We start from the raw sequence: 55880 nt of genomic DNA, 5'->3' as shown, positions 1-55880 counted from the left end.
GAACGACCCGGGCATGGGCGTGATCCGCCACGTGGACGCGGGCTACGACCGCGCGGACGAGGTGGCGGCGGAACGGAACGTGAGGATCCCCATGCGCGAGGACGACACGGTATGAGTGTGGGCAGTCGTCCCGCTGGGAGGGACGGGTGGGCACACCCCACCCACCGGCCCGCACACGCGCACGATACGGACGTCCAGGCGACGCCAAGCGCACCCGCCGGCTTCCACGAAATGTGGCGCGACCTCCTCCCCATCGGCCGCAACGCGTCGACCAACGGCTACCGCCGCTACGCCTGGACCCCCGCCGACGCCGACTGCCGCGCCTGGTTCCGCGCCCAGGCGGAAACCCGCGGCCTCGCCTACGAGGAGGACCGCAACGGCAACCAGTGGGCCTGGCTGGGCGACCCGACCGCCGGGGACGCGGTCGTAACGGGCTCGCACCTGGACTCCGTACCGGACGGCGGTGCCTTCGACGGCCCCCTCGGCGTCGTCTCGTCCTTCGCCGCGCTGGACGAGCTCCGCTCGCGCGGGGCGCGCCCCGCCAAACCGCTCGCCATCGTCAACTTCGGCGACGAAGAGGGTGCCCGCTTCGGCCTGGCCTGCGTCGGCTCGCGGCTGACCGCCGGGCAGCTGGGCGTCGAGCAGGCGCATGCGCTGCGCGACGGCGACGGGGTGAGCCTGGCGCAGGCCATGGAGCGGGCCGGGTACGACCCGGAGGCGATCGGCCCCGACCCGGAGCGGCTGGCCCGCATCGGCGCGTTCGTGGAGCTGCACGTAGAGCAGGGCCGTGCCCTCGCGACCCTGTCCGACAGCGGCTCCGCCGCGGGCGTGCACCCGGTTGGCGTCGCCTCCGCGATCTGGCCGCACGGCCGCTGGCGGTTCGACTTCCACGGCGAGGCCAACCACGCCGGGACGACCCTGCTGGACGACCGCCGCGACCCGATGCTGACCTACGCGAACACGGTCCTGGCCGCCCGTAAGAAGGCCCGGCTCGCCGGGGCGCTGGCGACCTTCGGCAAGGTCGGCGTGGAGCCGAACGGGGTCAACGCCATCGCCTCGCTGGTCCGGGGCTGGCTGGACTCGCGCGCCCCCGACGAGGAGACGCTTGCGGCGGTCGTCGGCGAGATCGAGCGCGCGGCCGTCGAGCGCGGGCAGCGGGACGGTGTGGACGTCAAGGTCACGCGGGAGTCGTTCACGCCGGTGGTGGAGTTCGCCCATGGCCTCCGTGACGAGCTGGTACGGCTGCTCAGCGGCGCCCCGGTGCTGCCCACGGGCGCGGGACACGACGCGGGCATTTTGTCCGCGTCCGTCCCGACCGCCATGCTGTTTGTAAGGAACCCCACAGGCGTCTCGCACTCACCCGCCGAGACGGCGGCCGAGGATGACTGCCTCGCCGGGGTGACGGCACTCGCCGACGTACTGGAGGGCCTGGCGTGTCGCTGACAGCGCAGACCTACTGGGCGGAGCATGCCTGGCTGGGCGGGAGCGTGCAGCCGAACGTGCTCATCGTGACGGCGGCCTGTGGCCGGATAAAGGCGGTGCGGGCGAATACACCCGTGCCGCCGGCCGGGGCCGTCTGGCTGCGCGGTCTGACCCTCCCGGGCCTGGCCAACGCGCACAGCCACGCCTTTCACCGCGCCCTGCGCGGCGTCGTCCAGGCCGGCACCGGCACGTTCTGGAACTGGCGCGAGGTGATGTACGGCGTCGCGGACAAGCTCACCCCCGAGCGTTACTTCGAGCTCGCCCGCGCCGTCTACGCCGAGATGACCATGGCGGGCATCACCTGCGTCGGTGAGTTCCACTACCTGCACCACGCGCCCGGCGGCATCCGCTACGACAACCCCAACGCGATGGGGGAGGCCCTGATCGCGGCCGCCGCCGACGCCGGGATCAGGATCACCCTCCTCGACACCTGCTATCTCTCCTCCGGCTTCGGCACCGACCCCAACACCCACCAGCTGCGCTTCTCCGACGGGTCGGCGGAGGCATGGGCGGAGCGGGTGTCCGCGCTCAAGGGCGATGGCAACACCCGGATCGGCGCGGCCATCCACTCGGTGCGGGCGGTGCCCGTGGACCAGATCGGGACCGTCTCAGGCTGGGCCGACCACCATGCGGCGCCCCTGCATGTCCACCTCTCCGAGCAGACCGCCGAGAACGACGCCTGTGTCGAGGCACACGGCTTCACCCCGACCCGGCTGCTCGCCGACCACGGCGTGCTGGGCCCGCGCACCACGGCCGTGCACGCCACCCACCTCACCCCCGGCGACATCCGGCTGCTGGGCCACTCGGCCACGGGCGTGTGCATGTGCCCGACCACCGAGCGCGATCTCGCCGACGGCATCGGCCCGGCCGCCCAGCTCCAGCAGGCGGGCTCACCGCTCTCGCTGGGCAGCGACAGCCACGCTGTGATCGACATCCTGGAAGAGGCGCGCGCCATGGAGATGGACGAGCGGCTGCACACCCGCACCCGGGGTCACTGGAGCGCGGCCCGGCTGCTGCGCGCCGCCACGGTCGACGGCCACGCCGCCCTCGGCTGGGGGGACGACGCGGGCCGGATCGAACCCGGTGCGCTCGCCGACCTCACGACGATCGCGCTGGATTCCGTCCGCACCGCGGGACCCCCGCCCGCCCTCGGGGCCGAGACGGCCGTATTCGCGGCGACCAACGCGGATGTCCGGCACACCGTCGTCGGCGGGCGCCATGTCGTACGGGACGGGGCTCATCAGCTCGTCCCGCGCGTCCCCGAGGCCCTGGCCGAGTCCATCGCAGCCCTGCGGGACTGAGCCGCGGCCCCACGAACGATCCGCACGGCCCGAACGGCCTTGCGCACGGTCCAGAGCGCGACCGCCCCACGTAAGGCCCTATCAAGGAGAGCGCCCCCGCGATGACGACCGCGACAGCCATCATCGACATCTCCACCCTCGTCACCAACGACCCCTCCCTCGGCGAAGGCCCCCTCGGTCTGCTCCAGAACGCGGCCGTCGTCTTCGACGGCGACCGCATCGTCTGGGTCGGTGAGTCAAGCAAAGCACCCGCCACTGACAATCAGGTCGACGCGGGCGGCCGGGCGCTCCTCCCCGGCTTCGTCGACTCCCACTCCCACCTGGTCTTCGCGGGCGATCGGACGGCGGAGTTCAACGCCCGGATGTCCGGCCGCCCCTACAGCGCGGGCGGCATCCGCACCACCGTCGCCGCCACCCGCGCCGCCTCCGACCAGGACCTGGAGGAGAACGTGGCGCGCTACGTCCGCGAGGCGCGCCGCCAGGGCACCACGACGCTGGAGATCAAGTCCGGCTACGGCCTCACCTCCCAGGACGAGGCCCGCTCGCTGGAGGTCGCCTCCGCGTTCACCGACGAGGTCACCTACCTGGGCGCGCATGTGGTGCCGCCCGAGTTCGCCGACGACCCCGCCGCGTATGTGGACCTGGTCACCGGCCCGATGCTGGACCTGTGCGCCCCGCACGCCCGCTGGATCGACGTGTTCTGCGAGCAGGGCGCCTTCGACGGCGACCAGGCCCGTACGATCCTCACCGCCGGAGCGCAGCGCGGTCTGACCCCGCGGGTGCACGCCAACCAGCTGACCCAGGGCCCCGGCGTCCAGCTGGCCGTCGAGCTCGGCGCCGCCTCCGCCGACCACTGCACGCATCTCTCCGACGCCGACATCGACGCCCTGGCCCAGGGCGACACGGTCGCCACCCTGCTGCCGGGCGCGGAGTTCTCCACCCGCTCGCGTTACCCCGACGCGCGACGCCTGCTGGACGCGGGCGTGACCGTGGCGCTCTCGCCCGACTGCAACCCGGGCTCGTCCTTCACCAGCTCCATGCCCTTCTGCGTGGCGCTGGCCGTCCGCGAGATGGGGATGACCCCGGACGAGGCCGTCTGGGCGGCCACGGCGGGCGGGGCGCGGGCCCTGCGCCGTACCGACGTGGGCCGGGTCGCCCCCGGCGCCCGCGCCGATCTGACCCTGCTGGACGCCCCCTCGCACGTCCACCTCGCCTACCGCCCCGGCGTCCCCCTCGCCGCGGCGGTCTGGCACGGCGGCACCCTGGTCTGACCGGCGCCCTGGTCTGACCGGCGCCCTGGTCTGACCGGCAGTCTGACCGGCGCCTTGGTCTTACGGGCGCCCTGGTCGGATCAAGGCCCCCGGGTACGGCCGCCCCGGGCCGCCCCGGGCCGACCCGGGCCAGGCCGGGGGCTACGCCGGCACCTCCAGGACCGCCTTTCCGCGCACCCGGCGGCCGAGCAGCGCCTCGGCCGCCTCGGCGGCTCGCGTCCAGTCGCCCCGCCAGGCGATCTGCGGGTCGAGCTCACCGCGCGCCAGCAGCCCGGCCAGCCACGACAGGTCCGCGGCCAGCCCGTCCACGTCCTCCAGCAGGAAGTACGTGGTGATGGACCGGTTGTGTCCTGTGTTGCCGAAGAAGGCCCCGAACTCGAAGCTCTCGCCGTCGCCGCCGCTGTGTCCCATGGCGATCAGCGTCCCGTGCGGGGCCAGCGCCTCGTACGCGGCGACCAGCGCCGCGCCGCCGAGCAGCTCGATCACGCCGTGCACCGGCTCGGACGGCTTCACCGGCGCCGACGCTCCGGCAGCCACCAGGACCTCGTGCGCCCCCAGGGCCCGCAGCTCGTCCTGCTTCGACGGATCCGACGTGGCCGCGACGACGTGTGCGCCGCCCCGGGCCGCGAGCTGTACGGCGTACCGCCCGACCCCGCCGCCCGCGCCCGTCACCAGCACCCGCCGGCCCAGGATCGGCCCGAGGCGGCGCAGTCCGCGCAGCGCGGAGCCCGCGGCCACCGGCAGGGTGCTGACCGCGCCGAGGTCGCTGCCGGGCGGGACGGCGGCCAGCAGGGCGGTGTCCACCGCGCGCAGCTGGGCCCAGGCCCCGTCGGCGCCGAGGGAGACCACGGGCGTGCCGACGGCCGGCCCCGAGCCGTCCGCCGCCGCCCGCACCACCACGCCCGCCGCGTCCCAGCCGGGCACATCCCCGTCGGCGCCGCCGGGCACGGCGTGGAAGACCTCGCCGTAGTTGAGCGAGAACGCCTCGACCCGCACCAGCGCCTGGTGGGGCGCGGGTTCGGGATCCGGGATCTCGGTCAGGGACAGATGGCCGGGGGCCGCATGGTCGATCGTCAGTGCGCGCAACGTCGCCTCCGCCGTTCACGAGTGGTGATCAAGGAATCGCCATAGTGCCACTCAGTGGCATAAGCCTACAAGTGGCAAAAGCTCCTCGGTGTGTCGCGCCGGGAGGTAGGCTGCCGGGCGTGGTGAACGAACTGCCGCTGCGCGAGCGCAAGAAGCTGCGCACCCGCGAGGCCCTGGTCGAGACCGCCCTGGAGTTGTTCTCGGACAAGGGATTCTGTGAGGTCACGCTCGATGAGCTGGTGGGCGCGGTGGAGGTGTCCAAGCGGACGTTCTTCCGTACGTTCGCCTCCAAAGAGGACGTCGCGCTCGCGCCCGAGAAGGAGCTGTGGGCCGCGTACACGGCGCGTATCGAGGCGCATCCGCTGAACGGCCCGCTGCTGACGGTGCTCGAGGACACGCTCTTCGCCGCCGTGGCGGACATGGCGGACGGCTGGGAGCGCCGCTTCCGCACCAGCCGCGCCCTCGCCGACCGCTACCCGGTGCTGACCGCGCACAGTCTCGGACACTGCGCGGAGGTCACCGACGCCCTCGTGCGCTCGCTCGCGGACCGCCGGCCCAACTCGTCGACCGACGAGCTGCGGACGCGGCTGCTGCTGGAACTGATGCTGGCGGCGTGGCGCTGCGCGCTCAAGGAGTGGGTGTCGACGCCGGGCGCCCCCGGGCGCGACGAGTTGCGGGCGCGGACACGGGCGGCGCTGGACGCGATCCCGGACGTCGCGAAGCTGGTCTCCAACGGGACCGGAACAGGAACAGGAACCGGAGCCGGGACCGGAGCTGGGACCGGAGCTGGGAACGGCACGGCGGGATGAGCGGGGGTCAGAAGTGATGCGGATACGGCGGGGAGTCGCAGCGTGCGCCGCGCTGGTCGCGGCGGCGCTGCCGGCCGCGGGCTGCGGCTCCGGCGCCGAGGACGAGCGGGGCGGCACCGTCGGCGAGGCCAAGGAGAGCGGCAAGGGCCGGCCGGGCGCGGAGGCAACGCCCTCCACGAGCGCCCCACGCGTCCCCGGGGTCGACGCATCCGCCGACCCGAACCGCCTGTTCACCGAGGCCCAGCTGGAGAAGGCGCTGCTCGACGGCCATGAACTGCCCGGCGGAGGGCGGGAGGTGTGGAGCGCGCGGGGCACCTTCAACCAGGTGGCCCAGGTGCCAGAAGGCGGCGGCCTGTGGGCGGACTGCCCGGCCGCGGTCGAGGGTGATATCGCGGAGCTGTGGGCCTTCCGCGCGCCCAGCGTCGTACGGCATCTGATCCCCGACGACCGGAAGGCGGCCGCGGGCGGCGCCGGGATCAGGCCCGAAGTGCTGCTCTCGATGACACGGGAGCGCGCCGACCGTTACCTCGACCTCCGGCGCGCGCTCTACAAGAGCTGCCCCCGGACGGCGGTCGACGCCGAGGCGGGCCCGCCGCACACCTACCGCTACACCGCGGAGGACGTGGAGCTGGGCGACGACGCCTTCGTCGAGACGTCGCAGTCGAAGGACGCCGACGCCGAGCAGGAGAACGTGGCCGACACAGGCCCGTCGTACCAGGTCTATGTCCGCCTGGGCGGTGTGATCGTGACGTCCGGTGACTGGAAGGACCGCGCCGCCGCGCTCGCCGCGGCGGCGAAGGCGGCGGAGAAGGTCCGCACGCAGCTGTACGCAAAGCCCTGAACGGGCGCGGTCCTGAACAGGCACGGATAAGGGCCCGTCCCAAGCGGGGGCGGGCCCTTATCCGTCTGCGGAGAGCGCTTATTCCTCGACCATCAGACCCCTGCGGAGCCGGACGAGGGTGCGCGACAGCAGCCGGGAGACATGCATCTGGGAAATGCCCAGCTCATCACCGATCTCCGATTGCGTCATATTCGCCACAAAACGCAGCGAGAGAATCTTCCGATCGCGCGGCGAGAGATCCGCGATGAGGGGTTTGAGGGATTCGACATATTCGATGCCCTCAAGTCCGTGGTCCTCATAGCCGATGCGGTCCGCGAGCGCGCCCTCGGTGTCGTCCTCCTCCGGCTGGGCGTCCAGCGAGCTCGCGGTGTACGCGTTGCTCGCGGCCATGCCCTCGATGACCTCGGCGGTGGTGAGGCCAAGACGCTCGGCCAACTCGGTGGCGGTCGGGGCGCGGTCCAGCCGCTGGGCCAGTTCGTCACCGGCCTTGGCCAGGTCGAGCCGGAGCTCCTGGAGCCGCCTGGGCACCCGCACCGACCAACTGGTGTCCCGGAAGAAGCGCTTGATCTCGCCGACGATGGTCGGCATGGCGAAGGTGGGGAATTCGACGCCCCGGCTGAGCTGGAAGCGGTCGATGGCCTTGATCAGGCCGATGGTCCCGACCTGGACGATGTCCTCCATGGGCTCGCTGCGGGAGCGGAAGCGGGAGGCGGCGAACTTGACCAGGGCCAGGTTGAGCTCGACCAGGGTGTTGCGCACATACGCGTATTCGTGCGTGCCTTCCTCGAGGATCTCGAGCCGCTCGAAGAGCGTCTTGGACAGCGCCCGCGCGTCCACCGGGCCCACCGTCTCGTACGGCGGGATCTCCGGTAGGTCGGCCAGTTCAGGCACGTCCTCGAAAGTATGGCCGGTGGCCATGGGGCCATCCGGACCGGATGTGAACTGTTGTGACGATGTGATTGCCGACGAGGCGGTGATCCGAGTGTCCTGAGTGGCCGATGTGTTCACAGAGGAATCGGTGCGCGATTCGTCGAGCCGGGGTGACATACGTCTCCTCCATCATTCTCGGCATATGGCTGCCGATGCCATTACGTGCTGCTGCGGTTTGCGGCGCCTCCAAGCCGGCCGTGGTGGTTGTGTCTCTCTACGCCTACCCGCAATCACCCGCAAGTGGCAAGTCCATCTTGTCCATATTTGGCGAAGTATGTGGATTGTTCAGCTACCGGAGGACGTAGAGAAGGCGTAATGTTCGATGCGCGCAATCGAAAGCAACGAGACGCCAGAAGAGGTGCGCACATGGACCGCCAGATGGTCGGCAGCGCAAGCAAAGGCCGACTGCAGGTCGAGGTTCGGCACCATGGGGCGAGCGCGGTTGTAACACCGGCGGGTGAGCTGGATCACCACACCGCCGAGGCGTTGCGCGAACCGCTTGAGGCCTGCGTGAAGGAGGGGCATGCGCGGCTGGTCGTGGACTGTTCCAGGCTGGAGTTCTGCGATTCCACCGGGCTCAACGTCCTCCTCGGCGCCCGCCTGAAAGCCGAGGCCGAGGGCGGCGCGGTCCATCTGGTCGCGATGCAGCCGATCGTGGCGCGCGTGTTCGAGATCACAGGCGCGGAGGCCGTCTTCACGGTCCATGACTCTCTGGATACGGCGCTCGTCGAGTAGCGCCGGCCCTTCTGTTCTCGGTGCTTTCCGGGTGCTTCTTCGGCGCGTCAGCGGTGCGTAGTCCTCGTCACACGAGACGTTCGGGGGAAGTGGGTGTTCTCACGCTTTCGCCGGGCAGGAGACAGGCTGAAACTGTTGAAAAGATCAGGTATTCCTTGTCCCTGAATCGGTGAATCGGTGAGGTGAAGCCGCTGATGAGCACCACCCGGCCGTACCCGCCGGGCGACCGTGGCCCGGAGCCGGACGGCCCCGCCGCTTCGGCCACCCCAGCGGTGACCCCACCCGTCGGGCATATCCGTCAGCTCCGCAGGCTCCACCTGATCGGGGCCAGCGGCGCCGTGCCGCGCGCCCGCGACTTCACCCGCGAGGCGCTGCGCGACTGGGGCTGGCTGCCGGCCGTGACGGCCGATCAGCGGGCCGCCGCCGAGGATGTCCTGCTCGTCGTCTCCGAGCTCGTGACCAACGCCTGTCTGCACGCCGACGGGCCCGAAGAGCTGCGCGTCAGCTGCTCGGCGAAGGTGCTCCGGCTCGAAGTGGTGGACCTCGGCTCGGGCGCCCCCGCCCCCCGCACCCCGCACCGCGCGGGCCGCCCCGGGGGCCACGGCATGTTTATCGTGCAGCGGCTGTGCCTCGACTGGGGGGTCGTACGGAACCCCGACGGCACCGGCAAGACGGTCTGGGCCGAACTGGCCGCTCCCTCCTGACGGTTGAGGGCGCCACCCCGCGTCCACCCCTCGTCCACACCTGACAATCCGGCGGACACGGGCCCACGGAGAGACCCGGTTTCCGCATCTTCACCCGCTTCGCGCCGAACCGGCGCGCACTTTGTCTTCCCTCGGCAAGGTCCCCGGCGTACTGTCAGCGCCCGATCTGATGTGTCGTCAGTAACATTCGGCTGCGGCACTTGACGAGAGGGGATCTCGAGGTGTCCCACACAGAACGCCACGCGGTCGGCCGTGGCGCAGCCCTCGCGCTCGCCGCCGCCATGGCCGGTTCGGCAGTACTCCTCACCGCCCCGGCCGCGCAGGCCGTCACCGTGGACGTCGACTACAAGTGCAAGACGCCGATCGGTGACAAGAGCGCCGTGTCGCCCATCGACATCAAATCCGTGAAGAGCGGCAGCGCGTACAAGCTCACCATGTCCTTCCAGAAGGGCGTCTCCTCCAGCCCTGTCGAACTGGGCAAGGGCGCGATGCATCCGAGCGCGCTCATCAAGCTCGGCGGCGCGGAGACCGGCACGCTCCAGGTCTCCGGGCCCCCCAACGCCGAGGCCATCCCCGCCAACACCCCCATCAAGATCACCGATCTGACGGGTACGTACACCCCGAAGAAGACCGGAAAGGTCACCTTCACCGCCTCGACCCTCACCATCAAGGCGCTGGGCACCACCACGACCTGCACCCCGGGCAACAACCCGGGGCCCTCGCTGACCCTGGACGTCGCGGGTGCGGGCGGCTCCGGCGGCAGCGGCGGTTCGGGCGGCAGCGGCGGTTCGGGCGGGAGCGGTACGAGCGGATCCGGCAGCAGCGGCAGCAGCGGCAGCAGCGGCACCAGCGGCACCAGCGGTGCGCAGACCTCCTCAGGCGGCAGCCTCCCGCAGACCGGACCGGCCGACTCCGCGGTCGCCCTCGGCACGCTCGGCGCCACCGTGGTCCTCGCCGGTGCGGCCGGAACGCTCTGGCTGACCCGCCGCAGGCGCCCGGACCGCGCCTAGGCCCCATACCAGTGAATTTGCGGTGAGTATCGGACAACGACACGCCGTGGTGTCGGCGTGTCGCTGTCTGATACTCACCGCAAATCAGGCCCCGGACGAACGAGCACGAGCACCAGCACCCAAGGAGCCGCCGATGCCGTCTCGTATCCGCGCAGCGTGGACGGCCGCCGCCGTACCCGCCGTCGCCGCCGCGCTGCTCACCGCGCCCGCCACGGCCGCCGGGCCTGACTGGTCCGCGAGGCCCGCGACCGGTGGTACGGCCGGGCCGGGCGCGGGCGACCGGACGTACTTCTATCTGGAGGGCGGGCCGGGCAGCGCGCTCCAGGACCGGCTCTCGATCGTCAACCGCGGCAAGCGGCCCCGCACCGTCCAGCTCCGGCCTGTGGACACCGCCCCTGACGCTCCATCGGCGGCCCGGGGCAGCGGCGCGTGGGTCTCGCTGGCCGCCAAGCGGGTCACGGTCCCGGCCCGCACCCGTGCCGATGTCCCCTTCACTCTCACCGTCCCGTCCGAGACGCCGCCCGGCGACCACCCCGGCGCCATCGTCGTGACCGGCGGCGGCCGGGAGGTCCGGGTGCCGGTGCATCTGCGGGTCAGCGGGCGGACGCTGGCGGCGATCTCCGTCGAGGACGTGAAGGTGGTCAAGGCCGGTGGCGGGGCCGCCATTCACTACGCGCTCGTCAACCGCGGCAACACCGTGCTGACGCCCCGGCTGGCGGTACGCGCCGACGGGCTCTTCGGCGAGGTGCTGCGCCGGGACGCCCGCACCCTGCACGTCGAACTGGCGCCGGGCCGCCGGATGCGGCTCACCGAGAAGTGGCCGGACGCGCCCGCCCTCGACTCGGTGGACGTCACCCTCACCGTCACCGCGGCGGGCGGCGCCCACGCGGCCGGCTCCGCCGGTTACACCGCCGCGCCCTGGGGCGTTCTGGCCGGGGCGGCGGCCCTGGCGCTGGGCGCGGTCGCGGGCGGTGGTGCCTGGCTGCTGCGGTGGCGGCGCGGCCGCCACCGCGTGGCAGACGGGGACGGCGACGCGCCCGCGGAACCGGCGCGGGAGGCACGGGAGGCACGGGAACCAGAAGGCACGGGGTCAGGAGCGAGGACGTGACAGGCCGTACGGACACCCAGCCGACCCCGCGCTCGGCACCCACACCAGCACACATACCAGCGACACCCGCACCCGCCGCCACCCGCGTACGCCGTCCGCTCGCCGCGCTGTTGGCCGTGTTCACGCTCGTCGTGCTCGCGCTGGGCGCGCCGCCGCAGGTTCCGGAGGCCGCCGCGGCCGACGGCCCGACCGCGACGGTGTCCAAGGAGGAGGCGGGCGCGGGCGGCACGGTCACCGTGAGCGGCCAGGGATGGCGGCCCCGCGCCCTGCTCATGATGCTCATCTGCGGACAGAACATGATCGGCGGCACCAACTCCTGCGCCAACTCCGACGGCAGAGCGGTCACCACCGACTCGAAGGGCGCCTTCCACAAGAAGCTGCCGGTCGCCGAGCCGCCCAAGCCCTGCCCGTGTGTCATCCATGTGGCGACCGTCACCGGCGAAGCCGCCTACGACGATGCGCCGTTCCGGGTCGCGGGGCATCCGGTCGCGCCGCTGCCGAAGCAGGAGGGGACCGGGGGCGAGCGGCTGCGGGCGCTGTCGGCCCGGCTCGACGGGTCGAGCGGGCTGCTCACCTGGTTCGGCGCGCCCCCGCAGCGCCGCCTGGTGGTCACCATCGCCAACCTCGGCTCCACCCCGGCCCGCGACCCGGTCTTCCAAGTCGGCACCTCCCACGGCGTGTTCGCCCCCTCCTGGGAGGAACAGCAGTGGCGGGGGACCATAGCGGCCGGGAAGAAGGCGCAGGTCAAGCTCCCCGTCGAACTGTCCGCGGGCGCGCACGGCGACTATCAGGTGTCGCTCAGGTACGGCAAGAAGGTGCTGGTCGAACAGCCGTGGACGGTGGGGCGGCCGTGGGGCGTCACCCTCTTCTGGATTCTGCTGTGCGTGGTGGTCCCGGCGGCGGTCTTCCGCATCGGCATGGCCGTCGTGGACAAGGTGCGGCCACGTACGGCGGCGGTCGCGGCGCGCGGCGGCGGCGAGGACGGCGGCGGCGCGCTGCCCTGGTTCACCCCGGACACCCTGCCGGACGGCGCGCTGCCGCAGCCACAGCCACAGACGCTGACGCAGAGCGCGCAGCATGCACAGGGCACACAGACGCAACACCTTTCCGCACCGTCCCAGGAGAACCGACCGACCCCGAAAGGATCGACGTGAGTACGCAACGAAGAGTGGGCGCGGCAGCGGCCGCGCTGCTGCTCGGCGGTGCGGGCGTGCTGATGGGCGCGGGCACCGCACGGGCGGCTGAGGTCTCGTACGCGACCGAGTGTCTGCCGCCGCCGATCTCCGGCCTGCCTCCGGTGGAGGGCACCACCACGGTGGATGTACAGGCCCCGGCGACGGCGAAGGTCGGCGACGAGGTCGAAGTGGTCTGGAAGACCGTGCAGGCCGCCTCGAAGAACCCGCCGATCCTCGACATCGAGGAGAACACCGTCCTGCCGACCGGCACCATCACGGTGGGTGGCGCGCAGACGGGCGAACTGGCCATGGAGGGGCCGCGGGAGAACCCCGCGATCCCCAAGGACAGCCCGATGAAGCTGTCCGATATGAAGGGCAAGCTCAAGCTGACACAGGCAGGGGAGGTGACGCTGACCCCGGGTGCGTACAACATCAACGTCAGCAAGCCGCTGTCCACGGACACCAAGTGTTCGGCGAAGGAGGCGGTCAAGGCCGCGGCCACCATCAAGGTGACGGGCAGCGGCGGTACCACGACGGGCGGCTCGACCACCGGCGGCAACACCACGGGTGGCAACACCACCGGCGGTAACACGACGGGCGGCACCACCACCGGCACCACCACGGGCGGTACGACGACCGGCGGGAACACCACCGGAGGGAACACCACCGGGGGCGGTGGCGGCGGCGACTCGTACACCGGCAAGGAGGTCCAGGTCGCGTACGCCTGCAAGACCCCCATCGGCGACAAGAACGCCACCTCCCCGGTCCGCGTCGACGCCGTCAAGAACGGCGGGAGCTTCGACCTGACCGTCAAGTTCGGCAAGTCCGTCATGGACAGCCCGGCCGACATCCCGGCGGACTCGGTCAAACCGTCGATGGACGTCAAGGTCGGCGGCGCGGACAAGGGCGCGGTCGCGGTGACCGGCCCGACCAACAAGGGGCCGATCAAGTCCGGCGACCCGATCGAGATCCCCGACATGACCGGCACCTACAAGCCCGGCGCGAGCGGCAAGTCGACGCTCACCCCCGGGGTGCTCACGGTCAAGGCGCTCGGTACGACGACCACCTGCACCCCCGCCAAGGACACCCAGGTCTCGCTGGAGCTGGACACCACGGCCCAGTCCAACGGCACCTCGGGTGGCAACAGCAGTGGCGGCAACGGTTCCAGCGGCAGCGGTTCCAGCGGCTCCACGTCCGGCGGTGACACCTCCACCAGCGGCGGGCTGGCCGAGACCGGCGCCAGTGACCACGGCGGCCTCAAGGCCCTCGGGCTGGTGGCCGGTACGGCCATCCTGCTCGGCGCCGCCGTCTTCACCCTGACCCCCTGGCGCAAACTGCGCGGCACCCGCTGACACACCGCGCGTAAGCGAGGCGCATAAGCGAGGCGAGTACGCGAGGGGCCCGGCGCGATCACCGCGCCGGGCCCCTCATGTGCGGATACGCCTCAGTGGACGTCGGCCATCAGCCCTACGACCTTCTTGCGGTACACGTAGATCGCGACACCGGCCACCGCGGCCACCGCCGCCTCCAGCGCGATGATCCCCACACCGCTCAGATCGACCCCCGCGATGGACAGCAGACCCGTGGTGCAGTCACCCGCGGTGACGGCCAGGAACCACACGCCCATCATCTGGCTCGCGTACTTCGCGGGCGCCATCTTCGTGGTCACCGAGAGCCCCACCGGCGACAGACACAGCTCGCCCATGGTCTGGATCAGATAGATCGACACCAGCCACATCGGGCTGACCGTCGTACCGTCCGAGGCCATCCCCATCGGGACCACGAAGACGAAGAACGACGCGCCGATCAGCATCAGGGCCAGGGAGAACTTCGCCATCGTGCCCGGCTCCCGGCTGCGCCGGGCCAGGGCCAGCCAGGCCCACGCGAAGACCGGCGCCAGCGCCATCACCATCAGCGGGTTCACGGACTGGAACCAGGAGGACGGGAAGTGCAGGCCGAAGATGGTGTCGGCGGTCTTGGTCTCGCCGAAGGCGGACATCGTCGAGCCGCCCTGGTCGTAGATCATCCAGAACACGGCCGCGGCCACGAAGAACCAGATGTAGCCGCTGACCTTGGTCTGCTCGACCGGGGTGAGGTCCTTGTCGCGCTTGATGCGGACCAGCACACCGGTCGGGATGATCAGGCCGAGGATGGTGATCGGCACCAGCGCCCAGTTGAGCGTCCAGTGGCCGGTGGCCACCACCACGGAGTAGAAGACCGCGGCGACGACCAGCCAGATCAGGCCCTTGCGCAGCCAGGCGGTGCGCTCCGCGACCGCCAGCGGGGTCGGCACCATGCTGCTGCGCGGGCTCAGGTGGCGGGTGCCGATCAGGAACTGGACCAGGCCGAGCGCCATGCCGAGCGCGGCGAGCGCGAAGCCCAGGTGCCAGCTGTAGTTCTGGCCGATGGTGCCGATGACCAGGGGCGCGGCGAAGGCACCGAGGTTGATGCCCATGTAGAAGATCGTGAAGCCGCCGTCCCGGCGCGGGTCGGAGGGGCCGTCGTAGAGGTGGCCGACCATCGTGGAGATGTTGGCCTTCAGCAGGCCCGAGCCGAGGGCGACCAGCGCCAGACCGGCGAAGAACGTCGCCTGGCCGGGCACGGCGAGCGCCAGGTGGCCGGCCATGATGATGCCGGCCGCGATGGCGACCGTCTTGCGCGGGCCCCAGACGCGGTCGCCGAACCAGCCGCCCGGCATGGCGAGCAGATAGACCATGGCCAGGTACACCGAGTAGATGGCCACCGCGTTGCCCTCGGACAGCCCGAGGCCGCCGCCCTGACTGCCGTGCTTGGCGTCCGGGCCCCCGGCGATCAGATACAGCACGAGCAGGGCGCGCATGCCGTAGAAGCTGAAGCGCTCCCACATCTCGGTCATGAAGAGGGTGGCCAGGCCGCGGGGGTGGCCGAAGAAGGTCTTGCCGCCGTCGGCAGGGGTTCCCTGCCCGGCCGCGTCCTTCGTCAGGCTGGACGCCATGGTGGTTCCTTGCGTGTGCTCGTGCCCGGGCATGACCGCCCGAAGGCACGCCCGGTGGGGGGTGGCGGCCGCGTGCCGGGCCGGCAGAGCTGGTGGCTGCTGCCGCGGGGTACACGACGAGGACCTTCGGCGCTGGTTTGCGGCCAAAGGTCCCGGAAAGTTGCTACGGACTCGTTGTCACCATACGACACGCCATGCACACCAATGACCGTATTGAGAGATAGCTCACGCATGGCGTGTGCAACCTTTTGCGCTCCGTCCGTAGTCCTGTGCGCGCCCCGTGCGCGAACCTGCTCGGACTACCATCACCCCATGACCCGAGTACTGCTCGCCGAGGATGACGCATCCATCTCGGAGCCGCTCGCCCGCGCCCTGCGCCGCGAGGGGTACGAGGTGGAGGTGCGGGAAGACGGACCGACCGCGCTCGACGCCGGTCTGCAGGGAGGCGTCGATCTGCTCGTCCTCGACCTGGGCCTGCCGGGCATGGACGGCCTTGAGGTCTGCCGCCGGCTGCGTACGGAGGGCCATGGCTTCCCCGTCCTGGTGCTCACCGCGCGCGCGGACGAGGTGGACACGGTGGTCGGCCTGGACGCCGGCGCCGACGACTATGTCACCAAGCCGTTCCGCCTCGCCGAGCTGCTGGCCCGGGTGCGGGCCCTGCTGCGGCGCGGCGCCGTCGAGACCCAGGCGCAGCAGCCGGCCACCCACGGGGTGCGTATCGACGTGGAGTCGCACCGCGCCTGGATGGGTGACGAGGAGCTTCAGCTGACCGCCAAGGAATTCGATCTGCTGCGGGTCCTGGTCCGGGACGCGGGGCGGGTCGTCACCCGTGACCAGCTGATGCGCGAGGTGTGGGACACCACGTGGTGGTCGTCGACCAAGACGCTCGACATGCACATCTCCTGGCTCCGCAAGAAGCTCGGCGATGATGCGGCCAACCCCCGGTACATCGCCACCGTGCGCGGGGTCGGGTTCCGGTTCGAGAAAAGCTGAGAAGAGCTGAGAGAAGTTGCGAGACATCTCAGCGTGACATCTCAGCGTGACACGGTAGGACCATGCGCCGTCGTTTGATCAATTCCACGCTCGCCGTGGTGCTCGTCGTCATCGCCGTCTTCGGCCTCTCACTGGTCATCGTGGAGACCCGGACCATCGAGGACAGCGCCCAGGAGAGCGTCGACTCGGACGCGGTGCGCCTGGTCAGCATCGTCGACAGCAGGCTGCTGGGCGGCGAGGGGGTGACCCCCGCGGTGCTGCGCGAGCAGATCGAGCCCGGTCGCTACGCCGTGATCAAGATCCCGAACCGCGATGTTCTGGAGATCGGCAAGCGTCCGACCGGCAGCGTGATCTCCTCGCAGGAGCGGGGCGAGCAGGGCGAGACGGTACGGGTCGAGGCATCGCGCTCGACGGTCAGCCGGGAGATCGGCCGCACCATGCTGATCATCCTGGCGGTGGCGCTGCTCGCGGTGCTCGCGGCCGTCTTCCTCGCCGTACGGCAGGCACACCGGCTCTCCGCCCCGCTCACCGACCTCGCCGAGACCGCCGAGCGGCTGGGCTCGGGGGATCCGCGCCCCCGCCACCGGCGCTACGGGGTGCCGGAACTGGACCGGGTCGCCGATGTGCTCGACTCGAGCGCGGAGCGGATCGCCCGGATGCTCACCGCGGAGCGCCGGCTGGCGGCCGACGCCTCCCATCAGCTCCGTACGCCGCTGACCGCGCTGTCCATGCGGCTGGAGGAGATCACGCTCACCGACGACCCGGAGACGGTCAAGGAGGAGGCCACGATCGCGCTGGCGCAGGTGGAGCGGCTGACCGACGTCGTCCAGCGGCTGCTGACCAACTCGCGGGACCCGCGGACCGGCTCCGCCGTGGCCTTCGACCTGGACGAGGTGGTCAAGCAGCAGATCGAGGAGTGGCGCCCGGCCTCGCGCAGCGAGGGCCGCGCCATCGTGCGGTCGGGGAAGAAGGGGCTGCGGGCGGTCGGCACCCCGGGGGCCGTCGCCCAGGTGCTCGCCACGCTGATCGAGAACTCGCTGATGCACGGTGACGGCACGGTCGCGCTGCGCACCCGCGTCACCGGCAACCAGGCGGTGGTCGAGGTGTCCGACGAGGGGCCCGGGGTGCCGCCCGACCTCGGCGCGCGGGTCTTCGAGCGTACGGTCAGCGGGCGCAACTCCACGGGGCTCGGGCTGGCCGTCGCCCGCGATCTCGCGGAGGCGGACGGCGGCCGTCTGGAGCTGCTGCAGCAGCATCCGCCGGTGTTCGCGCTCTTCCTGAGCCGGGAGGGCGACCCGGGCCGCGAGGCCGGCCGGGGCCGCGAGCCCGACCCGGGAGCCGGCTCCGGCACCGGCTCCGACACCGCCTGAGCTGTCCGGACGGGGCTACTTCCGGGCCGTCGTCTGGTCGTGTGCCTCGGACAGGAAGGACTCGGCGGTCTCCACCGCCTCACGGGCGGGCAGCGCACGGAACACCCAGGTGCGGTAGGACCAGAACCGGAAGAGCGTGGCGATCCCGATGCCGACGAACTTGAACACGTTGTTCTGCAGCTGGCTGTCCCAGCCGAAACCGTACGTCGCCGTGTAGAGCACGCCGTTCTCGATGATCAGGCCGACCGCGCTGAACAGCAGAAAGAGGGTGAGCTCCTTCGTACGCCCCTGCTTGTCGCGGTCCCGGTAGGTGAAATACCGGAACCCGACGTAGTTGAAGGCGATGGCGACGATGGTCGCCGCGATACTGGCCCGCACCGTGGGCAGCTCGGTGAAGTGGCTGATCAGGTTGAAAACGCCCAGGTTGACCAGGACACCGGCACCGCCGACGGCACCGAACTTGAGGATCTCATGGGTGAGTTGATCCACTCGTGCGCGCAGCCTGCCGATCGTGCGCTGTTCACTCATGGCAACTACTCAGCCCCGTCCGATCGGCGTCAACAACTCCGCCCATGCTAACCAGCGGCCGGAGCGCTCGCCCGTCGGTGTTGCAGAACCGGCCTTTTATCACCGAACTGTCACAGGCCGCGCACTGTCACAGGTCGCGCACTGTCACAGGCCGCCACGGGTGCGCAGCCGCAGCTCCAGCACCGCGGCCACCGCCTCCAGCCACCGCGCCACGATCTCGTCCTCCGCCACGCCCTTCACCATGGGTGCGGCCGTCCCCAGCCAGTCGCGCGCCAGCGCGCCCGCCTCGGGCCCGGGCAGCGGCTCCGGCAGCTCCGAGGCCATCCGGGTGCCCCCGCGCCGTACCACCTCCGCGAGGTACGCCACCGACCGCGGCTGCACCTCCAGCCGCTCGGCCCCGAGCGCCGCGGCGATCGCCCCGTCCCCGAAGAGCGCGGCGCGGTGTGCGCCGCCGAACATCATCCCGTAGCGGATCATCAGGGGGACGTCGAGGGCGATCAGCTCCTCGTCGGTCATGTTCTGGTGCGTCATGGGCCGGGGTCACCTCAGCGGGAAGGCTCAGCGGGGCAGGGAATACACATACGCGTCCGGCAGGCGGTGGTCGGACGCCTTGTCCATGTGGTTGTTGATGAAGTCGTCCTTGCTGACCCAGGTGGTGTACCCCCACGGGTTGTAGACCTCGAGCTTGTCGCCCTCATGGCCGACGATCAACATGGCGTGCCCGGAACGCACCTGGCCGGAGCTGTCCGTCGAATACCCTTCGACGCCGATCGGTACGGGCTTGCCCTCGTCCACCGCCTCCTCGATCAACGGTAGGGCGTCCCGACGGCTCTCCGTGTTGTTCATTTTGTGGTTCTCATAGGTGCCGCCGGTGTGCGGCGCGAGCTCGTCGTTGAGGACTTCGCGCTTGCCGTTCAGGTCCATGCCCCCGTCCGGGAGGGGACCGCCGTCGCCCTCCTCGTGGACCCGGATCTGCTCGTCGAGCAGCCGCTTCCTGAACGCGGCGGGGCTGTCGTACGCCGGGTCGCCGGGGTGTCCGCCGGTCGTCAGCCGCAGTGTGTAGACGGGGTCGACCAGGGCGCGGGCGGCGACGGTGGACGAGGACACGCAGGTCCCGTTGTCGCCCTGGGTCCACTGCGCCCCCTTGGCGCCGGGGACGTCGAACTCGGACGCCGAGTCCACGCCGACCCTGGTGTTCCCGCTGGTGTGGAACGGCGCCAGGTGTTCGCGCAGCCAGGTCGCGTCCCGGCCGTGGATGTCCTCGCCGAAGGACCGCAGCGTCTTGATGTCGTACCCGGCGGCCAGGGCCTTCATCAGATACGCGCTCTCCTGCGGGGACTTGGCGCGGGAGATCAGCCGGTCGAACTCGGCCTGGTCCTGCGCGCTCATCTTGTCCCTGAACTGCGCGGAGCGCTTGAGTTCGTTGGCACTGAGGATTTCGTTGAGGTTCGCGGGGCCGCCCGGATCGGCCGCGTCGGCGATGACCAGCCGGTCCGCGTCGGTGAGGCCGTCCGCGGTGACCCTCCGGGTCCGGGCCTGTGCGGCCAGCTTGTTGAGCGTGTCCGCCGCCTTCTTCCCGCCCTCCTTCGCCCGGTCGTCCGCCTCGATCAGGAACGTGACGCCGTCGAGGGCGGCCTTCTTGGCTTCCCGGAGCTGTTCGAGATCGCTGAAGATGCCGCACAGCGACTTCCCGTAGTCCAGCGCGAGGCGCGCGTATTCGTCCGTCGCCTGCGCCGCCCCGATGTCGATGGCGAGCTGCTTCAGCACCGGTACGGCCTCCCGGAGCTTTTCGGCCGTCTCATCGGTGGTGCGCGAGGCGGCGCCCACGACCTCGCTCGCCTTCTCCCCGGCCGTGCCCACCCACACCGCGGGCAGTCCGGCCTTCGCCACCTTGCCCAGGTCGCCCTGCGCGGACTCCAAGAGCTCCGCGGCCCGCTTATAGCTCGCCGCGACGCCGTCGATATGGTCCGAGTCACCGGCGGGCTTCGGAGTGTCCCGTGCCTTGCCGATCGCGTCGGACAGCTCCGAGCAGAACCCCATCGCCGCGAAGCCCGTGTCCTCGACCTTCAGGGACTGTACGTGCTTGTGCAGCGCCTCCAGCTTCTGCCGCTTGGTCCGATCCTGCGGCTTCTGCTGTGTTTTATCGTGCCCGGCCATGTGCGCCTAGCCCCTCAGGAGTTCTGCGAGTAGCGGTGGATAGCGCTGAAGTCGCTCTCTCTGGCGTGGTCGGTTCCGCGATAGGCCTTCGAACTGACCCCGATCTTCTTCTGCAGCTCCCGCACCGCGCCCTCAAGGGTCTTGCACTCGGCGATCCAGGCGTCGGAGAAATCGTTGAAGGCGGGCGCGGCCCCGTACTCGCCGAAGTGCATCAGGGAGGAGGGCAGTTCGAGGAGTCCGCCGAATCCGGCGAACCCGCCGCCCTCGTCGCCCTTCTCCAGCAGCCCCTTGGCCGCCTTGATGTCGTCGGCGGCGAGCCCCAGGCGCTCCCCTTGGCTGAGCGCCCCGCCGTGCTGGATGCCGAGGTCCTTGTCCTGCCCCATGAATGCCTCCCCCGAGGAAGTGGACGCGGTGGGCCCGCGTCCGCGTCAAATACGGCCGAATCCTAACCATCGTGACTGAGACCGGGACGGGCGGGCCGGAGTGGCGGGCCGTGGGCGTCGTCCCGAAACGCCGGATCAGCGCACGGTCACCCGGTAGGTGACGGTGCGGGGAAGGTCGGGGGAGTAGCCTCCGGCGGACTTGTCCGTGCCGAAGGAGTTGGCGAGGACGATCCGGGTCTCTCCGGCCTTCAGCGCCTCGAAGGTGAAGTACTTGGCGTGGCCCCCGCCGATGAGTTCCTTCTCACGGGCGGTCTGGTACGAGCTCTCGCCGACCTTGCGCAGCACCGCCGCCGACGGGCCGGGCTCGGCCACGCTCCAGTCGGCGCGCGCGGAGATGTTCTGCCGCATGGCGATCGAGAACCGCTCGCCGCGCTTGACGGTGATCGGGCCCTCGGTGCGGTCCAGGTCCTTGGAGTCGGCCCGGTCCTGGTGGACCGTGCCGAGACCGGTGGGTTTCGGGTCGGAGGACGGCGAGGGGGAGGACGAGGGTGAGGTCGAGGCCGAGGACGACGAGGGGCCCGTGGACTTGGCGGGGGAGCCGTCGTCCGACTGGCAGCCCGCGGCGCCCAGCGCGAGGCAGGAGACGAGCAGGGCGGTAAGACGGCGAGTGATTGTGTTCATGATCATTTCGGTAGGAAGACGCGGTAGGCGCTCGGGAAGTAACCGTTGTTCGTATAGCCCATCCTGTCGTTGACGAAGTCGTCCTCGTCGATCCAGGTGGTGGTGCCCCACGGGTTGTAGACCTGCAGTTTGTCGCCCTCGTGTCCGACGATCATCATCGCGTGCTGGCCGGTGGAGCCCGTGACGCTGACCTGGACGGGTACGCCGTTGTCGAGCTGCCTCTCCATGTCGACCAGGGACGCGCGACGGTCCTCGGCGTTGTTCAGCCGCCGCTCGGAGTAGTCCGCGCCCGTGCGGCTGCCCACCTCGACGTCGTTGATGCGGTCCTGTTCCGCTTGGTTGAAGCCGCCGCCGTCGGGAAGGGGATCGCCGCCGCCCTCGAAGTGGACGCGGTGTTGTTCGTCCCGCAGGCGCTCGCTGAACGCTGCGGGGTTGTCGTACTTGGGGTCGCCGGGGCGACCGCCGGTCGTCAGTTGGAGGGCGTACAAGGGATCGATCATCGCCCGGGAATTGATGAGGGAGGAGGCGACGCACGTCCCGTCCGCACCTTGGGTCCACTTGGCGCCCTGGTAGTTCACATAGTTGGTGCCGGCGTCGGTGCTCTGGATGACGACGGGGGTGAGGCGGTCGCTCAGCCACTGCGGGGACCGGCCGTGGATCTGTTGGGCGAAGCCGTCGATCTGCTTCAGATCGTGCCCCGCGGCCAGGGCCTTCATCAGATACGCCCGCTCCTGCGGGGACTTGGCGGAGGACACCAGCCGGTCGAACTCCGCCCTGTCGTGCGCGCTCATCTTGTCCATGAACTCGGAGGAACGCTTGAGCTCGTTGGCGGTGAGGATCTCGTTGAGTTCGGCGGGGCCGCCGGGGGCGGCGGCGTCGGCGAGAACGAGCTGGTCGGCGTCGGTGAGCCCGTCGGCGGTCACCTTCCGGGCCCGGGCCTCGGACGCGAGCTTGGTGAGTGCCTTCTGGGCCTCGATGCCGGCCGCCTTGGCCTGGCCGGCGGCCTCGCTCATGTAGGAGACCCCGTCGACGATGGCGGTCTTGGCCTCGCGCAGCTCGTCGGGCGGCATGATGAGGCCGCCGTTGTTCAGGATCGACGCCGCGACTTCGAGCGCGGTGAGCCCGTAGTCGTGCCTCGCCTGGGCCTTGCCGATGCCCATGGAGAGGGCCTTCAGCACGGGTACGGCCTCCTGGAGCTTCTGGGCCATCTGATCGGCGGAGTACGAGGCGGCGTTGATGACCTCGCTCGCCTTCGCCCCTGCGGTGCCCACCCACACGGCGGGCAGCCCGTCCTTGGCGACCTTCCGCAGATCGCCCTGGGCCCTGTCCACGATCGCGGCCGCTTTTCCGTAGCCCGCCGCGACGCCGTCGATGTGGTCCGGGCTGCCGTGCGGGGCGGAGAACTCCCGCGCCTCGGCGATCGCGCCGGCCAGGTCGTTGCGGACCTTCAGCTGATCGTCGAATGAATCGGGGTCCACCCGGATCGCCTGGACGCGCTTGTGCAGCTTGTTCAGCCCGTCCTGGTTGTCGGTGTACTTCTCTCTCAGCCTGCCCGTCGTCATTCGGCTTCCCCCTGATAGGACGCGCGGCGGGTCCACGTCAAACCGTGCTCGGCAGGTCCATGTCGAATGCACGGAAATCATAACGTCGTGGAGGAAGATCCAATAGATCCGCCGAGGCAGGCCTCTGGATCCGCTGGGGTGGGCCCTGGCTCCACCGAGGCGGGCCCCGGGTACGTGCCCCGGGTACGTGCCCCGGGGCCCGTATGGCCGGGAAGCTACCCTTGGGGGCGTGACATTCCCGGTAGTCGGCATGGTCGGCGGCGGCCAGCTCGCCCGTATGACCCACGAAGCGGGCATCCCGCTCGGCATCAGATTCAAACTGCTCAGTGACACCCGCCAGGACTCGGCGGCCCAGGTGGTCAGCGACGTCGTGGTGGGCGACTACCGCGACCTGGAGACCCTTCGTGCTTTCGCACAAGGCTGTGATGTGGTCACCTTCGATCACGAACATGTCCCGGCCGAGCATCTGCGCGCCCTGGAGGCGGACGGCGTCGTCATCCGCCCCGGCGTCGAGGCGCTGCTGCACGCCCAGGACAAGGGCGTGATGCGGGAGCGGCTGCGTACGGCCGGGGTGCCCTGCCCCCGCCACCGCATCGTGGCGGACCCCGCGGACGTGGAACGGTTCGCCGAGGAGGGCGACGGCTTTCCGGTCGTTCTGAAGACGGTCCGCGGCGGCTACGACGGCAAGGGGGTGTGGGTCGTCGGCGACGCGGTCGAGGCGGCCGAGCCTTTCCGCGCCGGGGTGCCGGTGCTCGCCGAGGAGAAGGTCGACTTCGCCCGCGAGCTCGCCGCCAATGTCGTACGGTCCCCGCACGGCCAGGCCGTCGCCTACCCGGTCGTCGAGTCGATCCAGGTGAACGGGGTCTGCGACACGGTCATCGCCCCGGCCCCCGGGCTCAGCGAGGAGCTGTCCGGCCGGGCCCAGGAGATGGCCATCAAGATCGCGGCGGAGCTCGGGGTCGTCGGCCATCTCGCGGTCGAGCTCTTCGAGACCCGGGACGGGCGGCTGCTGGTCAACGAGCTGGCGATGCGCCCGCACAATTCCGGCCACTGGACCCAGGACGGCGCCGTCACCTCCCAGTTCGCCAACCATGTGCGTGCCGTGCTCGACCTGCCGCTCGGCGACCCGCGCCCGCGCGCCACCTGGACCGTGATGACCAATGTGCTCGGCGGCGACTTCCCCGATATGTACACCGCCTATCTGCACTGCATGGCCCGCGACCCGGCCCTGAAGATCCATATGTACGGCAAGGACGTGAAGCCCGGCCGCAAGGTCGGTCACGTCAACACCTACGGCGACGACCTGGCCGACGTGCGCGAGCGCGGCCGCCATGCCGCCGACTACCTCCGAGGGACCATCACCGAATGAGCAGCCCCAGCGCCCCCGTCGTCGGCATCGTCATGGGCTCCGACTCCGACTGGCCCGTGATGGAGGAGGCGGCGAAGGCCCTCGACGAGTTCGAGATCCCGTACGAGGTGGATGTCGTCTCCGCCCACCGCATGCCGCGCGAGATGGTCGCGTACGGCGAGAACGCGGCGCCCCGCGGCCTCAAGGCGATCATCGCGGGCGCCGGCGGCGCCGCCCACCTCCCGGGCATGCTGGCCTCCGTCACCCCGCTGCCGGTGATCGGCGTGCCGGTCCCGCTCAAGTACCTGGACGGGATGGACTCGCTGCTCTCGATCGTCCAGATGCCCGCGGGCGTGCCTGTGGCCACCGTCTCCGTCGGCGGCGCCCGTAACGCCGGGCTGCTGGCCGCCCGCATGCTGGCCGCCCACGACCCCGAACTGCTCGCCCGGATGCGCGACTTCCAGGAGGAGCTGAACGAGCAGGCCACGCAGAAGGGCAAGCGGCTGCGGGCCAAGGTGGAGAGCGCGGGGTCGTTCGGCTTCGGGAAGTAGCGGACTTCGGGAAGTGACGGGCGTCGGGGAGTGACGGATTCCGGGAAGTGACGGATTCCGGGAGGTGACGGGCTTCGAGGAGTGACGGGCTTCGGGGAGTAGCCGGAGGGTCACGGGGCGCCGCTGCCCGTGGCCCCGTGACTTGGCGCGGGCCTCGTAAGAGGATGGGGCAATGACCGACCGACTCGCGCAAGCCCGTGCCCTGCTGGCCGCCCACCCCGTCGTCGACGGCCACAACGACCTCCCGTGGGCCCTGCGCGAGCAGGTCCGCTACGACCTGAACCAGCGCGATATCGCCCTCGACCAGCGCGCCCACCTCCACACCGACATCCCGCGGCTGCGGGCGGGCGGCGTGGGCGCGCAGTTCTGGTCCGTCTACGTCCCCTCGCGCCTGAGCGGCGACGCCGCGGTCAGCGCCACGCTCGAACAGATCGACGTGGTGCGGCAGCTGGCCGACCGCTACGGCTCCGATCTGCGGCTCGCCCGTACCGCCGACGACATGGAGGCGGCGCGGGCCGAGGGCCGGATCGCCTCCCTCATGGGGGCGGAGGGTGGCCACAGCATCAACTGCTCGCTCGCCACCCTGCGCGCGCTGTACGAACTCGGCGTGCGCTATATGACGCTCACGCACAACGACAACACCCCCTGGGCGGACTCGGCGACCGACGAGCCGCGCGCGGGCGGCCTCACCCGCTTCGGCGAGGAGGTCGTCCGGGAGATGAACCGGCTCGGCATGCTCGTCGACCTCTCGCATGTCTCGGCGGACACCATGCGGGACGCGCTGCGGGTGTCCGACGCCCCCGTCGTCTTCTCGCACTCCTCGTCGCGCGCCGTATGCGACCACCCGCGCAACATCCCCGACGATGTGCTGGCCCAGCTGCCCGCCAACGGCGGTGTGGCGATGGTCACGTTCGTCCCGAAGTTCGTCCTGCCACAGGCCGTGGCGTGGACGCGGGCGGCGGAGGAGAACCTGCGCGCCCACGGCCTGGACCCGCTGGCCACCACGCCCGAGGCGATCAAGGTCCACCAGGCGTACGAGGAGGCCAACCCCCGCCCGGTGGCCACGGCCGCCACCGTCGCCGACCACCTCGACCATATGCGGGAGGTGGCGGGCATCGACCACCTCGGCATCGGCGGCGACTACGACGGCACGCCCTTCGTCCCCGTGGACCTCGCCGATGTCGCGGGCTATCCGAACCTGATCGCCGAACTGCTGGAGCGCCGCTGGTCCGAGGCCGACCTGGCCAGGCTGACCTGGCAGAACGCGGTACGGGTGGTACGCGACGCGGAGGCGGTGGCGCGCGACCTCGGCACCCACCGGGGGCCGTCCCTCGCGACGATCGAGGAGCTGGACGCGGCGGGTGCCTGACGGCGGCGGGCGCCTGAGGGCGCCCGCCGCGGCTGAGTGGTTACGCGGCTGAGTGGTTACGCGGTGCGGTGGCTGCGCGGCGGGGCGCCCGCGCGGCCGGGGCTACGCAGGGGAGGGCTACGCGGCGGGGACGGCTAGGGGGCTATACGGTGGGGCGGCCCAGCGCCCGGTAGGTCCAGCCGGCCTCGCGCCACCGCTCCGGGTCGAGCGCGTTGCGCCCGTCCAGGATCCGGCGCTCCGCGACCGCCCCGCCCAGCGCCGCCGGGTCCAGCTCGCGGAACTCGGCCCACTCGGTCAGATGCAGCACCGCGTGCGCGCCCTGCGCGGCCTCCAGCGCGCTGGGCGCGTAGGCGAGGGTCGGGAAGAGGGCGCGCGCGTTGTCCATGCCCTTGGGGTCGAAGACGGTGACCTGGGCGCCCTGGAGGTGGATCTGGCCCGCGACGTTGAGCGCGGGGGAGTCCCGTACGTCGTCCGAGTCCGGCTTGAAGGTCGCCCCCAGCACCGCGACGCGCTTGCCGAGGAAGCTGCCGCCGACGGCCTCGCGGGCCAGCTCGACCATGTGGCCGCGCCGCCGCATGTTGATCGAGTCGACCTCGCGCAGGAAGGTCAGCGCCTGGTCGGCGCCGAGCTCGCCGGCGCGAGCCATGAAGGCCCGGATGTCCTTGGGCAGACAGCCGCCGCCGAAGCCGATCCCGGCCCGCAGGAACTTCTTTCCGATCCGCTCGTCATGGCCGATGGCCTCGGCCAGCTTGACCACATCGCCGTCCGACGCCTCGCAGACCTCGGCCATGGCGTTGATGAACGAGATCTTGGTGGCGAGGAAGGAGTTCGCCGCGGTCTTCACCAGCTCGGCGGTCGGGAAGTCGGTGACGACGAACGGCGAGCCTTCAGCGAGCGGCGTCTCGTAAACCTCGCGCAGCAGCTTTTCCGCACGGTCACTCGTCACGCCGACCACGATGCGGTCCGGGTGCAGGGTGTCCTGTACGGCGAAGCCCTCGCGCAGAAACTCCGGGTTCCAGGCCAGCTCGGCGTCCGCCCCCGCCGGGGCCAGCTCCGCCAGCCTGGCCGCGAGCCGGACCGCGCTGCCGACCGGGACGGTGGACTTGCCCACGACCAGGGCCGGGTGGCGCAGATGCGGGGCGAGCGAGTCGATGGCGGCGTCGACGTAACTCATGTCACAGGCGTACTCGCCGTGCTTCTGCGGAGTGTTCACACAGACGAAGTGGATGTCGCCGAACTCGCCGACCTCCTCGTAGGAGGTGGTGAAGCGCAGCCGCCCGGTCGATCCCTCGAACCCCGGGACATGCCGCCGCAGCAGTTCCTCAAGACCCGGTTCGTACATCGGCGCCTTGCCGGCCGTGAGCTTCGCGATCTTCTCCGGGACCACGTCCAGACCCAGTACCTCGAAGCCGAGCTCGGCCATGGCCGCGGCGTGCGTGGCGCCCAGGTAGCCGGTGCCGATCACGGTGATCTTGAGGGCCATGCGTGCTCCTGTAGGCGTGCGGGCGGGATGCGCTGCCTGAGCATAGTCGCGCCCGCGCACGAGCTGAGATCCGCTGTCCCCTTCCCGCGCAGCTCCCTGCCCCTCTCACTGCCGTCCGCTGTCGGCAAAGTCACCTGTACCTGATCAGGACGGCGCTCTAGAATTCAGTTACTTAACGGTAGTTAGCACTCAGGGGAGTGAGAAGATCTTGGCGAGTTCCGTGGACTTCGACCTGTACCGGCCGTTGGAGGAGCACGACATGCTCCGCGAATCGGTGCGCTCCCTCGCCGAGGCGAAGATCGCCCCCCATGCCGCAGAGGTCGACGAGGAGGCCCGCTTCCCCCAGGAGGCGCTGGAGGCCCTGGTCGCCAACGACCTGCACGCGGTGCACGTACCCGAGTCGTACGGCGGCGCGGGCGCGGACGCCCTCGCGACCGTGATCGTCATCGAGGAGGTGGCCCGCGTCTGCGCGTCCTCCTCCCTGATCCCCGCCGTCAACAAGCTGGGCTCCCTCCCGGTGATCCTCTCCGGCTCCGAGGAGCTGAAGAAGAAGTACCTGGCGCCGCTGACCAAGGGCGACGCGATGTTCTCCTACTGTCTGAGCGAGCCGGACGCGGGCTCCGACGCGGCCGGTATGAAGACCAAGGCCGTGCGCGACGGCGACCACTACGTCCTCAACGGCGTCAAGCGCTGGATCACCAACGCCGGGGTCTCCGAGTACTACACCGTCATGGCCGTGACCGACCCCGACAAGCGCTCCAAGGGCATATCCGCCTTCGTCGTCGAGAAGTCCGACGAGGGCGTGTCCTTCGGCGCCCCCGAGAAGAAGCTCGGCATCAAGGGCTCCCCGACCCGCGAGGTCTACCTCGACAACGTCCGGATCCCCGCCGACCGCATGATCGGCGCCGAGGGCACCGGCTTCGCCACCGCCATGAAGACCCTCGACCACACCCGTATCACCATCGCCGCCCAGGCCCTCGGCATCGCCCAGGGCGCCCTGGACTACGCCAAGGGCTATGTCCAGGAGCGCAAGCAGTTCGGCAAGCCGATCGCCGACTTCCAGGGCATCCAGTTCATGCTCGCCGACATGGCCATGAAGCTCGAGGCCGCCCGCCAGCTCACCTACGCGGCCGCCGCCAGGTCCGAGCGCGTCGCCGCCGGAGCCGGGAAGGAAGACCTCACCTTCTTCGGCGCCGCCGCCAAGTGCTACGCCTCCGATGCCGCCATGGAGATCACCACCGACGCGGTCCAGCTCCTCGGCGGCTACGGCTACACCCGTGACTACCCGGTCGAGCGCATGATGCGCGACGCCAAGATCACGCAAATTTATGAAGGCACGAATCAGGTCCAGCGGATCGTGATGGCCAGGAACCTGCCCTAGCGCCCATACCGGTACCCCGGTCGCGCGCCCGGCGACCGGCGGAACCAGCCGCTGCCCCCGGTCGTCGAAGCGCCACATTGATGCGGAAACTACGCGGTGGGGGCAGTCATGGGCAGAGTGCGCGCGGGGGCACTGGTGTTGTTACTGGCGTTGGGCGCGGTGGCGTGCGGTGGGGACAGTGGCTCGTCGGGGGAGCCGCCGGCCGAGAAGCGGCTGAAGGCGCGGAAGCAGGAGGGCGAGCGCTGGGAGGAGGGGCCCAAGCACCCCAAGGTGCATGTGGCGTATCCGTACGACATGCCGGGCCACTGCGGCATCGCATGGGCGACCTTCGGCGGACGGACCTGGAAGATCTCCGGAGTCGGCCCCGGCATCGGCAGGCGGGTCGAGGGTGATGCCCCGGAGGGGGCTGACGCGCTCGCGGGCTATATGACGCTGATGGCGAAGGACGAGGCGGTGTTCGAGGCGGCGGGTTTCCCGCCGGTGTACTTCACGGCGACGAAGGAGACCGCGCCCAGCTGCGACTGAGGGGTATCAGGGGCGGTCGAGGCGGTGCTCGGCGCGGAGGCGGAGCGTCCGCTCGGGGTCGCGCTTCAGGTTGGCCGTGAGGGGGGCGCGGCGCCCGGGGCATCGTGGCTGTGCCCGTTAATTCCTTCAGCATTTGAGTGGATTCGGCCTGCGCGCGCGCCTGAGGCGATAACAATGTGTGCATGGTTGACGACTGGAAGCGACACCTTGATGCGCTTCACGAAGAGTTGGTCCGCCGCGACGACCCCGTCGCGTGGGTGACTGAGGCCGACGCGGTGAACGCTTCGCGGCGGTACCCGTACATGGCACTGCGTGGGCCTGTCTTCGGTATTGCCGTGCAGGAACCCGCCGTCGGTCCGGACTGGCGTCTGCTGTTGCCGGTCGTGGACGGGATGCCCCAGCAGGCCCGGGACGGGCTGCACTCGCACCTGTGGTTCAAGGCCAAGGACGACACCGACGACCCTGCCGTACGACGCGAACTATTGGCGGCCGTGGCCGTGCTGGAGCGCGAGCCGGTCAACGACGTGGAGGTCCTCGGTGTGCGCTACCGGGTGGTACGGGGAGACGAGTTCGCGCGCAGCGGGGAGGACGGGCTGGAGCCGCCCCGCCCCACCGACAGGGAACCGGCCGACAGAACCTGGGGCGTACACAGCAGGACGCCCTCGCCGGACACGGGCTTCGTCCTCGACCCCGGCCAGGACGGCGGCCTGAGCGCAGGCGCCTTGAAGCTGGGACTGCGCGATTTCGCCTACGCCGACTCCGACTCCCGATTCCCGGCCGAAGTACGCGCGGACTCAAAAGGGGCAGTCGCCGCCTATCCGGATATTGTCCTGCTCCCTGTCGGCTTCGGCGTGGTGGAACGCGATGAGAAGTGGTGGCGGCCACGTGGTGCCATGATGGCCACCCCGCACGAGGCACGGGACCTGCTGTACGGCGCGATGACGGATACCTGGCCTGTGCTCTACCAACTCGACGAGCATGAGAAAGCCGAGTACATCAAGGCGGCCGAGGAGTTCAAAGCCGCCGGCCACGCCAATGATGCGCGCGTGGGCGACCGCCTGTACCGCATCTGCCGTATCGAACGGCTGGTCCGCTGCGGTCCGGACGGGCCGGAGCCACCGCGCCGCACAGACGTTGACGAATACGGTCCTTCGAAGATGCATCCGACGATGAGCGAGGACGGCAGTCTCCACTACGACTGATCCTCCGCACTGTGTAACGGGTGCCTGCCCTGAAGGGCCGGTCTTTTCAGGGGCGGTCCAGGCGCAGGCGCTCGGCTCGTGGCAGACCCGCGACCACCAGGTCGTACGAGTCCTCGATGAGCTCTCGCACCAGCCGGTCCGGAAGCTCCGCGTCGACCGTCACCGTGTTCCAGTGGCGCTTGTTCATATGCCATCCCGGAACGATCAGCCCGGGGTGCTCGGCGCGGAGACTGATCGCCTGCTCCGGGTCGCACTTCAGGTTCGCCGTGAGGGGGCGCGCGTCCAGGGTCGTCAGGGCGAACATCTTGCCGCCGACCTTGTAGACGGAGACTTCCGGGACTCTGGGGAAGGGGAACTCCTCCACAGCCGCGTTGAAGGAGAGGCAGAAGGAGCGAAGCTGCTCGGGGGTCACTCCGGTGTCTCCTCGTGCCTCGACTGGTGCGTGCGCTGTCTCCACCGATGTTGTCACGCGGCACCGACAATCGTGCCGCCGTCCGACCAGCAGCCGGTTGAGCAGCTCTCGGTGCGTCTGAAGGACTCCCACGGCACGAGGTCAGTGGGACGTTAGTGGCTCGGCGGCCGGGTGGCAGTGGTGCGGCAGCGGAACGTCAGCGGGGGTCGACAGGCTTGAGCCGTACCGAGCAGGACACACCGGAAACGACCTCGTCCCGCAGGGGGGAACCACCATGTCGATCGCCACCTTCGCCGCCCGCCGCGCCCGCACCCTGCGGCTGGCCGCCGCCGGCCTGGCCGCCGTCGCCGCTTTCACCCTCACCGCCTGCAACAACAACGAGGGCACCGGCGGCCAGGACCAGGGCAAGCCCGACGCCTCGTCCTCCGCTCCGGCCGACCAGAACGCCGACAACGCCGGGCAGGAGATCGGTCCCTGCGACGTCAACAAGGTGACATTCGGCCTCAAGAAGGTTGAGCGGCCGGTCAACTTCATGGTGCTCGAGGTCAACAACCACGCGGGTGTGGACTGCTCGATGCCCGGCTTCCCCCGGCTGCGGTTCGACAACGCCGACGCCCCCGTCCTGGACTACGACGAGAGCAAGCCCCAGTCCGTCCCCACCCTCGCCCCGGGCGAGACCGCCTACGCGGGAATCAGCACCTCGTCCGCCGACGGCTCGGGCAAGAACGGCCACAAGGTCACCTCCCTGGAGGTCTACCTCGACGGCTCCGACGACCACAAGTCCGTCGAACTCCCCGGCGGCTCCGTCTACCTCGACGACAGCGCCCGGGTCACCTTCTGGCAGAGCGACCCGACCAAGGCTCTCAACTAACCCCCCCCGGCCCATAGACCCGGGGAGCCGTCTCCCCCCGGCTCCCCGCCCCGATGGCCCCCGCCCCCGCGGGGGCCATCGGTTTTCCCGCGGAGCAGGGCGGAAGCCGGCGTTCTGCCCGGCTGCTAGCATCCCGTTTGATTTCGCCTCGGGGTGAGGAGCGGTGATGGGGGACGGCCAGGTCGTTTATGAAATCAGCGGCGTCACGAAGAGATTCGCCGGCGCCGATCGGGCGGCCAACGACGATATTTCGTTCAGCATTGAACAGGGCGAGTTCTTCGGCATGCTCGGCAGCAACGGCGCCGGGAAAACCACCCTGATCAAACAGATGGTGGGACTGCTCAGGAGCAATTCGGGCGGCATCCGGCTCTACGGCGAGGGCGTGCTCGCCGACCCCGTCTTCACCAGTATGCGGGTCTCGTACATGCCCCAGACCGCGTTCGCCCTCAACAGCCTGACGGCCGCCGAGGCGATCTATGTCACGGCGCATCTCAGAGGGCTCGGGCGGCGGGAGGCCAGGCGCCATCGGGACGCGCTCATCGAGCGGCTGGACATCGGGGCGATACGGAACAAGGCCGCCCGGCGGATGTCCGGCGGGGAGCGGCGGCTGCTTCAGCTGGCGGTGGCGCTGGTGGCCGATCTGCCCGTGCTGATCCTCGACGAGCCGACGAACGAGCTGGACCCGGCGCGCCGGCGCATGGTCTGGGACCTGCTGCGCGAACTCAACCACGAACAAGGGCAGACCATCGTCCTGATCACCCACAACGCGCTCGAGGCCGAGCAGGTGATCGAGCGGGTGGGCATCCTCCGTGAGGGCAGGCTGGTGGCCGTGGGGCGGCCGGCGGAGCTCAAGAGCGGGCTGGCCAAAACGCTGAGCGTGTATCTGACCCTGCGCGAGGGGATGGCCGCCGAACTGCCCGACTACCTCCAGGTGCAGAGCCGGCACCGGGGCAAGGTGGTCGCGCAGGTCTCCCGTACGGATGTCGCGCGGCTCACCGCCGACCTCGATCTCGACGAAGTCCTGGAATTCCGCCTGCAGTCCAAGACGCTGGAGGAGGTGTATTTTGAGTACGGAAACTGAGGAAACTGAGAGAAGCGAGAGAAGCGAGGGAAGCGAGGTAATCGGGCGCAAGCCGCTGCCGTTTCATCAGGCGGTATGGACCCTGTTTCTGGTGCAGCTCTCCAACTGGCGGTGGTCCTGGCAGGGAATGGTGATCACCGGCATGGTGGCGCCCATCCTCACCCTGGCCGCGATGGGGGTCTTCGCCAAGGAATCGGGCGACCAGTCGGTGCATCAGGTATTCGTCGGCAGTCTGACCCTGGCGCTGCTTTTCGAGACGCAGAACAAGGTCGCCTCGAACTTCGCCTTCATGAAGTTCAATGACGCATTCGCCTTCTACGCCGCACTGCCGGTGCGCCCGCAGGCGCTCATCGTCGCCACGGCGGCCGCGTTCACCCTGCTGGCGCTGCCCGCGCTGGTGTGCACCACGCTGTTCGGCGTGCTGATCCTCGGGCTGGACGTCAGCCTGTCGCCGCTGGCCGTTCCGGTGCTGCTCGCGGTGGTCCTGCCGTTCGTCGGCTACGGCGCATGGCTCGGGAGCCGGGCGAACGGCCCGGAGGAGGCCGGTTCGCTGAGCCTGCTGTCCGTCCTGGCCATGGTCTCGCTCGGGCCCGTGGCCGTCCCGGCCCATCTGCTGCCGGACTTCATGGTCTGGATCGGCTGGGCGAACCCCGCCTTCTACGCCTCTTCGCTGCTCCGGCAGGTGTTCTTCGGCCCGGTCGGCGGCACGACGGCTGTCTACTTCGGTGTGCTGCTCGGTTATCTGCTGCTCATGTGGGTGCTGAGCAGTAAGCGGATAGCCGGATTCGGCGGCACGTCGGAGTCGTAGCCGACGCACTCCCGTACCGCGCACCAGCAAAGTGGAACGGCTGCCGCACCGGATCAGGTGCGGCAGCCGTTTATGTTCCACGGAGCCTCGGCTCGCGAGGTGGCCTCACTTGCTCGAGACGGTCACCTTCTCGTCGTTCTTCAGCTCCTCCACCAGCTGCTTGACCTTCGGCATGTCCCACTGCACCGCGCTGCCCTTGGAGGTGGCCAGGCCGGGGTTGGAGACGGGCATGTTCATCTGCTTGCCGTCACCGCCGGAGACGCTCTTCATCGCGAAGAACATGTCCTTCACGTCCCACAGGCTCATGTCCTTGTCCACGATCAGCGAGTCCAGGCCCGCGCCCATGGTCGGGTAGAGCTTGAAGGGGTTGAGGACGGTGCTCGGCGTGGCGGCCTTGTTGGCCAGCGCGGACAGGAACTTCTGCTGGTTCCTGGTGCGGTCCAGGTCGCCGCCGGCCAGGCCGTAGCGCTGGCGGACGAAGGCCAGCGCCTCCGTGCCGTTCAGCGTCTGCTTGCCCTTCTTCAGGTTGGTGCCGGCGTGCTTCTCCTTCATGTCCTGCGGGACGTCGATCTCCACGCCGCCGACCGAGTCGACGATCTTGGCGAAGCCGTCGAAGCCGATCTCCGCGTAGTGGTCGATGTGCAGGCCGGTGTTGTACTCGACCGTGCGGACCAACAGCTCGGGGCCGGCCATCGAGAAGGAGGCGTTCAGCTTGTTCTGCGAGTTCTGGTACCGCTTGCCGGTGTCCGGGCCGGTGAAGGCCGGAATGGTGACCCAGGAGTCACGGGGCAGGCTGACCATGGTGTTTCCGTTGTCACCGACGTGCAGGATGATGATCGAGTCGGTGCGGCGGCCGTCGGCGGAGCCGGTGTGCAGCTTCTTCTTCTCGTCGTCGGACAGGCCCTCGCGGCTGTCCGAGCCGACGATCAGATAGTTGGTGCCCTTGCCGCCGTCCGGCCGGTCCTCGACCTTGCTGAGGTCCACCTCGCGCCGGAGCTTGGAGTCGGCCCAGAAGTACGTGCCGACGCCGACCGCGAGCAGCAGCACGAGGAAGGTGATCAGGCCGATGGTTATCCGGCGCTTCCAGTTCTTGGGCCGGGCCGCCCGCGGGGCGCCGCCGTGGCCGCCCGGTCCACCCGTTCCGCCGGGCCCGCCCGGGTCGCCGGGGCCGCCGCGGCCGTAGACCTGACCGGTGTTGTAGCCGTTGTCGGCGTGGCCGCCGCGGTCGTCGTAATCGTCGTAGTCCTGTGCCTGGTGCGGGACGGCGCGGCGCGGCGACAGATCAGGGGGGAGTGGCGGCTCGGCCTGCCGCGGCGGGCCTCCGACGCCCTGGCCCGCGCGCCGCACTTGCGGCATGGCGCGGGCGCCTTCCGGTTCGGCGCTGCCGCTGCCGCTGCCGTACCGGTCCCTGCGGTCGCTCGTCCACCCGTCGGGCCAATCATTCATGAAGGGAAGTGTGCCTTCCCGGGTCGGTCGCCTTACAGGGCGGGTGCCGGATCGGGGCACGGCTGTTGCAGACCTGATAAGAATCCCCCCGGCATATGGTTGAGGCCATGACCATTCAGGCCTCGAACCCGGAGTCAGACATTCCGGGTAAGCCCACGTCCGCCGCACGCATCACCCTCTCTCACATCATGACCGGCAGTGACACCAATCTCCTCGGCACCGTGCACGGCGGCGTGATCATGAAATTGGTCGATGACGCGGCAGGGGCGGTCGCCGGGCGCCACTCCGAGGGCCCCGCCGTCACGGCCTCGATGGACGAGATGGCCTTTCTGGAGCCGGTCAGGGTCGGGGACCTCGTCCATGTGAAGGCCCAGGTGAACTGGACCGGGCGGTCCTCGATGGAGATCGGGGTGCGGGTGATGGCCGAGCGGTGGAACGAGTCCACCCCCGCGACCCAGGTCGGCAGCGCCTATCTGGTCTTCGCGGCCGTCGACGCCGACGGCAAGCCGCGCCTCGTACCGCCGGTCATACCGGAGACCGGGCGGGACAAGCGGCGCTACGAGGAGGCCCAGATCCGGCGTACGCACCGGCTCGCCCGGCGCCGCGCGATCAAGGAGCTGCGCGCCCAGCGGGCCGCGGAGGGCATCGGGGACGTCTGAGGCGCCCCTGTGCCGTGGTTGCCCCCGACAGGCGCAACGGTGCGTGATCGCGTGCTTACCCGTGGTTCGTACAGTGGGCGCATGCTACGCCTTCCCCGCGCCGGTTCGCTGGCCGTCATCCACATCCCGGCCACCCTGCTGTTCGTCGCCGTCGGGCTGATGGTCGGCGGGACGGTCATCAACGCGGGCGGACTCGTCACGCTGACGGTCAGGCCCGTGCGCACCGTCACCCCCGAACCCAACCCCACTTGGTCCACCACGCCGGGCCAGGCGCCGGTCACGCCGGCCCCGACGGCCACCGACGTCATCCCGACCTCGCCCCCGACGTCACCGCCGACGTCCCCTCCGACCGGCGGCCCCGATACGAACTCACCGGGGCCCCAGGAGTCACCGCACCAGCCCGAGCAGCCACAGCCCCAGCAACCCAAGCCGGACCAGCCCCAGCAGCCCCAGCAGCAGCCGCAGGGCGGGCAGCCGAGGGCGCTCTGGCGGCCCGCCGCCCTGCACAGCGCGGCGGCCCTGCCCGGGGCGCGGCAGGGCACCGGGCAGGGCGGGACGACGCTCCAGGCCAATGTGCCGGCGATCGCGACGGCCCTGGTGGGCCTGTGCACCCAGATCCTGGCCCTGGTGACTGCCCTGATCGGGCTGTACGTGGGCGGGCGGCGGGCCCGTGCGGCCACCCGGGGAGAGCCACAGCCCGCAGGGCCTCACGACACCAGCCCCCTCCGCAACACCGGCACCGTCCGCACCCCTAAAGGCAGGCGACCTCGGCGCCGCTGACCGCCCTGCCCGCGCCCTTCTCCGCCGCGGGGTCCTCGGCCCGCACCGGGTGCACCGCCCGGAAGTCCGAGCCCAGCGTGACCCGCAGCACCGACCCCTGCCGCGCCACCGGCTTCAGCCGGGCGCCGGGCAGGGCGGCGGCCAGGGTGCGCACCGAGCGGTTCCAGATCGGGTCGTACTCGATCAGCGTGCGCCGCACCGCCGAGGACCTGGCGTCCGCCGGGGCTCCGGTGGTGGCGAAGCCCTGGGTGCGCAGCGCGCGGAGGGTGCGCCGGGCCAGGCCCGTGGTGCTGGTGCCGTTGAACACCCGGACGCGGACCTGGGCGGGCGGCACGTCGACCGGGGTGGCCCGCAGCCGCTTCCGGCGGTGGACGGCGAGCGGGCGGTCCTCGCGGAGGGCCTGGAACAGGCGCGCGGCCCGCACCCGGTCCCAGCGGAGCGTCGAGCCGAGGCCCCTGACCGGGGTGCCGGGCAGCTGGACCGGGACCGAGACGAACTCCGAGGACTCGACGGTGAAGCCGCGCATGGCCTGGCCCAGCGCGACCATGTCGGCCGCGCCGAAGCCGCGGTCGGCGCGGACCGAGCCGAACAGGGTGGCCGCGACCCGGCCGAACTTCACCGGGTTCAGCAGGGTGCCGCTGCCGGTCACCTGGTGGATGACGGCGGCCAGGAACCGCTGCTGGCGGCGGATCCGGCCCAGGTCCGCGGCGCCGTCGAGATGCCGGGAGCGTACGTACTGCAGCGCCTGGCCGCCGTCCAGGGCATGGGTGCCGGCCGGCAGGTTCAGACCGGTGTAGGGGTCCTTGAGCGGCCGGGTCGTACAGACCGTGACCCCGCCCACCACGTCCACGGTCTTCATGAAGCTGGTGAAGTCCACTTCCAGGTAGTGGTCGATGTGCACCCGGGTCATATGCTCCACGGTGCGTACGGTCAGGCTGGGGCCGCCCTCGGCATAGGCGGCGTTGAGCTTCTGATGGTGCGCGGGGCGCACCCGGCCCGACGGTGTGGTGTACGCGGGGATCCGGGCGTACGAGTCGCGGGGGAGGCTGACCACGCTGGCGCGGTCCCGGTCGGCGGACAGATGCACCAGCATGATGGTGTCGGTGCAGTGGCAGGGGGCGCCGCCCAGCCGGTAGCGCCGCTTCTGCGCGCGGGTGATCTTGTCCCGGCCGTCGGTGCCGACGACCAGGATGTTGACGCCCCGGTCGCTGTCCATGGGCCGGTCGTCGAGGCCACCGAACGCGTCGACCCGGTGGATACCGGACTCCAGCTCGGTGACCAGCAGATGTCCCACGCCGCCGGCGAGCAGCACCAGGGCGGCGGCGCCCGAGACGATCCGCAGGCCCCAGCGGGGCCGGGAGGGCTGCCGGGGGCGCGGCGGGCGGGCCGGTGCACTCACTGCGGGGGACCTCCGTGACGGCGAGGGGCCTGATGGGTCTGCGGGGCGGTCTGGTGGGTCTGCGGGGCAGGCGACGGACCTGGCGGGGGACGGCGGGGGACTGCGGGGCACAACCGCGGACACCGTAGGGCCATACGATGAGCGGAGCGGCGGCCCCACGCCGCCCGCCCCGCCCGCTGCCACCCGGGCGGCGCGCTCCGGTGTCCCCCATTCGCGGTAACGTGGCCTCTCGAAATTCGACAACCGCAGCTTTTGGGGGACCTCCCCCCGACCCCCGAGGTGCCATGCCCCCGCATCAGCTCCCGGCCGTCTCCGTGATCATGCCGGTGCTCAATGAGGAACGTCATCTGCGCAACTCCGTCCGGCACATCCTGGAGCAGGAGTACGCCGGGGAGCTGGAGGTGGTGATCGCCCTCGGCCCGTCGACGGACCGTACCGACGAGATCGCCGCCGAGCTGGTGCGCGAGGATCCGCGGGTGCATACGGTGCCCAACCCCACGGGCCGCACCCCCGCCGCCCTGAACGCCGCGATCAAGGCGTCCCGTCATCCGGTGGTGGTGCGGGTCGACGGCCACGGCATGCTGTCGCCGAACTACATCGCGACCGCGGTGCGGCTCATGGAGGAGACCGGCGCGCAGAACGTCGGCGGCATCATGCACGCCGAGGGCGAGAACGACTGGGAGCGCGCCGTCGCCGCCGCCATGACCTCGAAGATCGGCGTGGGCAACGCCGCCTTCCACACCGGCGGCGAGGCGGCCCCGGCCGAGACCGTGTACCTCGGGGTGTTCCGCCGTGAGGTGCTGGAACAGCAGGGCGGCTACAACGAGGAGTTCATCCGGGCCCAGGACTGGGAGCTGAACTTCCGGATCCGCGAGGCGGGCGGGCTGATCTGGTTCTCGCCCGAGCTCAAGGTCTCCTACCGGCCGCGCCCGAACGTACGGGAGCTGGCCAAGCAGTACAAGAACTACGGCCGCTGGCGGCATGTGGTGGCCCGCTTCCACCAGGGCTCGATCAACCTGCGCTATCTGGCGCCGCCGGCCGCCGTCGTCGCCATCGTGGCGGGCGTCGTGGTCGGCGCCGCGCTGACCCCGTGGGGGCTGCTGGTGCCTGGCGGCTATCTGGCGGCCATCGCGGCGGGCTCCGTCCCGGCCGGCAAGGGGCTGCCGCTGAAGGCCCGGCTGCTGATCCCGGTGGCGCTGGCGACCATGCACATGTCGTGGGGCTGGGGCTTTCTCACCAGCCCGCGCGCGCTGGCCAGGAAGGTCATCGCCAGCCGCCGCCCGGCGGTCACGACGAGCTGAGCCGCCCCGTTACGCGTACGCCGAAGGGGCCGGATCCAGGCGAACCTGGATCCGGCCCCTTCGGTTTGCTCAGCGGCGCGTGCTCAGAACGTGTAGTCGTCGTTGACGCTCATGCACTTCTTCTCCTCGCCGTTGGTCTTGTCCGCGATCTCGGGCGCCTTGTCCTCGGCGTCCGCCTCGGACTTCGGGAAGACCGTGCCCTCGCGCCAGTCGTTGCCGACGACCAGGGTCACCTCGGTGACCGACTTGGACTCCTTGACCGCGCTCTTCGGCAGCCCCAGCGCCTTGGCCACGGCCAGCGCGTCGCCCTGCTTGGCCTCGCCCGGGTAGCTGATGGTGGTGTCGGCCTGCGAGGTCAGCTGAGTGTTGGCCTCGGCCTTGGCGTAGCCGAGCCGGATCAGCTCATTGGTGATGTCGCCGGCCCGGCCGCCGACCGGTCCCAGGACGGTGGAGCCGGTGCCGTTCTGCACGACGACCGGGAGTTCGCCCTTGGGCCGGCTGGGGGCCGGGACCTTGTCCTTCTTCTTCTTGTCCTTGCCGTCCAGCGCGATGTCGTTGCGGACGAGCGAGAAGGTCTTCTCGGCGTCGCCGGGCTTGGGCACCGGGTACAGGGCGTCAGAGGGGCCGCGGTACTCCCACGGCATGGTGATCATCGTGGTCCGCTTGGTCGGCACCCGCTTGAGGTCGTTGCCCAGGTCGTAGAGCTTCTTGACGGTGCCGAGGCCGTGGTCGACGGTCAGCGAGTTGGTCGCGGCCTCCGCCAGGTCCATCAGCTGGCCCGGGTCGGAGAGCTTGGTGCCGGACTTGAGCTGCCGGATCATGGAGCTCATGTACATGTGCTGGGCCTTGGCCCGGCCGATGTCGGTGTTGTCCTCGAAGCCGTACCGCGTACGCAGCCACTGGAGGGCCTGGACGCCCTTGACCGGGTGGGTGCCCTTGGTCAGCCGCAGACCGGAGCCGTGGCCGCGGCTGTCGTGGGAGTAGATGTTCTTGTCCACGCACACCGGGACGCCGCCGATGGCGTCCGCCATGTCCACCACGCCCTTGAAGTCGACCATCATGAAGTGGTCGATGTAGATGCCGGTGAGCTCCTTCCAGGTGGCCACCGTGCAGCCGGGTCCGCCGTGCGTGAGCGATTCGTTGATCGGCGCGACCGTCTTCTCGTAGACCTCGTCGGTCTTGGGGTCCGTGCACTTGGGGATGGTGACCCTGGTGTCGCGCGGGATGCTGATCACCGTCATGTTGCTGCGGTCGGCCGAGACGTGCACCAGCATCTCCACATCGGCGAGCCCCTTGCGGCCGACGTCCTGCTTGGCGCCGCCGAGCTTCAGGTTCTCCTTGTCGTTACGGCTGTCCTGGCCGATCAGGAGGATGTTCAGGGGGGTCTGGCCCGCGGCGTTGGGCTCGGGTTTGGTGAGCTTGCTGTCGCCGAGGTCGAGCTCAGCCTTCTTGATGTTGCTGTTCAGGTGCTCGTAGTAGAGATAGCCCGCGCCGGCCGCGCCGACTATCAGCACGGCCAGGGTCAGCGCGGTCCAGCGAAGTATTCGCACACCTCTGCTCCTCTTGCGGCGCGGGCCCTTGCCCTTGCGGCGGCGTCCGCCGCCCGCGCCATCGGCCCGGGCGGCGCGCCGGGACGCCGCACGGCCGCCGGCCCCCGCCCCGGCGGCACTCGCGGTGTCCGTGGCTGCCTCGCCGCCCCTGGCCTCGGCGTCATGCGGCGCGCCCGCGCCGCTCTCCTCGCGCGGGGCGCGGTCCCCGCCACCGTCACGGGGTTCGGGCACCCGCCGACGGGAGCCCTCCCCCCGCACACTGCTCTGCCGCACCCGGCCTCCCCTGTTCATCAATGGTTCCGGCCGGATGGGTGAGAGTGCTCCGATGGCCGGCGGTGATTACTTCGCGCAGACGCTCTTGTCGTCCGCCTCGACTCTCTGAATGTCCTTCGGCGCCTTTGCCGGAGCGGTGATCGGTGTGTCGGCGCCCTTGAAGTCGGCACCGAGTGTGAGGGTCATCTCCGCCATGGGGGCGGCGTCCTTGGTGCCCTCCTTGAGGGCGGAGGCGGGCAGCCCCATGCTGTCGGCCAGCCGGCGCGCCTGGTCGGCCTGGTTCGGGGCGTACTCCAGCGTCGTCTTCTTCAGATTCGCCGAAGCGTTTCCGCCGTTGCTGGTGCGGAGCATCCCCTCGGTGTTCTGCATCCAGTCGACCGTCTCCTGGGCGGCGCCGATCTTCCCGCTGCCGTTGAGGACCTTCACCCGGACGTTCGCCGGCTCGGCCCTGGGGCCCTTGAGCTTGGCGGCCTCCTTGGCCTTGTCGGCCTTCTCCTTCTTCTTCACCTCGGTCAGCGACACATCCTGCCTGACCATGGCGAACAGCGGCTCGGCCTTGGCCTCGTTGAGCTTCACCGTGGCGCCGTCAGTGTTGTCGACCACCGGGACGGTGGCGAAGGTGACGTTCTTCAGGTCGACCTTGCTGAGGTTCAGCGCCAGGTCCTTGAGCTTGTTCACGGTGCCGATACCGGTGTCCACCGTGAGCGCCTTGGTGGCGGAGTTGGCCAGGTCCCACATCTTCGTGGGGCTGGTCAGGGTGCCGCTCGACTTCATCTTGCGCATCATCGAGCTGAGGAACTGCTGCTGGAGCTTGATCCGGTCCAGGTCGCTCTCGAAGCCGACGCTGTGCCGGGTCCGTACGAACGCCAGGGCCTGCTCGCCCTCGATGGTGTGCCGGCCCTTGCTCAGCTTGAGATGCGACTTGGGGTCGTCGATGTCCTTGCCCAGGCAGACCTCGACCCCGCCGACGGCGGAGGAGAGCGTCTTGACGGCGTTGAAGTCCGCCATCAGGAAGTGATCGATCTCCAGCCCGGTGAGCTTCTCGACCGTCGCCCAGGTACAGCTGGGGTCGCGCCCCTCCTGGCCGAGGCTGGTGTTGAAGCGCACCCCTTCCTCGCCCGGGATGGTCTTTTTGGTGCCGTCTTTCCTGGTGATGCAGTCCGGGATGTCGGTGATCATGTCGCGCGGGATGGACAGCGCGGTGGCGTTCGTCCGGTCCTTGGAGACATGGAAGAGGAGGGTGGTGTCGGCGTGGCCGACGCTACCCGCGTCGCCGTACCCCTCGTTGCCCTTGCCATCGCGTTTGTCGGTGCCGATGACCAGGATGTTCATCGGGCCGTCGCTGACCGCGGCGTTGTTCTCGCCGACGTCGACCTTCTTGATGTTGTTGTTGAGGTGCTGGTAGACGAGGTACGCCGCGACGGACCCGCCGACCAGGATGAAGGCGAGGGTGCCGCTGGTCCAGTACAGCACCTTCTTCGCCTTGGACTTCTTCGGCTTCGGCTTACGCCGACTGGTGGGTCCCGTCGGCTTCTCCGGCTTGCCCGCCGCTCTCCGCCGCCCGCGCGACGGCGTCGCCGCCGCCGAGGACGACGCCGTCGCCGGCGGCTCGGGCTCGGCGCGGCGACGGCTCCTGGGTCTGGGGGCCGGCCGTTCTTCGGGGGTGATATCCGCTGAATCCCCGGCAGGATTCAGCCGCAGCTCATAGCTGCCGGTGTTCGGGTCGAACACCCACTGATCGGCGGGATCAAAATCGTCCGCCTGCCCATGGCCTTGCGCGTCCACGGTCCCCTGAGTCCTCCGTTGGTGCCACGCGGCGCCTCCCCCTCAAGGCGCACCGGTCGATCGTTAAAAGGTAGTGCGCGGCCACCTGGTAAGCGCACTGGATCGCTCACACTATCCGTCCAGTTCAGCGTCAAGCGACGCCGGTGACAAATTCCACTTCCCTACAACTGGGCAATCTGCTCAATCCTTTCGAGATCTTTGAGGAACTGTTGAGCGTACCTTTTGGAGCTTTTATCGGCACATGTCATGTGCCGCGGTGGTTCCTTCGTACGGTGTGGACTTCCCGCTCTTGGGGTCGTCGCCGGAGGCGTGGGTGACCGCCTTGGCCACCGACACCGGGTGATCCAGGCGGAGTTGCCGAAACAGCCGGTCGGCATCGGGCTGGACCAGCTCATCGCGGTTTCGGTTGTAGGTGTAGGGCTGCCGCGGAATCGTGAGGAACCGGATCTTCTCGCGAGGGATGCTCCGCATGCCGCGCACCAGGTCGTACAGGTCCTTGAGCGAGCTCAGGCCCGGATCCGTGGTCAGCGAGGACGTCGCGGCGTCGAGCACCGGATACAGCCGGGTCGGATTGAGCAGCACACCATTGCTCTGCAACTTCTTCACAAGCGCGCCGAGGAATTCCTGCTGCCGCCCGATGCGCTCCGTGTCGCTGCCGTCACCGATGCTGTAACGCGCCCGGACATAGCCGAGGGCCTGCTCGCCGCGGAGCGTCTGGCGGCCCTCGGGCAGCCGCAGATGCGCCTCGCTGTCATCGATGGGGTCCTTCAGGCACACCTCGACGCCGCCGACCGCGTCGACCATCTTCTTGAAGCCGCTGAAATCCACGATCATGTGGTGATCGACCCGGATGCCGGTGAGCTTTTCGACGGTGCGGATCGTGCAGGCCGGCCCGCCGAATTCGAACGTCCAGTTGAATTGGGCGAACTTCGCCTTGCTGCGCGTCCCGTCCGCCTGGGTGCAGCTGGGGATGTCCACCATCAGGTCGCGCGGGATGGAGATGGCGGTGGCGCTCTTCCCGCCGGCCTGCAGATGCAGCAGAATCGTGGTGTCCGAGCGCTGGGTGCCGGTGTCCTTGCCGTACTTGCCGTTGCCCTTGCCGCCGCGGTTGTCGGAGCCGATGAGCAGGATGTTCTGTGCGTCCCTGACCAGCGCCACGGGCCGCTCGGCCGCGAACTTCCGCAGCTCGTTCTCAGTACGGGTGTCCGTCTTGATGTTGCCGTCGAGCCGTTCGTAGAGCCACCAGCCCACCCCGGCCCCGGACAGCACGAGCAGGGCCACCGCCAGCGCGAACAGACGCAGCCAGCGGCCCCGGCGTCTTCGTTTCGGCGTCTCTTCGGCGCTGTCCTCGGTGCCGTCTTCGGCGCTCTCCGCGGTGCTCTCCGCCGTCACGTCTGCGTCCTCCCACCCGTCCACCTCCTCGGCCGGGAGGAGCGGCATCGGCCCGTGCCGGGGCCGTGATTACCGGAACAGACATGCGAACCCCGCACATGGTTGTACGTAGCGTCGATCATCGCGCGGGGCGGGCGGCGGAGCCCGTGGGCTCGGCCCACGGGTCCGCCGGACGGGTGCAGGGGTCGGCGGGGTTTCTCCGGGGGAGTGGCCGCTACGGCGCTTCCTCGGGGCCGCTACGGCGCGGTCGCGGTGACCCGCTCGCTGGTCCGGCGCTCGGCGAGGCGGCCCTCGTCCAGCCGGTCCGGATGGCGGCACAGCACCACCGAGCCGCCCGTGGCCAGCGGCGCGTACAGCCCGTACGACAGCCCCTCCCAGGTGTCGTACGGCAGCCCGGACAGCATCCGGGAGCCGGGGCCGAGCCCCTGCCCGGCCGCGTCGGCGCGCGCCCGCTCCACCAGCTCCGCGGCCGTCAGCTGGAGACCGGCCACGGTGAGCGCGGGGGCGTACGGGTCCACCGGCGCGTACGGCGCGAAGCGGTCGCCCTGGCCGGGCACCTCCACGGCGTAGTCGGTGAAGCCCTCCGGCGGCTGCGGGAACCGCCCGCCCAGGGGGCGCAGCGCCAGCGCCACCCGCTCCCCGGAGCAGGCGCGCGCCGCCTCCAGCGTGTCGGGGCCGCTGACCACGAGGTCCGCGGCGGCCGGATCGCCGCCCACCTCGGCCACCACGCCCACGGAGGAGCAGGCCAGCAGCCACACCGCGGTCTGCCAGTGGGCGGGCAGCAGCAGCGCCAGCCGGTCGCCGGGCGCCGCGGCGAGGTCGCCCTGGAGGAGATTCGCGGTTTTCGCCACCCAATTGGCGAAGGTGGCCACGGAAAGTTCGACGCGCTCGCCGGTCGCGTCGTCGTAGAAGGTGACAAGCGGACGCGCCGGATCCGCGGCGAGCGCGGATCGCAGCAGGTCGGCGGGGGTGTGATCGGTAGCGTTCATCGGCGCCAGGGTACGCGGCGCCGGGGCGCGCCACGGGCGGTGCGGGGGGTCGTGGACGCCGGATTCCGGGCCCGGTCAACGCCTTCTCGAATGGACAGATTTGTTGGTTTATGTCCAGGCTTTTTTCCATGCGTGCATTTCTGGCATCTTCGATCGGCGTCGCGTGCACCGCCGCCCTCGCTCTCCCCCTCACCCTCAACCCGGCCCCCGCCCGCGCGGACCGCGTCGGCTCCGCCGACGGCAGCACCCAGTCGCTGCCGCTGCTCCCGCTGGGCGGCGGCGGCCTCGACCGGGGCGCGGCGATGTCGTCCGGCGCCGCGCTGGGGGTCGCGCCACGGAGCGTGCGGCCCTTCTCCCTCGTCGGCGTGGTCTGGGACGACGCCTCCGCGCGGCTGGGCGGCCAGGTGCAGGTCCGCACCCGCGAGGCGGCCACCGGTGCGTGGTCGGCCTGGCGCGACCTGGAAGCGCTCGACGACGACGCCCCCGACCCCGACTCGCCCGAGGGCGCCCGGAGCCGGCAGCACGGCGGCACCACGCCCCTGTGGGTCGGCGACTCCAACGGCGTCCAGGCCCGGGTCAGCCCCCGCGGCGGCTCCGGTGTGCTCTCCGCCCAGCCGGCCGGCCTGCCCTCCGGGCTCCGCCTGGAGCTCGTCGACCCGGGCCGTGGCCCCGCGACGCTCGCCCGGCCGCTGACCACCGACCCCAGCGCCGAGCCGAGTCCCGAGCCGAGCTCCGAGGCCGGCTCCGGGACCGGTTCGGACCCCAGTTCCGAGGCCAGTTCCGAGACCGGTTCCGATACCGGTTCCGAGACTGGCTCCGAGACCGGTTCCGAGACCGCGATGGAGGAGCCCCCGGCGGACCTCTCCGCGTCGCCCGAGGCCCCGCAGGCCGACCCGGACGACGCGTCGGCGCCCCCGGAGCCGGAGCCCTCCGAGCTCACCCCCGAACCCTCCACCGCGCCCCCGCTGGAGCTCCCCGAGGAGCCGCCCAACACCAGCTCGGCCCATCCGTACACCGCGCCGCGGCCCCGTATCGTCACCCGCGCCGGCTGGGGCGCCGACGAGAAGCTGCGTGAGAAGGGCCACCGCTACACCAAGACGGTCAAGGCCGCCTTCGTCCACCACACCGTGACGGGCAACGCGTACAGCTGCTCGCAGGCGCCGTCCATGATGCGGAGCATCTACCGCTACCACGTCAACAGCCTGGGGTGGCGTGACTTCGGCTACAACTTCGCCGTCGACAAGTGCGGAAACATCTACGAGGGCAGATCCGGGGGCGTGTCGAAGGCCGTTCAGGGCGCGCACACGATGGGATTCAACAAGAACAGCATGGGGATCGCGGTGCTTGGCACCTACTCCTCCAAGAAGCCCTCCAGCAAGGCCGTCAAGGCCGTGGCCAAGCTCACCGCCTGGAAGCTCGGCCTGTTCGGCCGGAACCCGAGCGGCACCACCCATCTGAAGTCGGCCGGCGGCAACAGATTCAAGAAGGGCACCAAGGCCAAGCTGCGCGTCATCTCCGGACACCGCGACGGCTACAACACCGAGTGCCCGGGCAACGCCCTGTACGCCAAGCTCGGCACCGTGCGCAGCACGGCCGCCCGGCTGCAGGGCCGCTGACCGCGTGGTCGGCGACCGCGGGGTCAGTGACCTCGGGGTCGCCGACCGCAAGGCCGCTGACCAGGCGCGGGCCGGGTACTCGGGGTCTGCATACACTGGCCGCCGACCCGGCGAGCCCCAGCAGGAAGCAGAGACGATACGTGACCACAGTGCCAGCGACGCCAGAAGCGATCCTCCTGGTCGGCGGCAAGGGCACCCGGCTGCGGCCGATGACGGTGAACACCCCCAAGCCGATGGTCCCGGCGGCCGGCGTCCCGTTCCTCACCCACCAGCTGGCGCGCGCCCGCGCGGCCGGAGTCGAGCACATCGTGCTCGCCACGTCGTACCTGGCCGAGGTGTTCGAGCCGTACTTCGGTGACGGCTCGTCACTCGGCCTGCACCTGGAATACGTGACGGAGCAGGAGCCGCTGGGCACCGGCGGCGCCATCCGCAACGTCGCCTCCCGGCTGCGCTCGGGCCCGGACGACCCGGTGCTCGTCTTCAACGGCGACATCCTCACCGGGCTCGACATACCCGCCCTCGTCGACACCCACCGCACCACCGGCGCCGATGTCTCGCTGCACCTCACCAGCGTCACCGACCCACGGGCGTACGGTCTTGTGCCGACCGACGCCACCGGGCGCGTCACCGCCTTCCTCGAAAAGCCGCAGACCGCCGAGGAGATCGTCACCGACCAGATAAACGCGGGCGCCTACGTCTTCAACCGCTCGGTGATCGACGCCATCCCGGCCGGCCGCCCCGTCTCCGTCGAACGCGAGACCTTCCCCGGCCTGCTGGCCGCGGGCGCCCATCTCCAGGGCATGGTCGACTCCACGTACTGGCTCGACCTCGGCACCCCCCAGGCCTTCGTACGCGGCTCCGCCGACCTGGTGCTGGGCCGCGCCCCCTCCCCGGCGGTGCCCGGCCGCTGCGGCGACCGGCTGATCCTGGACAGCGCGCAGGTGGCGCGCGATGCCAAGCTGACCGGCGGTACGGTCATCGGCCCCGCGGCCCGGGTGGGCGCGGGCGTCAGCATCGACGGCTCCACGGTGCTGGCCGGTGCGGTGGTGGAGGACGGGGCGCAGGTCCGCGATTCCCTCATCGGCGCGCGGGCCCGGATCGGGGCCCGTACGGTGCTGCAGGGCGCGGTGGTCGGGGACGGCGCGCTGGTGGGGCCGGACAACGAGCTGCGGGACGGGGTGCGGGTGTGGTGCGGGGCGGACATCCCGGCGGGGGCGGTGCGCTTCTCGTCGGACCAGTGAGGTCCAGCGAGGGCTTGTGCGGGCGTGTCGGCGCCGGGCCGTAGGCTGGCGGTGTGCCCGCCCACCGCAGTTGGACCCCCTCCGGTCCGTACGACCTCGCGCGCAACCTGAGCGTGCTGCGGCGGGGGCCGGGGGACCCGGCGTTCCAGGTGTCCGCCGACGGCGCCGTCTGGCGGGCCAGCCGCACCCCTCAGGGCGCGGGGACGATACGCCTCGTACGCCGGGGCGAGGCGGTCGAGGCGCAGGCGTGGGGGCCGGGCGCGGACTGGCTGCTGGAACATCTGCCCGCTCTGCTCGGCGCCGAGGACGACCCCGCCGCCTTCACTCCACGCCACCGCCTGGTGCACCAGGCACACCGCCGCCACCCGGGCCTCAGACTGATCCGCACCGGTCTGGTCCTGGAGTCGCTGATCCCCTCGATCCTGGAGCAGAAGGTCACCAGCGACGAGGCGTACCGGGGCTGGCTGCTGCTGCTGCAGCGCCACGGCGAGCCCGCGCCCGGCCCCGCCGAGCGGCTGCGCGTCATGCCGGAGCCGCGCGGCTGGGCGCTGATCCCGTCATGGGAGTGGCACCGGGCCGGGGTCGACGCCAAGCGCTCGTCGACCATCCTGCGGGCCGTACGGGCCGCCCGGCGGCTGGAGGAGGCCGCGGCCATGGATCTCGCCGCGGCCTCGGCCCGGCTCCAGGCCATCCCGGGCATCGGCCCGTGGACGGCGGCCGAGACGCTGCAGCGGAGCAACGGCACGCCGGACGCGATCACGGTCGGCGATCTGCACCTTCCGAAGATCATCGGCTATGCCCTCACCGGCGAGCACGGCACCGACGACGCGGCGATGCTGCGGCTGCTGGCCCCCTACGCCGGCCAGCGCCACCGCGCCGCCCGGCTGATCCTCCTCTCCGGCCGCGTCCCACCCCGCCGCGCCCCGCGCTTCTCGGTCCGGGACTTCCGGGCGATCTGAACTCGCGCCTACGGGTCAGGCGTCAGGCGTGCGCGTCGGGACCGCCGCCAATCCCCGGCACGCTGCACTCCGGGACCTTCGAGACCAGCCGGAACGACACCGACTTGGTCGCGTTGTCCTTGCCGAACTCCGCCACGATGAGCAGCGTCGCCCCGGCGACCCGCCGGCCGTCCGACCGGACGGTGTCGTCCGGGATCAGGTCCGGGTGGATGACGGCCTTCCCGGGGTCGGACGGAAACGTCAGCGCGTAGCCCGCGGTGGCCCAGGGGGCGTGGGGCGGCGCGCCCGTGGGGCAGTTCTCGTCCCCCTCCAGGGCGGCCGCCCGTACGCCCATCTTCTTCAGCTGCTGCTGGAGGCCGGGCAGGCCCTCGGGGCGGTTCAGATGCAGGATCAGGGAGCCGTCGTCCTTCTTGGTCACGGCGTACGCGGGCGAGCCGCCCGATCCGCTCAGCGCCGGCACGACCACCGCCGCCGCGGCGGCCGCCGCCACCGTCGCGACCGCGAGCGGGAGGCGAAGCCGGCGGGCAGGGGCCCGGGTGGCCGGAGCGGGAGCCGGGGCGGGAGCCTGGGCGGTGGCCATGGCCGACAGCTCCGCCGCCAGGCCCTGCTTGAACTGGGTGGGCGCGCTCATGAGACAACCTCCAGGGCGTGGCCTGTGCGTTCGGTATTTTCGGTGTGTTCGGTGATGGGCGGGCGTCCGGCGCGCAGCGCGTGCTTCGCGCGGTGCAGACGGACCCGCACGGTCGCCTGGTTGAGCCCGAGGGCCTGCGCGGCCTCGCGCGGGGTGAGGCCGTCGACGGCCACCAGATCGAGGACTTCGCGCAGCGGCTCGCTCAGCGCGCGGTGCCGCTCGACCAGTTCGCGCGCCGCCCGCTCCGCGTCGATCCGCTCCTCCAGCGCCGCGATGTCCTCCTCGTCCAGCAGCCGACGCCCGTTCAGCCGGGCCATCACCTGCTGTTCGCGGGCGCTGCCCCGGTAGTGGGCGGCCAGGACGTTGCGGGCGATGCCGTACAGCCAGGCGGCGGGCGCCCCGCGCTTCGGGTCGTACTGGCCCGCGGCCTCCAGCGCGGCGACGAAGATGTCGGCGGTGAGGTCGGCGGCCAGCTGCGGGCAGGTCGTGCGCCGGGTCACAAAGCCGAGGACGGCGTCGAAGTTCTCTTCGTAGAACACCGCGAATCCGGCGGCGTCCGGCCGGGGCGGCGCGGCCCGGCTCGCATGTCGTTCGGGCACGGCGGCCCGTTCGGGTATCGAGGGCACCCGTTCCTCCAACGTGGTCGGTGGACCCTTCACCCGCTACTTGGCGCGGCGGCGGCCAACCGTTACATCGGTTGCCGCCGCCGGGGTTGCATCCGGGGGTTATTGACTTGTGTGCAGGACCGTGCGGAACGTCACCGACACCCGGCGACCACGGGGGACCCGTCCGGCCACCCCGGGGTCGCTCTTGCGCGCGGCGATGGCATGCCGCCAGGCGTATCGGGCCGGACCGGCCATGACCAGCAGGCTGCCCGGCGCCAGCGGCACCGCCAGCTTGGTGCCGTCGGCGGGGTCGGTGAAGTCCATCAGACAGCTGGAGCCCAGGGATATCGCGGCGACGACCGGGCCGAAGCACGGCACGCAGTCGACATGGGCGCTGATCCCCTGCCCCGGCTGGTACTCGTTGACGATCACCTGGTCCGCCTCCCGGTCCAGCAACCCCTCGTCCACCAGCCGGGCAGCCGGCTTCCGCGCCCACACCGGAAGCGGCGGCGCGGTCGGCTGCGACGCATCGGCGGCCGCGGTGGCCACGGATCGGCGGCCGTAGTCGTACCGATGGCCGTAGTGCTGTACGCGCCGCTTCAGCTGCGCCGACCACGACGCCGCATCGATCCCCGCGAGCAGGGCCGCACCGGCATCGGGGGCGAGCCAGTCGGCGATGTAGCGCAGCCCGGGCACGGTGGAAGCGGGCGTGGCTGTGTTGGTGTCGGTGTCGTTGTCGAACGAGAGTTGGTCAGAGGTCTCGGACATGCCAGGACAGTAACCATGCGCCGGGGACGGCGGATTCACCGTGGCATCAGGGCTCCACCAGTGCCTGTACCTCCGCGTAGGAGGGGGCCGTGAGGTCTGCCGGCCGGCCGTCGCGGACGGCGGTCGCGGCGGTCACGGCTGCGGCCAGGGCCCTGCGGTAGAGCAGCGAGCCGAGGCTGACCCTGCGTACGCCCAGCGCGGCCAGCTCGGCGAGCGTGGGCCCGGTCGGCGTGAACAGGATGTTCAGCGGGACGAGGAGAGTCGCCGTCAGCGCGCCGATCCCGTCCGGATCCGAAAGACCCGGTACGAACACCCCGTCCGCCCCGGCCTGTTCGTAGCGTGCGAGGCGCGCCGCGGTCTCCTCCCTCCGGCGTCCGAGCCAGTGGGTGTCGGTGCGGGCGTTCACGAACAGCGCGGGTACGGCGGCCTTGACCGCGGCGATCTTCGCGGCGTGCAGCTCCACGGGGGCGAGGGTGCCGTCCGGCCGGCCGTCTTCCAGGTTGATCCCCGCGGCGCCCGCCTCGTACAGCCGGCGGGCCAGCGCGGCCACTTCCTCGACGTCGTCGCTGAAGCCCCCTTCGGCGTCGACGGTGAACAGGAAGGACCCCCGGCCGAGGCTGCGGGCCAGGGCCAAGGTCGCGTCCGCGGTCGCGGCCGCCCCGTCCGGCAGACCGGCGGCCGCGGCCACGCCCAGGCTCGTGGTGCCGATCGCCGGGAAGCCCTGCGCCGCCAGGGCGGCGGCGGAGGCGTAGTCCCAGGCGTTGGGCAACAGCAGCGGGGTGGCGGCGGCCTGGTGATGCAGCCGGGCGAAGGCCGTCAGCGGGCGCTGGAGCAGTCCGTCGGTCAGGGCGAGGGCGTGGGCCCGGCCCGGGCAGACGCGCGGCGGTGCGCCGAACGTGAGGGGTACGGGGTGCGCGCGCTGGGCGGTCGCGAGGTCCAGGAGCACCACATCGCCCTCGGCGATCTCCCGGCCACCGACCCGGGTGGCGCGGGCGGCGATCCGGCGCATGGTCCGTACCGGCGGATCCTCCCGGAGCACCAGGGCCGGCGGTACGTCGGGGCTGGTCGCGGCGTCCGTCGGTGTGGCGGCTGCGGCGGGTGGTATGTCGGAGCCCGTCGTGGTTTTCACCGGCGTAGCGCCCGCGGCCGGCGGTACGTCGCGGCCCGTCACGGACTCCACCGGCGCAGCCCCCGCGCGGGCCTTCGCCAGCGCAGCCCCCGCGCAGGACTCCACCAGCGTGGCCGTCGCGTCGCATGCCTGCACCAGCAGCCCGATGCGGTTGGCGACGGTCTCCACAGCGGCCTCATCGGCACCGGCCGGCGCCAGCCGCGCCACCAGCCGGGCCACCGCCTCGTCCGCGGCCGGGTCCGTACCCCCGAAGTAGGCCCCGGCCACCACGGTCACCGCCTCCGCGACCGCCCCGGGCTCCGGCATCCCCAGGGCTTCGGCGAGGGCACGCACCACCCGCACCCGGAGCTCTTCCTTGGGCCCGGTCGCCGCCGCTCGCCACAGCGCGGCGGGCTCCAGCCGGGCCAGTTCGGCCTCCACCAGAGCCCGCTGCCGCCGATGCGGCTCACCGGAGCTGAACCGGGCCACGGTGGCACGCAGCCAGGCAACGCTCGCCCCCACGGGACCCCCATCCGTAGCCGGGAGTTCCGGGACGAGGGCCGGGTCGGCGAGCGCCGCCCGTACGTCCGCGAAGCGGTTGAACTCATGCGTCGTCTGCGTCATGGCCCGACGCTAAGCGCGGAACGTTTCGGTGCCGCCCGAACCGCCCTCGGTGGCGGCCCTGTCGGTAGGGCTTGCGACCATGACCCGCATGAGCCACGTGATCAGCATGAAGGTGCTAACCATGAGCCGGACTCTCGCCTATCTGCAAGGCGGCGAGCCCACCGCCCACCAGGAGCAGGTCCTCGACACCATGCGCGAGCAGGCGCGGGCCGTCCAGCGCCGCATCGACTACCAGCGCATCGACTGGGGCCTCACCGTCCCCGAGGCTCTGGAGCACCTCATCATGGGCCGGGCCGACGCCGAGGGCGAGCGCGTCGGATACGCGTACTACGCCGCGCTGCTGGCCGTCCTCGAATGCATCGGATCCGACCCCATCGACGTGGGCGTGTATTCCAAACCGTCCACCTTCTTCGGCCGCATGGACGACGAACTCCGCGCTCTGGGAGTCCCCGCCGACCTGCTGCCGTGCAGCTTCCTGTTCGCGGACTTCACCGACCTGCTCCCGTTCTCCGTCCCGAGCCCCATGGACGGCTACCCGGCCATCGGCTACCTCCCCCTCTCCAAGGCCAAGAGCGTCGCCGACGCCTACACGGCCGTACTCGACCGCTTGGACCACAACTTCACCTACGACGCCGAACTTCTCATCGACAAGCTCAATGTGGAGCACGAGGAGTGGCAGACCGCCCTGAAGTACGGCCACACCATGGACATGCTCGTCTTCTGCAGCCAGGGCTGATTATGGCCGCCGTTGTTTCCAGGTCAGCGGTGCCGTGAGGCATACGGCGGCGAGGAGGATGCCGAAGCCGACCATCAGAGCGGTGGTGTAGCCGTGCACGGACGCCCCGGTCGGTGTGGCGTCGTCCTCGGACGCCAGATAGGAGGCGGCGGTGCTGGTCGCGATGGTGTTGAGCAGCGCGGTGCCGAGCGCGGCCCCGAGTTGCTGGGAGGCGTTGTAGGCGGCCGACGCGGCCCCGATGTCGTACGGCCGCACATCCGCGGTCGCCAGGCCGGCGGTCGAGGTGATGACACAGCCGAGGCCGAGGCCGGTGAGCACCAGGGCAGGTGCGAGATACAGCGGCAGGACGTCCGTGCTGTCCGCCGTCAGACGGGTCAGGACGAGCATCCCGGCGGCGGCCGCGATCAGCCCGGGCAGGATCAGCGTCGCGGGCGTGACGCGTCCGTGCAGCCGGCCGGCGATGAGTGTGGAGCCGAGCAGGGCGGCCAGCGCGTTGATGAGGAGCGTCAGACCCGCCTGGACCGGCGAGTAACCGAGGACGGTCTGGGTGTAGTAGCTCATGAAGAGGTAGAAGCCGAACATCGCGACGAACATCAGGGTGATCGAGACGAGCGCACCGGCGCGGGCGCGGTGCAGGAGCACGCGCATCGGCAGCAGCGGGTGCTGGGCACGCGCCTCGACGGTGGCGAACGCGGCCAGCAGCAGGACGCCGCCGACCAGCAGCGCCAGCACCTTCGGTGAGCCCCAGCCGAGCGGTTCGGCCTCGTTGAAGGCGTACACCACGGCGCCGAAACCCGCGGCGCTGAGCAGCGCGCCCGCGACGTCGAGCCGTCCCTCGCCGCGGCTCGGGTGGTCCGCCGGTACGAACGCCGTGCCGAGCACGGCGCACAGGGCGATGGGAACGTTGATGTACAGGCACCACCGCCAACTCGTGTACTCGGTCAGCAGCCCCCCGGCGACGAGCCCGAGGGCCGACCCGGCGGCACCGACCGCGGCGAACACACCGAACGCCCGGCCTCGTTCGCGCGGCTCGGTGAACGTCATGGTCAGCAACGACAGCCCGGCGGGCGCGAGCGCGGCGGCGAAGACACCCTGAAGGGCCCGCGCTCCGAAGAGCATCCCGGGGTTCACGGCGGCCCCGCCCAGCGCGGACGAGGCGGCGAAGCCGACCAGGCCGATGATGAACGTACGCCGGTGCCCGAGCGCGCCGCTGACCCTGCCGCCGATCAGCAGCAGCCCGCCGAAGGCCAGAGCGTACGCCGTGATCGCCCACTGCCGGCTCGCGTCGGACATGCCCAGCGCGCTCTGCGCGGAGGGCAGCGCGATGTTCACGATCGTCCCGTCAAGGACCACGAGCAACTGGGCCGCGCTGACCGCCAGCAGAGTCCACCACCGCCGCGGTGCGGGGGCGGGTCCTTCCGCGTTGTCTTTCCTGTGGTCTTCCGCGTCGTCGTGGGTCTCGACGGCAGGCTCCGCCCCGGGCGGTTCGATGTCTTGGGAAGTCATGTCTTCGAGTGTTTCGTTGAACCGACTCCGGAGACTTTTCAACGCCCCTGGCCCACAGCTCGGGGGCGATGAGCGGACAACCCCTCAACCCCGGGGTGAACCCGGGGGCTTCACCGCCGAGGCTCAGCGCCTCGTGGGATGCCGGTCAGGTCGGCCATCAGGGCCATGTGGTGGTCGAAATACTCTGCGCGTGCCTCGATCGTGTCGTTCAGGCGGCCGAACACCTCGAAGCTGATGAGGCCGAACAGGTGGGTCCAGCCGGCGAACACGCGGTCGAGCCGTTTCTCCGGCAGGTCGCCCGGGTGTTGGTCGATCAGGCGGCGCAGGTCGGCGCGGACGGGTTCGGGGAGCGGTGATGGCACGGGCTCCAGGCGCTCCGCG

At 70.8% G+C, this 55880-nt stretch carries 53 protein-coding genes (1 of these 53 running past the window's edge); 30 read left to right on the top strand and 23 right to left on the bottom strand.

Annotated features, from left to right (window positions below):
- The 4 genes from hutU to hutI all read left to right on the top strand — a co-directional run.
- Positions 1 to 115, top strand: the 3' end of a protein-coding gene (hutU, locus tag ACWDSL_RS03205; protein WP_450481156.1) for a urocanate hydratase. Its footprint begins 1550 nt before the window's first position; 115 of the gene's 1665 nt are visible here — the last part of the coding sequence; the start codon falls outside the window, past its left edge; its stop codon occupies positions 113 to 115.
- Positions 116 to 231: 116 nt separating this feature from the next.
- The gene (locus ACWDSL_RS03200; RefSeq protein WP_450481281.1) at positions 232 to 1443 is read left to right on the top strand and encodes an allantoate amidohydrolase; all 1212 of its coding nucleotides are present in this window, start codon (positions 232 to 234) and stop codon (positions 1441 to 1443) included.
- Positions 1440 to 2783 (top strand): formimidoylglutamate deiminase, encoded by a 1344-nt coding sequence (locus ACWDSL_RS03195; protein ID WP_450481279.1) that lies wholly within the window; start codon positions 1440 to 1442, stop codon positions 2781 to 2783. Before ACWDSL_RS03200 ends, ACWDSL_RS03195 begins: the two co-directional genes overlap by 4 nt.
- Positions 2784 to 2884: 101 nt before the next feature.
- Positions 2885 to 4054 carry an imidazolonepropionase gene (gene hutI / locus ACWDSL_RS03190; protein WP_450481154.1) on the top strand — a complete coding sequence of 390 codons (1170 nt, stop codon included), beginning with the start codon at positions 2885 to 2887 and terminating at the stop codon, positions 4052 to 4054.
- A 141-nt stretch (positions 4055 to 4195) separates the two neighbouring features.
- Here the strand turns inward: hutI and ACWDSL_RS03185 are convergent, their stop codons facing one another.
- Positions 4196 to 5140, bottom strand: coding sequence for a zinc-binding dehydrogenase (locus tag ACWDSL_RS03185; RefSeq protein WP_450481152.1), 945 nt, complete (start codon positions 5138 to 5140; stop codon positions 4196 to 4198).
- Positions 5141 to 5259: 119 nt separating this feature from the next.
- Between ACWDSL_RS03185 and ACWDSL_RS03180 the strand changes: the two genes are divergently transcribed.
- Entirely contained in the window at positions 5260 to 5949 is a 690-nt protein-coding gene (locus tag ACWDSL_RS03180) for a TetR/AcrR family transcriptional regulator (protein WP_450481150.1), read from the top strand.
- Positions 5950 to 5965: 16 nt separating this feature from the next.
- Positions 5966 to 6790 carry a hypothetical protein gene (locus ACWDSL_RS03175; protein ID WP_450481148.1) on the top strand — a complete coding sequence of 275 codons (825 nt, stop codon included), beginning with the start codon at positions 5966 to 5968 and terminating at the stop codon, positions 6788 to 6790.
- A 78-nt stretch (positions 6791 to 6868) separates the two neighbouring features.
- Here ACWDSL_RS03175 and ACWDSL_RS03170 read toward each other — a convergent pair whose 3' ends face one another.
- Positions 6869 to 7708 carry an RNA polymerase sigma factor SigF gene (locus tag ACWDSL_RS03170; protein WP_450481146.1) on the bottom strand — a complete coding sequence of 280 codons (840 nt, stop codon included), beginning with the start codon at positions 7706 to 7708 and terminating at the stop codon, positions 6869 to 6871.
- Positions 7709 to 8086: 378 nt separating this feature from the next.
- Here ACWDSL_RS03170 and ACWDSL_RS03165 point away from each other — a divergent pair, with 378 nt between their 5' ends.
- The 6 genes from ACWDSL_RS03165 (at position 8087) to ACWDSL_RS03140 (ending at position 13804) form a co-directional block, all read left to right on the top strand.
- Complete coding sequence (locus tag ACWDSL_RS03165; RefSeq protein ID WP_450481144.1) at positions 8087 to 8455, top strand: STAS domain-containing protein; 369 nt, start codon at positions 8087 to 8089, stop codon at positions 8453 to 8455.
- Between the two features lie 194 nt (positions 8456 to 8649).
- Positions 8650 to 9159 carry an ATP-binding protein gene (locus ACWDSL_RS03160; RefSeq protein WP_450481142.1) on the top strand — a complete coding sequence of 170 codons (510 nt, stop codon included), beginning with the start codon at positions 8650 to 8652 and terminating at the stop codon, positions 9157 to 9159.
- 281 nt (positions 9160 to 9440) lie between these two features.
- Positions 9441 to 10169, top strand: coding sequence for an LPXTG cell wall anchor domain-containing protein (locus ACWDSL_RS03155; RefSeq protein ID WP_450481277.1), 729 nt, complete (start codon positions 9441 to 9443; stop codon positions 10167 to 10169).
- A gap of 133 nt (positions 10170 to 10302) precedes the next feature.
- Positions 10303 to 11277 carry a COG1470 family protein gene (locus ACWDSL_RS03150; protein ID WP_450481140.1) on the top strand — a complete coding sequence of 325 codons (975 nt, stop codon included), beginning with the start codon at positions 10303 to 10305 and terminating at the stop codon, positions 11275 to 11277.
- A gap of 53 nt (positions 11278 to 11330) precedes the next feature.
- Positions 11331 to 12431 carry a hypothetical protein gene (locus tag ACWDSL_RS03145; RefSeq protein ID WP_450481275.1) on the top strand — a complete coding sequence of 367 codons (1101 nt, stop codon included), beginning with the start codon at positions 11331 to 11333 and terminating at the stop codon, positions 12429 to 12431.
- Positions 12432 to 12493: 62 nt separating this feature from the next.
- A complete protein-coding gene (locus ACWDSL_RS03140) occupies positions 12494 to 13804 on the top strand; it encodes a hypothetical protein (RefSeq protein WP_450481273.1) in 1311 nt (436 codons plus the stop codon).
- Positions 13805 to 13896: 92 nt separating this feature from the next.
- Here the strand turns inward: ACWDSL_RS03140 and ACWDSL_RS03135 are convergent, their stop codons facing one another.
- Positions 13897 to 15426, bottom strand: coding sequence for a peptide MFS transporter (locus ACWDSL_RS03135; RefSeq protein ID WP_450481138.1), 1530 nt, complete (start codon positions 15424 to 15426; stop codon positions 13897 to 13899).
- Between the two features lie 312 nt (positions 15427 to 15738).
- Between ACWDSL_RS03135 and ACWDSL_RS03130 the strand changes: the two genes are divergently transcribed.
- Together ACWDSL_RS03130 and ACWDSL_RS03125 are read left to right on the top strand one after the other, a co-directional pair.
- Positions 15739 to 16419 (top strand): response regulator transcription factor, encoded by a 681-nt coding sequence (locus ACWDSL_RS03130; protein WP_014177112.1) that lies wholly within the window; start codon positions 15739 to 15741, stop codon positions 16417 to 16419.
- Positions 16420 to 16481: 62 nt separating this feature from the next.
- Complete coding sequence (locus tag ACWDSL_RS03125; RefSeq protein WP_450481136.1) at positions 16482 to 17789, top strand: ATP-binding protein; 1308 nt, start codon at positions 16482 to 16484, stop codon at positions 17787 to 17789.
- A gap of 15 nt (positions 17790 to 17804) precedes the next feature.
- Here ACWDSL_RS03125 and ACWDSL_RS03120 read toward each other — a convergent pair whose 3' ends face one another.
- The 6 genes from ACWDSL_RS03120 to ACWDSL_RS03095 form a co-directional block, all read right to left on the bottom strand.
- Entirely contained in the window at positions 17805 to 18317 is a 513-nt protein-coding gene (locus ACWDSL_RS03120; protein ID WP_450481134.1) for a GtrA family protein, read from the bottom strand.
- A 144-nt stretch (positions 18318 to 18461) separates the two neighbouring features.
- A complete protein-coding gene (locus ACWDSL_RS03115; protein ID WP_358629035.1) occupies positions 18462 to 18848 on the bottom strand; it encodes a hypothetical protein in 387 nt (128 codons plus the stop codon).
- A gap of 27 nt (positions 18849 to 18875) precedes the next feature.
- The gene (locus tag ACWDSL_RS03110; protein ID WP_450481131.1) at positions 18876 to 20474 is read right to left on the bottom strand and encodes a peptidoglycan-binding protein; all 1599 of its coding nucleotides are present in this window, start codon (positions 20472 to 20474) and stop codon (positions 18876 to 18878) included.
- Between the two features lie 14 nt (positions 20475 to 20488).
- The gene (locus ACWDSL_RS03105) at positions 20489 to 20857 is read right to left on the bottom strand and encodes a hypothetical protein (RefSeq protein ID WP_089507126.1); all 369 of its coding nucleotides are present in this window, start codon (positions 20855 to 20857) and stop codon (positions 20489 to 20491) included.
- 135 nt (positions 20858 to 20992) lie between these two features.
- Entirely contained in the window at positions 20993 to 21538 is a 546-nt protein-coding gene (locus tag ACWDSL_RS03100) for a protease inhibitor I42 family protein (protein WP_450481129.1), read from the bottom strand.
- Positions 21539 to 21540: 2 nt separating this feature from the next.
- On the bottom strand, positions 21541 to 23100 hold the full coding sequence (locus ACWDSL_RS03095) for a peptidoglycan-binding protein (RefSeq protein ID WP_450481127.1): 1560 nt from the start codon (positions 23098 to 23100) through the stop codon (positions 21541 to 21543).
- Between the two features lie 250 nt (positions 23101 to 23350).
- Between ACWDSL_RS03095 and ACWDSL_RS03090 the strand changes: the two genes are divergently transcribed.
- The 3 genes from ACWDSL_RS03090 (at position 23351) to ACWDSL_RS03080 (ending at position 26368) form a co-directional block, all read left to right on the top strand.
- Positions 23351 to 24469: a 5-(carboxyamino)imidazole ribonucleotide synthase gene (locus ACWDSL_RS03090; RefSeq protein WP_450481271.1), complete on the top strand. Its 1119-nt coding sequence runs from the start codon at positions 23351 to 23353 to the stop codon at positions 24467 to 24469.
- Positions 24466 to 24999: a 5-(carboxyamino)imidazole ribonucleotide mutase gene (gene purE, locus ACWDSL_RS03085; protein ID WP_014177103.1), complete on the top strand. Its 534-nt coding sequence runs from the start codon at positions 24466 to 24468 to the stop codon at positions 24997 to 24999. Before ACWDSL_RS03090 ends, purE begins: the two co-directional genes overlap by 4 nt.
- 172 nt (positions 25000 to 25171) lie before the next feature.
- Positions 25172 to 26368: a dipeptidase gene (locus tag ACWDSL_RS03080; protein ID WP_450481124.1), complete on the top strand. Its 1197-nt coding sequence runs from the start codon at positions 25172 to 25174 to the stop codon at positions 26366 to 26368.
- 142 nt (positions 26369 to 26510) lie between these two features.
- On the opposite strand, the gene ACWDSL_RS03075 is transcribed toward ACWDSL_RS03080, so the two are convergent.
- Positions 26511 to 27851 carry a UDP-glucose dehydrogenase family protein gene (locus ACWDSL_RS03075; RefSeq protein ID WP_450481122.1) on the bottom strand — a complete coding sequence of 447 codons (1341 nt, stop codon included), beginning with the start codon at positions 27849 to 27851 and terminating at the stop codon, positions 26511 to 26513.
- 208 nt (positions 27852 to 28059) lie between these two features.
- Here ACWDSL_RS03075 and ACWDSL_RS03070 point away from each other — a divergent pair, with 208 nt between their 5' ends.
- From ACWDSL_RS03070 to ACWDSL_RS03060, 3 genes are all read left to right on the top strand, one after another.
- The gene (locus ACWDSL_RS03070; RefSeq protein WP_450481120.1) at positions 28060 to 29232 is read left to right on the top strand and encodes an acyl-CoA dehydrogenase; all 1173 of its coding nucleotides are present in this window, start codon (positions 28060 to 28062) and stop codon (positions 29230 to 29232) included.
- A gap of 108 nt (positions 29233 to 29340) precedes the next feature.
- Positions 29341 to 29757 (top strand): hypothetical protein, encoded by a 417-nt coding sequence (locus ACWDSL_RS03065; RefSeq protein WP_450481118.1) that lies wholly within the window; start codon positions 29341 to 29343, stop codon positions 29755 to 29757.
- 182 nt (positions 29758 to 29939) lie between these two features.
- A complete protein-coding gene (locus tag ACWDSL_RS03060) occupies positions 29940 to 30959 on the top strand; it encodes a DUF5954 family protein (protein ID WP_450481116.1) in 1020 nt (339 codons plus the stop codon).
- A 46-nt stretch (positions 30960 to 31005) separates the two neighbouring features.
- On the opposite strand, the gene ACWDSL_RS03055 is transcribed toward ACWDSL_RS03060, so the two are convergent.
- Positions 31006 to 31371, bottom strand: coding sequence for an MmcQ/YjbR family DNA-binding protein (locus tag ACWDSL_RS03055; protein ID WP_385619939.1), 366 nt, complete (start codon positions 31369 to 31371; stop codon positions 31006 to 31008).
- Between the two features lie 274 nt (positions 31372 to 31645).
- Between ACWDSL_RS03055 and ACWDSL_RS03050 the strand changes: the two genes are divergently transcribed.
- The 3 genes from ACWDSL_RS03050 (at position 31646) to ACWDSL_RS03040 (ending at position 34131) form a co-directional block, all read left to right on the top strand.
- Complete coding sequence (locus ACWDSL_RS03050) at positions 31646 to 32242, top strand: DUF4232 domain-containing protein (protein ID WP_450481114.1); 597 nt, start codon at positions 31646 to 31648, stop codon at positions 32240 to 32242.
- A gap of 166 nt (positions 32243 to 32408) precedes the next feature.
- On the top strand, positions 32409 to 33323 hold the full coding sequence (locus ACWDSL_RS03045; protein ID WP_450481112.1) for an ABC transporter ATP-binding protein: 915 nt from the start codon (positions 32409 to 32411) through the stop codon (positions 33321 to 33323).
- Positions 33307 to 34131: an ABC transporter permease gene (locus ACWDSL_RS03040; protein WP_450481110.1), complete on the top strand. Its 825-nt coding sequence runs from the start codon at positions 33307 to 33309 to the stop codon at positions 34129 to 34131. The genes ACWDSL_RS03045 and ACWDSL_RS03040 overlap by 17 nt, the downstream gene beginning before the upstream one ends.
- A 105-nt stretch (positions 34132 to 34236) precedes the next feature.
- On the opposite strand, the gene ACWDSL_RS03035 is transcribed toward ACWDSL_RS03040, so the two are convergent.
- Positions 34237 to 35577 carry an LCP family protein gene (locus ACWDSL_RS03035; protein ID WP_450481108.1) on the bottom strand — a complete coding sequence of 447 codons (1341 nt, stop codon included), beginning with the start codon at positions 35575 to 35577 and terminating at the stop codon, positions 34237 to 34239.
- Positions 35578 to 35684: 107 nt separating this feature from the next.
- On the opposite strand from ACWDSL_RS03035, the gene ACWDSL_RS03030 reads away from it, so the two are divergent.
- Together ACWDSL_RS03030 and ACWDSL_RS03025 are read left to right on the top strand one after the other, a co-directional pair.
- Entirely contained in the window at positions 35685 to 36236 is a 552-nt protein-coding gene (locus ACWDSL_RS03030; protein ID WP_450481106.1) for an acyl-CoA thioesterase, read from the top strand.
- 81 nt (positions 36237 to 36317) lie between these two features.
- The gene (locus tag ACWDSL_RS03025) at positions 36318 to 37016 is read left to right on the top strand and encodes a hypothetical protein (RefSeq protein WP_450481104.1); all 699 of its coding nucleotides are present in this window, start codon (positions 36318 to 36320) and stop codon (positions 37014 to 37016) included.
- Here ACWDSL_RS03025 and ACWDSL_RS03020 read toward each other — a convergent pair.
- Complete coding sequence (locus ACWDSL_RS03020) at positions 36988 to 38415, bottom strand: LCP family protein (protein WP_450481102.1); 1428 nt, start codon at positions 38413 to 38415, stop codon at positions 36988 to 36990. The genes ACWDSL_RS03025 and ACWDSL_RS03020 overlap by 29 nt on opposite strands.
- A gap of 284 nt (positions 38416 to 38699) precedes the next feature.
- On the opposite strand from ACWDSL_RS03020, the gene ACWDSL_RS03015 reads away from it, so the two are divergent.
- Positions 38700 to 39716, top strand: coding sequence for a glycosyltransferase family 2 protein (locus ACWDSL_RS03015; RefSeq protein WP_450481100.1), 1017 nt, complete (start codon positions 38700 to 38702; stop codon positions 39714 to 39716).
- Between the two features lie 83 nt (positions 39717 to 39799).
- On the opposite strand, the gene ACWDSL_RS03010 is transcribed toward ACWDSL_RS03015, so the two are convergent.
- The 4 genes from ACWDSL_RS03010 to ACWDSL_RS02995 all read right to left on the bottom strand — a co-directional run bounded on the left by ACWDSL_RS03010 (position 39800) and on the right by ACWDSL_RS02995 (position 45705).
- Positions 39800 to 41557 (bottom strand): LCP family protein, encoded by a 1758-nt coding sequence (locus ACWDSL_RS03010; protein ID WP_450481098.1) that lies wholly within the window; start codon positions 41555 to 41557, stop codon positions 39800 to 39802.
- 48 nt (positions 41558 to 41605) lie between these two features.
- Complete coding sequence (locus tag ACWDSL_RS03005; protein WP_450481096.1) at positions 41606 to 43324, bottom strand: LCP family protein; 1719 nt, start codon at positions 43322 to 43324, stop codon at positions 41606 to 41608.
- A gap of 231 nt (positions 43325 to 43555) precedes the next feature.
- Positions 43556 to 44764 carry an LCP family protein gene (locus tag ACWDSL_RS03000; RefSeq protein WP_450481094.1) on the bottom strand — a complete coding sequence of 403 codons (1209 nt, stop codon included), beginning with the start codon at positions 44762 to 44764 and terminating at the stop codon, positions 43556 to 43558.
- 188 nt (positions 44765 to 44952) lie between these two features.
- Positions 44953 to 45705 (bottom strand): TIGR03089 family protein, encoded by a 753-nt coding sequence (locus ACWDSL_RS02995; protein WP_450481092.1) that lies wholly within the window; start codon positions 45703 to 45705, stop codon positions 44953 to 44955.
- Positions 45706 to 45833: 128 nt separating this feature from the next.
- Here ACWDSL_RS02995 and ACWDSL_RS02990 point away from each other — a divergent pair, with 128 nt between their 5' ends.
- From ACWDSL_RS02990 to ACWDSL_RS02980, 3 genes are all read left to right on the top strand, one after another.
- On the top strand, positions 45834 to 47321 hold the full coding sequence (locus tag ACWDSL_RS02990) for an N-acetylmuramoyl-L-alanine amidase (RefSeq protein WP_450481090.1): 1488 nt from the start codon (positions 45834 to 45836) through the stop codon (positions 47319 to 47321).
- A gap of 140 nt (positions 47322 to 47461) precedes the next feature.
- Entirely contained in the window at positions 47462 to 48562 is a 1101-nt protein-coding gene (locus ACWDSL_RS02985) for a sugar phosphate nucleotidyltransferase (protein WP_450481088.1), read from the top strand.
- Between the two features lie 53 nt (positions 48563 to 48615).
- Complete coding sequence (locus ACWDSL_RS02980; RefSeq protein WP_450481086.1) at positions 48616 to 49521, top strand: DNA-3-methyladenine glycosylase family protein; 906 nt, start codon at positions 48616 to 48618, stop codon at positions 49519 to 49521.
- A gap of 22 nt (positions 49522 to 49543) precedes the next feature.
- Here the strand turns inward: ACWDSL_RS02980 and ACWDSL_RS02975 are convergent, their stop codons facing one another.
- The 4 genes from ACWDSL_RS02975 to ACWDSL_RS02960 all read right to left on the bottom strand — a co-directional run bounded on the left by ACWDSL_RS02975 (position 49544) and on the right by ACWDSL_RS02960 (position 53257).
- Positions 49544 to 50152 (bottom strand): hypothetical protein, encoded by a 609-nt coding sequence (locus ACWDSL_RS02975; RefSeq protein ID WP_450481084.1) that lies wholly within the window; start codon positions 50150 to 50152, stop codon positions 49544 to 49546.
- A complete protein-coding gene (locus tag ACWDSL_RS02970; RefSeq protein ID WP_450481082.1) occupies positions 50149 to 50778 on the bottom strand; it encodes an RNA polymerase sigma factor in 630 nt (209 codons plus the stop codon). Before ACWDSL_RS02970 ends, ACWDSL_RS02975 begins: the two co-directional genes overlap by 4 nt.
- Before the next feature lie 99 nt (positions 50779 to 50877).
- Positions 50878 to 51525, bottom strand: coding sequence for an alpha-ketoglutarate-dependent dioxygenase AlkB (locus ACWDSL_RS02965; RefSeq protein WP_450481080.1), 648 nt, complete (start codon positions 51523 to 51525; stop codon positions 50878 to 50880).
- 46 nt (positions 51526 to 51571) lie between these two features.
- Positions 51572 to 53257 (bottom strand): isocitrate lyase/phosphoenolpyruvate mutase family protein, encoded by a 1686-nt coding sequence (locus tag ACWDSL_RS02960; RefSeq protein WP_450481078.1) that lies wholly within the window; start codon positions 53255 to 53257, stop codon positions 51572 to 51574.
- Between the two features lie 79 nt (positions 53258 to 53336).
- On the opposite strand from ACWDSL_RS02960, the gene ACWDSL_RS02955 reads away from it, so the two are divergent.
- The gene (locus ACWDSL_RS02955; protein WP_450481076.1) at positions 53337 to 53993 is read left to right on the top strand and encodes a DUF7691 family protein; all 657 of its coding nucleotides are present in this window, start codon (positions 53337 to 53339) and stop codon (positions 53991 to 53993) included.
- Here the strand turns inward: ACWDSL_RS02955 and ACWDSL_RS02950 are convergent, their stop codons facing one another.
- Positions 53994 to 55499, bottom strand: coding sequence for an MFS transporter (locus tag ACWDSL_RS02950; protein WP_450481074.1), 1506 nt, complete (start codon positions 55497 to 55499; stop codon positions 53994 to 53996).
- Positions 55500 to 55609: 110 nt separating this feature from the next.
- Positions 55610 to 55880, bottom strand: a 271-nt coding sequence (locus ACWDSL_RS02945; protein ID WP_450481072.1) for a TetR-like C-terminal domain-containing protein, incomplete at its 5' end; no start/stop codon positions are given.

This window comes from Streptomyces sp. NPDC000941, from assembly GCF_053599555.1.
This window is presented reverse-complemented; position numbering and strand designations above follow the sequence as displayed.

Coding starts and splice junctions, on each gene's coding strand:
- ACWDSL_RS03030 (WP_450481106.1), top strand. CDS start 35,685: ATGACCATTCAGGCCTCGAACCCGGAGTCAGACATTCCGGGTAAGCCC.
- ACWDSL_RS02975 (WP_450481084.1), bottom strand. CDS start 50,152: ATGAGCGCGCCCACCCAGTTCAAGCAGGGCCTGGCGGCGGAGCTGTCG.
- ACWDSL_RS03065 (WP_450481118.1), top strand. CDS start 29,341: ATGGGCAGAGTGCGCGCGGGGGCACTGGTGTTGTTACTGGCGTTGGGC.
- ACWDSL_RS03110 (WP_450481131.1), bottom strand. CDS start 20,474: ATGGCCGGGCACGATAAAACACAGCAGAAGCCGCAGGATCGGACCAAG.
- ACWDSL_RS03200 (WP_450481281.1), top strand. CDS start 232: ATGTGGCGCGACCTCCTCCCCATCGGCCGCAACGCGTCGACCAACGGC.
- ACWDSL_RS03120 (WP_450481134.1), bottom strand. CDS start 18,317: ATGAGTGAACAGCGCACGATCGGCAGGCTGCGCGCACGAGTGGATCAA.
- ACWDSL_RS03045 (WP_450481112.1), top strand. CDS start 32,409: ATGGGGGACGGCCAGGTCGTTTATGAAATCAGCGGCGTCACGAAGAGA.
- ACWDSL_RS03175 (WP_450481148.1), top strand. CDS start 5,966: ATGCGGATACGGCGGGGAGTCGCAGCGTGCGCCGCGCTGGTCGCGGCG.
- ACWDSL_RS02995 (WP_450481092.1), bottom strand. CDS start 45,705: ATGAACGCTACCGATCACACCCCCGCCGACCTGCTGCGATCCGCGCTC.
- ACWDSL_RS03035 (WP_450481108.1), bottom strand. CDS start 35,577: ATGAATGATTGGCCCGACGGGTGGACGAGCGACCGCAGGGACCGGTAC.
- ACWDSL_RS03100 (WP_450481129.1), bottom strand. CDS start 21,538: ATGAACACAATCACTCGCCGTCTTACCGCCCTGCTCGTCTCCTGCCTC.
- ACWDSL_RS03080 (WP_450481124.1), top strand. CDS start 25,172: ATGACCGACCGACTCGCGCAAGCCCGTGCCCTGCTGGCCGCCCACCCC.
- ACWDSL_RS03095 (WP_450481127.1), bottom strand. CDS start 23,100: ATGACGACGGGCAGGCTGAGAGAGAAGTACACCGACAACCAGGACGGG.
- ACWDSL_RS03165 (WP_450481144.1), top strand. CDS start 8,087: ATGGACCGCCAGATGGTCGGCAGCGCAAGCAAAGGCCGACTGCAGGTC.
- ACWDSL_RS03090 (WP_450481271.1), top strand. CDS start 23,351: ATGGTCGGCGGCGGCCAGCTCGCCCGTATGACCCACGAAGCGGGCATC.
- ACWDSL_RS03075 (WP_450481122.1), bottom strand. CDS start 27,851: ATGGCCCTCAAGATCACCGTGATCGGCACCGGCTACCTGGGCGCCACG.
- ACWDSL_RS03125 (WP_450481136.1), top strand. CDS start 16,482: ATGCGCCGTCGTTTGATCAATTCCACGCTCGCCGTGGTGCTCGTCGTC.
- ACWDSL_RS03170 (WP_450481146.1), bottom strand. CDS start 7,708: ATGGCCACCGGCCATACTTTCGAGGACGTGCCTGAACTGGCCGACCTA.
- purE (WP_014177103.1), top strand. CDS start 24,466: ATGAGCAGCCCCAGCGCCCCCGTCGTCGGCATCGTCATGGGCTCCGAC.
- ACWDSL_RS03000 (WP_450481094.1), bottom strand. CDS start 44,764: ATGCCGCTCCTCCCGGCCGAGGAGGTGGACGGGTGGGAGGACGCAGAC.
- ACWDSL_RS03115 (WP_358629035.1), bottom strand. CDS start 18,848: ATGACGCACCAGAACATGACCGACGAGGAGCTGATCGCCCTCGACGTC.
- ACWDSL_RS03155 (WP_450481277.1), top strand. CDS start 9,441: ATGGCCGGTTCGGCAGTACTCCTCACCGCCCCGGCCGCGCAGGCCGTC.
- ACWDSL_RS02990 (WP_450481090.1), top strand. CDS start 45,834: ATGCGTGCATTTCTGGCATCTTCGATCGGCGTCGCGTGCACCGCCGCC.
- ACWDSL_RS02950 (WP_450481074.1), bottom strand. CDS start 55,499: ATGACTTCCCAAGACATCGAACCGCCCGGGGCGGAGCCTGCCGTCGAG.
- ACWDSL_RS02960 (WP_450481078.1), bottom strand. CDS start 53,257: ATGACGCAGACGACGCATGAGTTCAACCGCTTCGCGGACGTACGGGCG.
- ACWDSL_RS03135 (WP_450481138.1), bottom strand. CDS start 15,426: ATGGCGTCCAGCCTGACGAAGGACGCGGCCGGGCAGGGAACCCCTGCC.
- hutI (WP_450481154.1), top strand. CDS start 2,885: ATGACGACCGCGACAGCCATCATCGACATCTCCACCCTCGTCACCAAC.
- ACWDSL_RS03160 (WP_450481142.1), top strand. CDS start 8,650: ATGAGCACCACCCGGCCGTACCCGCCGGGCGACCGTGGCCCGGAGCCG.
- ACWDSL_RS03140 (WP_450481273.1), top strand. CDS start 12,494: ATGGGCGCGGGCACCGCACGGGCGGCTGAGGTCTCGTACGCGACCGAG.
- ACWDSL_RS03105 (WP_089507126.1), bottom strand. CDS start 20,857: ATGGGGCAGGACAAGGACCTCGGCATCCAGCACGGCGGGGCGCTCAGC.
- ACWDSL_RS03060 (WP_450481116.1), top strand. CDS start 29,940: ATGGTTGACGACTGGAAGCGACACCTTGATGCGCTTCACGAAGAGTTG.
- ACWDSL_RS03025 (WP_450481104.1), top strand. CDS start 36,318: ATGCTACGCCTTCCCCGCGCCGGTTCGCTGGCCGTCATCCACATCCCG.
- ACWDSL_RS02955 (WP_450481076.1), top strand. CDS start 53,337: ATGACCCGCATGAGCCACGTGATCAGCATGAAGGTGCTAACCATGAGC.
- ACWDSL_RS02965 (WP_450481080.1), bottom strand. CDS start 51,525: ATGTCCGAGACCTCTGACCAACTCTCGTTCGACAACGACACCGACACC.
- ACWDSL_RS03150 (WP_450481140.1), top strand. CDS start 10,303: ATGCCGTCTCGTATCCGCGCAGCGTGGACGGCCGCCGCCGTACCCGCC.
- ACWDSL_RS03050 (WP_450481114.1), top strand. CDS start 31,646: ATGTCGATCGCCACCTTCGCCGCCCGCCGCGCCCGCACCCTGCGGCTG.
- ACWDSL_RS03015 (WP_450481100.1), top strand. CDS start 38,700: ATGCCCCCGCATCAGCTCCCGGCCGTCTCCGTGATCATGCCGGTGCTC.
- ACWDSL_RS03010 (WP_450481098.1), bottom strand. CDS start 41,557: ATGAACAGGGGAGGCCGGGTGCGGCAGAGCAGTGTGCGGGGGGAGGGC.
- ACWDSL_RS03130 (WP_014177112.1), top strand. CDS start 15,739: ATGACCCGAGTACTGCTCGCCGAGGATGACGCATCCATCTCGGAGCCG.